Origin of the sequence: Natronoarchaeum philippinense, assembly GCF_900215575.1 — an archaeon.
GTDB classification, from domain to species: domain Archaea; phylum Halobacteriota; class Halobacteria; order Halobacteriales; family Natronoarchaeaceae; genus Natronoarchaeum; species Natronoarchaeum philippinense.
On the sequence record NZ_OBEJ01000002.1, the window covers coordinates 378,431 to 432,597 of the forward strand.

The window sequence follows — 54,167 nt, forward strand, 5'->3', positions numbered from 1 at the left end:
TCGACAACGAAGTCGAGGACATCAAATCGACCGCCGAACGCAAGGGCGCCGAACTCCGCGGACCGCACTCCAAGACCACCCAGCGGATGCAGGTTCCCCTCTCGAAGGACACGACCGGCGACGGCCATCTGGGCTCGTGGGACTACACCGTCTACAGCCGCGAGGTCGAGATCGTGGGTCACGACGAGCTGGCGCGCCGAATCGCGGCCCGCGAGTTCCCCGACCCGATCCACGTCGAGGTCGAGGTCGAGCAGATCACCCAAGTCGGCTCGGGCGCGTAACGACGCTTCTGCGATCCTTTCTCACGCACTTGCGGCGATCCGGAACAGGCCGCCACCGTCCCGTCCGGTGCCGAGTGCGTACACCTCGCCCTCGTATCGCTCGAACGCGAGGAGATACTGGAGTCGGTCGCCCTCACTGATCTCGACGACGCCGGTCGGCCACTGGTCGGCGTCCGACGGCGTCGCGGCGAACAGCCGCCCCTGTGCCTGAAAGTCGCCGAAGACGTAGACGCCCTGTAGCTCCGGCACCGCCGAGCCTCGGTAGACGGCGCCGCCGATCACCGCGGCGCCGCTGACGGGCGCCCCCGAGTGGGGATACTCGACGATCGGATCGAGGAAGGGCTCGCCGCCCCGAACGTCCTCGGGCGTCCCGTCGGGACACTCCTCGGCCCGGAAGCAGTGGGTGCCTTCCTTGACGTTCCAGCCGTAGTTGCCGCCCTTCTCGACGAGGTTCACCTCCTCGTAGCGGTTGTGCCCGACATCGGCGACGTACAGGTCGTCGCCGTCGAAGGAGAGCCGCCACGGGTTGCGAAAACCCCACGCGTAGTACTCCTCGCGGCCCGCGCGCCCGACCAGCGGGTTGTCCTCGGGAACCCCGTACGCGCCCGCTCCGCCGGCGTCCACGTCGATCCGCAGGAGGCAGCCGAGGTAGTTGTCGCTGACGTTCTGTGCGGCCTCGCCGCCGCCGCTGGTGCCGTTTGGGACGTAGAGCAGTCCTTCCGGTCCGAACGCTAGATCGCCGGCGTTGTGCACCGGGCCGGGCTGTGGCAACTCCAAGATCGTGCGTTCGGAGCCCGGTTCGACGCTCCGTCCGTCCGCAGCCGCCCGAAACTCAGCGAGGACGCCGGTGTGGCTGTAGTCGGCGGGCGTCCCCTCGCGGACCGGCGCGCTGTACCGGACGAACAGCCGCCGGTTCTGGGCGAACTCGGGGTGGAGCGTGAGCCCGAGCAGGCCGCGCTCGCCGCCGGTCACGATCGACTCGCGCAGGTCGAGAAACGGCGTCTCGCGCAGGCCGTCGGCCTCGTGGACGTACACGACGCCGTCGCGCTCGACGACGTACCGGCGATCGGCGTCGGGCGCGAACGCGGCGTCGACCGGCTGTTCCAACCCGGTGACGATCGGTTCGACGCCGACCGCATTCGGCAACTGCGCGTCTGTATTTTGGCTGCCGTCGTCAGCGCCGTCGCCGTCGGACGGGCCGCCGGTCTGCTGGGCTGCACAGCCGGCGCCCCCCACTGCTCCCGCGGCGACGCCGATCGCAAGGAACCGTCTGCGGCTCGCTCGTGGTCGCATGGTCGACCGTACCACGACCCGACTGAAATACGTCGGACCGTGCTGGCTCGTCGGCTGTGGCTCGACGGCGGCGTTCCGCAGTGAATCTCCGGCGATGTTTCGTGGTCGACGCCGTTCGGCTCCGGCGTCCCGGGGTGGCTTCAAGTGCTCGCCGCGCTACGAATCGGGTATGAGCACGCTTTCCGAGCGCGATCGGTTGGTCGAGTTGCGACGTGATCTCCACCGCAGGCCCGAGCCCGCGTGGTGCGAGTTCTACACGACCGCCCGCATCGTCGAAGAGATCGAACGGATCGGCGTCGACGACCTGTACGTCGGTCCCGACGCTATCGACGCCGACAGCCGAAGCGCCGTCCCCGACGACGCCGAACTGGAGCGGTGGCACGCCCAAGCCGAGGCCGCCCTCGCCGAGCGCGAGGGAAGCGACCCCTCGATCCTCGACCAGCTACGCGGCGGCACCACCGGCGCCGTCGCCGTTCTGGAGCGCGGCGAGGGGCCGACGATCGGTCTCCGGGTCGATATCGACGCCCTGCCCCGCGAGGAAGCCGACGGCGCCGACCACCACCCCGCCGCCGAGGGGTTCCGGTCGATCCACGACGCGATGCACGCCTGCGGTCACGACGCCCACGCGACGATCGGCCTCGGCGTCCTCGAACGGATCGCCGACAGCGACTTCTCGGGGACGTTCAAGCTGTTCTTCCAGCCCGCCGAGGAGGTGATCGGCGGCGGCAAGGCGATGGCAAACAGCGGCCACCTCGACGACGTGGACTATCTGCTGGCGATGCACATCGGTCTCGACCATCCCACCGGCGAGATCGTCGCCGGCATCGACGACTTTCTCGCGGTCTCGCACCTGACCGCCGAGTTCCGCGGCGAGTCGGCCCACGCCGGCGCCAACCCCGAACGGGGCCGGAACGCCAACCAAGCGCTCGCGGCGGCCGTCCAGAATCTCTACGCGATCCCGCGCCACGCCGACGGCGGGACCCGAGTGAACGCCGGCCGGATCGAGGGCGGCAGTGCCTCGAATATCATCGCAGAGCGCGCGACCATCGAGGGCGAGGTCCGCGGCGAGACCTCCGAACTGCGGGACTACGTGATCGCCGAAGCCGAGCGCGTGATCGAGAACGCCGCCGGAATGTACGACTGCGAGTCCGAACTCCACGTCGGGCCGAGCGCACCCAGCGCCGAGAGCGATCAGGCGCTCGTCGACGCCGTCGCCGCGGTCGCACCGGGCGTCGCCGGCGTCGAACAGGTCGTCGAGCGCGCGCCGCTGGGCGGCAGCGAGGACGCCACGTATCTCATGCGCGAAGTCCAAGAAAACGGCGGGCTGGCGGCCTACGTCGGCGTCGGAACGGACCATCCGGGCGGCCACCACACCGCGACGTTCGACGTCGACGAGGAGAGTTTGCAGATCGGCGTCGACGTGCTGGCCGACGCCGTCGAGCGGATCGCCGAGACCTAGTCCTCGACGACGATCCAGCCCCGCATCCCCGCCCCCTCGTGTGGCTCGCACACGTACTCGTAGGTGCCTAGCGTCTCGAAGGTGAACTCGTAGCTGTGGCCGTCGTCGTAGAGGTCCTCCTCGCCGGCCCAGTCCGCGGCATCCGGTTGTTCGACCGGGACGACGTTGTGGAGGTCCGACTGCCAGAGCCATCGCACCGTCGTCCCCGGCGTGATTCGGACGGCGTCGGGCTCGAAGACGAACTCGCCGCTCGGCCCGACTTCGACGGTGCCGCGATCTTCGCCGGTCCAGTCGACGGGCTCGGGCATCGTCGGCGTCTCGTCGCCCGTCGTGTCGTTGCCGGCATCGGTCGCGTTCTCGGTGCCGTCGTCGTCGGACTCGTTGACGGGTGCGGCTTCGTTGTTCTCGGGATCGTCGGTGTCGTCGGTGCTGCCGGAACAGCCCGCGAGCGCGACGAGACCGACCGATCCCGCCGCGGTCAGCACTCGCCGACGGGAGGAACTGCGTTGCATGTTCGTGCCAGTTGACGCGCCCGCGATAAAAAGAAACCTGTCGGGCTGACGCCGTGCTCAGTACTCTGTCGGGCTGGCGCCGTGCTCAGTACTCTGTCGGGCTGGCGCCGTGCTCAGTACTTCGGATCGGCGCCGGTCGTCTCGTAGACCCGGTCCATCAGGTCGTCGCGGCGGGACTGCCACGCCGGGAACCCCTCGGGGCTGGAGGGGTAGGACTCGTAGTGGTCGAGGATGGCGTCGGCGCGCTGTTTCGTCTGGTAGAGGTTGTAGATGTCGCCCCAGTGGCCGAAGCTCTTGATCGCGGTCTTGAGGACCACCGACGGCGAGAGCGAGGTCGAGCCGGCGTACAGCGACTCGGCGATCTTCTCGCCGGGCAGGGCCGCCAGCAGGCTCATCATCTCGTCGGTGTCGACGGCCGTCGAGAGGATGTTGTACACGTCCAGCGCGGCGTATCTGGCGCCGAAGTGGTCCATCACGCGCTCGTTGTACTCCCAGAGCGCTTCCTCGGTGGGGCCGCCGTTGGCGAGCGCGTCGATCGCGGTTTCGGCGGCGTACTGACCGGCGTAGGCCGCGCCGGCGATGCCGCCGCCGGTGGTGGGGTTGACGTGGCCAGCGGCGTCGCCGACCGCGACGAAACCGGGCGCCACCGCGGAGTCGTAGGGACGCCGCGTCGGCAGTGCCGCGCCGAGTTTGTCCTCGACTTCGGCGCCCTCGAACTCCTCGCGCTCGCGCAAATCCTCCTTGAGGTCGTCGACGAGCTGCATCGGCTCCTCGGTCATCTGGAAGCCCAGCCCGGCGTTGATCTCGGTGTCGGTCCGCGGGAAGTACCACAGGTACCCGGCAGCGCGCTCGGTGGGCTTGAACACCAAGGCGTCGTCCCACTCGACGGGTTCGTCGACGTGGACGATCTCGCGGTAGGCCGAGCAGAACTGCGAGTAGTTGACGTTCTGGTCGAACGTGGCGCCGTCGAGGTCGGCCTTGTCCTGCAGAATCGACAGCGCGCCGGCGGCGTCGACGACGATCTCGGCCTCGTAGGTGACGGGATCGCCCTTGCGGACCGCATCGACGCCGGTGACGCGCCCGTCGTCGTCCTGATTGACATCCTTGACGACGGTGTCGTAGTGGAACTCCGCGCCGGCGTCCTCGGCGCCCTCGATGACGAGCCGTCCGTACTCCCAGCGGTCGATGACGGCGAGTTCGCCCGGCACCGGGATCTCCAGCACGGTGTCCTCTTGGGGAATCTCGAAGCGGCCGTGATCGACATCGGTGTTCGTGAACGCGGGTTCGATCTGCGATTTGGGGATGGCGTCGGGGAACGCCGACGCACCCTTGAGCGCGTCGCCACAGGCGATGTGGCCGGCTTCCTCGGCGTCCTTCCGCTCGATGACGACGGCGTCGTGGCCCGCCCGAGCGGCCGTCGCCGCGGCGTAGCAGCCGGACGTTCCGGCCCCGACGACGACGAAATCGTACTGCTGGGTAGTCATGCAAACGGCTCGACGCCCCACCGTGAAAACCTTTTTTCTGTCGGCGTCTCGATGCCGGAACCGATCGCAGACGGTTCGGCCCGATGACGAACCTATTAGTCGGTCAGCGGCGTCCCCGGTGACGTGAGCGAGTTCGGATTCACCACGACGGTCGAGCCCCGGTACAGCGACATCGACACCTACGAACACGTCAACCACGCCGTCCACGCGACGTACATGGAGCAGGCCCGGATGCGCTTTTTCCGGGACGCGGTGGGCCAACTCCGGATCGACACCGTGATCGTCAACCTCGAAGTCGACTACGAGCGCCCGATCCAACTGACCGACGAGGTCGAGATCGGCGTCGGCGTCGTCGAGATCGGCGAGACGAGCCTGACGCTGGCTTACGACATCCGCGCCGGCGGCGAGCCCGCGGCCTCGGGCCGAACGACGCAGGTGATCCTCGACGGCGGCGACCCGACCCCGATCCCCGAGGACTGGCTCGACGCCCTCGCGGAGCACCGTGTCGACGCCGAAGCGTAGTCAGTCGAGTCCGATCCGGGGACGATATTCAGTCGATCCCGACAGGACAGATTGTGATAAAGAGTTTTACGGAGGTCCTCCGTAGCGACCGAGTATGACCGACTACACCGTCGAGTTCGTCGGCACCGGCGAGGAGGTCACGGTGTCCGACACGGAGACGATCCTGAGCCGCTGCATCGAGGCCGGGATCGCTCAGGAGTACTCCTGCCGGGTCGGGATGTGTCTGGCCTGCTCCGCGAAGATCGTCGAGGGCGAGGTCACCCAGCCCGCCGCCCGCGGCCTGACCGACGAGGAGGCCGAGGAGTACGCGCTGACCTGCATGGCCCGCCCGAACTCCGATCTCAAACTCGACCGCGGCAAGTACCCGCCGAGCATCGAGGACGACGCCGTCGTCGCCGGCGATTCCGACGCGACCGCCACCGCGGACGACTGACGCCGACCGTTCTTCTCGCCGTTTCCTCGTCCAACAGCGACGCCGTCAGCCGGCGTCTGCCACCGCGCAGTTGTTCGGCCCCAGCTCCGCCTCGAACGCCTCTTCGTCGGGTAGTTCGTCGCGCCCGAGGTTCGCCGCGACGATCTGCTCGTGGTTGGCCGGTCGCGGCGATAGGTTCTCGACGGCAAACTCGACGAACGACTCGCGGTCCATCGACAGCGCGTCGAGCCTGTCTGCGAGGTCGCCGAGGCGTGCCGTGAACAGGTCGTCCTCGCCCGCCTCGTCGGCGTCGCCGTAGTGGCCCGGCGCGACGAGCGTGTCGTCGGGCAGATCGAGCAGGCGCTCGTGGAGCGTGTCGTAGAGATCGGCGGCGAGATCGCGGGCGCCGTCCGCGCCGCGTTCGAGATCCGGCCGGCCGACGCCGTCGAGAAAGAGCGTGTCGGCCGAAAACAGCGTCCCCCCGACGCGCAGAACGCACAACTCGCTGGTGTGGCCCGGCGCGTGGATCGCCTCGATGTCGGCGTCCCCGACCCGAAGGCGGTCGCCGTCCTCGTACAGATTCGCCTCGAACGCCAACCCGCGGTCCTCGGCGCCGGCGGGCAGCCACGCCGCGGCGTCCGCGGCGTCGGCGACGGCCCGGACGCCGCTGACGTGGTCGGCGTGGACGTGCGTGTCGACGGCGGCGACGAGGTCGGCGCCACGGTCCTCGGCGTCGGCCACGTACCGCCCGGCGAACGCCCGCAGCGGGTCGATCACCGCCGCTTCGTCGCCGCTGACCACTAGATAGCCCAGACAGCCGCTGGCCGGTCGGCGGTACTGGAGCACCTCGGCGTCGGCGTCGATAGCGAGTTCGTCGGCGTCGTAGACGCGCGCCCAGCCGTTCATCCCCTCGGCGAGGTTGACCGCGTCGACGCCGGCGTCGCGGAGTTGGCCTGCGATCTCGTCGCTGGCTCGGCCGCGGGCGCAGACGACGGTGATCGGCTCGGCGAGGTCGTCGACGAGGTCGGCCGTCGTGCCCTGAATCTCGGCCTGCACGAATCGCATCTCAGGGATCTGGACGGCGTCGACGCCGTCGCCGTCGATGTGCCACGCCTCGAACTCGTCGCGGTCCCGCACGTCGAGGACGCTCACGCCCTCGCCGCGCTCGATGCGCTCGTAGAGCCGGTCCGGCGAGATCGACTCGTCGGTCGTTGCCATATTGCACGGTACGTGCTCGGCCGCCAAGACTCCCCCGCCGGGTGCGCACCAAGCTTCAACTCCCCGGCGACCCTGAGTTGGGGCATGGATTCCGACGACCTCCGCGAGTCGGTCGAGACCGAAAAGGCGACCCAACTCGATCGGCTCGGCTCCTCGAAGCTCCTGATCGCGCTGACCGACGGTGACCTCGACGAGCCGTCGGTGCTCGAAGCCGCCGCCGACAGCGAGCGCTCGGCGCTGACGACGTTCTCGGGGTGGGCAGACGACGAACCTCACGACGCCGCCCGCGGGGCGTTCGAGGACGCCGCCGATCAGGAGCGGCGCCACCTCGATCTGGTCGTCGACGAACTCGACGGCGAGTACGACCCGGCCGACGGCGGCCCGATGCACGCCTATCTCCGGGGGCGCGAGGGGACGATCGAGCGCGTCGCCGCCGGGATGGTCGGGCGCTCGCTCGTCAGCGTCCGCACCCACACGCAGGTGATCAGCTTCTTCGTCAACGAGGCCGACGAGGTCCGCGCCGACCTCTTTCGAGAACTCAAGACCGACACGCGGGGGACGCTCGACGCCGGCCTCGACCTGCTCGACGGACTGTGCGACGACGCCGAAGAGTGGGAGCGCGCCGAGATGGCCGCCGAGTACGTGATTCAGGTCGCGTACGACGACTACGTCGACGCGCTGGGCGAACTCGGCGTCGAGCCGAAGTCGCTGTGCTGAGGGCGGGCCGCGTCGGCGTCCCCGGCGCCGAGACTGGGGGCGGGATTTTCGGCGCCCGCGCTCGAACTTCGAACTGACGTGCCACGCCCGATCGGTCGCCGGACGCTGCTTGCCGGTGCAGCCATCGGCGTCGCCGGCTGTCTCGACGGCGCCGGCGGCGACGCGGCGGACGGCGACACCGGCGGCACGGACGGTGACATCATGTCAGACTCGGAGACGCCAGCACACGGCGACGCCGAACAGCGCGGCGACCTGTCGCTGACCAGTTCTGCCTTCGGCAACGGCGAGCGCATCCCCGATCAGTACGGCCGCGACGGCCGGGATGTCAACCCGCCGCTGTCGATCGGCGGCGTCCCGGACGGCGCGGCGTCGCTCGCGCTCGTGGTCGACGACCCGGACGCCAGAGCGCCCGCGGGGAAGGTGTGGGTCCACTGGCTCGTCTGGAATCTCGATCCGAGCCGCGAGCAAATTCCGGAGAACTGGAACGCGGCGGACGCCACCGAAGGGACCAACGACTTCGGCGAGGTCGGCTACGGCGGCCCGGCGCCGCCGGACCGCGAGCACACCTACCGGTTCAAGTGCTACGCGCTCGACGAGACGCTGGGCCTGACGCGGGGCGCCACGAAAGACGAACTCGGCGCGGCGATGGCGGGGTCGGTGCTCGCACAGACGCAGTTGACCGGCACCTTCGCGCCCTGAGCAGCGCCGTCGACGGGGGCGTTTCGCGGTCGGCCAGTGCTCGGTGTGATCGGCTCGTTCCGATCGCAGTTTTCGCCAAAATGCTCAGAAACATTTACGTATTGGCTATCGAACAGCTTCGGTATGTCTCCGCGACGCTTCCTGACGCCGCTGCGTCGGGACGCCCTCCTTGCCCTCCTCGCGCTCGGCCTGCTCGCCACGCCGCTGTGGGCGCCGACGGACGACCTCGGCGACGAGACGCACACGTACGAGCGTGCAGAGATCGTTATCGACGACCAGTACGGTATCTCGTTTGCCGAGGACCGAAAGCGCGTTCGGATCGGTGAAATCAGCGACGCGATCGCCTGTGCTCCCGTCACGTACCGACAACCCCGCGTGTGCGCATTCGAGCGGCTGCTCGTCGGAAACGAAACCGTCCCGACGGAGCGGTACACACCCGGGAACAGTACCCCTATGTGGAGCGAGCAGTACCACTACGTCCAACTCAACGGCTCCGTCTACGAGACCGAGTACGTCGTCAACGAGTCCGCTACCGCACACGGCGGGCTCCACAGAATCGAACTCGCGCTCGACCCGGTTTCGGCGCCCGACGTGCTCGAACGGATTTCGATCGACGCCGCAGCCGAGTATCCCAGTCTCTCGGACACCGCCGTCGAGGTCGCACGCGATGGTCAGGTGACCGTCCACAGTGAGGTCGACGTTCCCCAGACGCCGGTTCGCCTCGACGACGGGTCGTACTACCGCGTCCACGAGGCCACCTCGGACGGCCCGGATCCGGTGAAGCAACTGCTCGATATCTTGCTGAAAGCGTTCGGCGTCGTCGCCGGACTGTATCTCCTCTACCGGCTCACCCGGCGTTTCGAAGTGACCTACGTCGGCGGTGAGCGCTAACTTCGGGTGTGGCGGTTGACCGTGAGCGCGTCGTAGGCGGTGAACAGCCCCGCCGGCACCGCCAGCGCCCAGCCGACGTACGACAGCGGGGCGGGCTGGAGCAGCGCGAGATAGATCCCGCCCAGCAGCGCGACGGACGCGATCAATCGCGTGACGATCCGCCCGAGCGTCAGGTCGTGCACGAAGTACTCGAACAGCGGGTCCACGAAGACGCTCGTCAGGAGGTCGTACAGCAGGGACATACCTCTCGATGTTCGCTGTTCGACAAAAAATTTCGGACGCGAGCGATCACGCCGCGTTGGACGAGCGAGTGAAAAACTCGGTCGGTCTTCGGCTTACGCTTCGTCGAAGAGGGTCTCGCCCTCGACCATGTGCTCCTCGACGGCGTCCATGTCGAGCGTCAGGCCGAGACCGGGCTTCTCGGGGATCTCGATGTAGCCGTTCTCGATGACGTCCTCCTCGACGAGGTCCTCCCACCAGCCGAGTTCGTAGGAGTGGTACTCGACGGCGAGCGAGTTCGGGATCGAGGCGCCGACGTGGGCGCTTGCCATCGTTGCGATCGGCGAGGAGACGTTGTGCATCGCGACAGGGATGTAGTACTGGTTGGCAACGTCCGCGATCTTGCGGGTCTCGCGCATGCCGCCGACCTTGGGCATGTCGGGCGCGATCATGTCGACGGCCTGGTTCTCGATCAGGCGTCGCTCCTCGGTGACGCGGTAGCGGTTCTCGCCGACGGTGATCGGCGTCGTCGTGGACTTGGTGACTTCCTCCTGCACGTCGAGGTTCTCCGGCGGGACGGGGTCCTCGAGCCACCACACGTCGTAGTCCTCGATGGCGTCGGCGAGACGCTTTGCCGAGCCGCCCGAGAACGTCCAGTGACAGTCGAAGGCCACGTCGGCCTCGTCTTTGACTTCCTCGGTGACCTTCTCGACGATCTCTGCCTTGTGGCGGATCTCGCCGGGGCGGAGGTGGCGGTTCGCGCGGTCTTTCTCCAGCCCGGAGGGAACGTCGAGGTCGAACTTCAGGGCGTCGTAGCCCAGTTCGTCGACGACGCGGCGCGCTTCCTCGGCGCAGGCTTCGGGGTCGGCCTCTGCCTCGGTGTGACAGTCACAGTAGACGCGCATCTCGTCGCGGTACTTGCCGCCCAGCAGCTGGTAGGCGGGCACCTCCAGAATCTTGCCGGCCAGATCGTGCAGCGCGACCTCGATGCCGGCGATGGCGGTGATCGTGACGCCCTCGACGGAGCCCTCGCCGGACATCTTCTGGACGAGGTGCTCGTAGAGGCGGTCGATGTCGAGCGGGTTCTCGCCGATGACAAAGGGCTTCATGCGCTCGATCAGCTCGGGGACGCCGGCGCCCCAGTAGGCCTCGCCGGTGCCGACGACGCCCGCGTCGGTGTAGATACGGACCAGCGTCCACGGGAAGTTCCCGTCGACCATCGTCGTCTGGACGTCGGTGATCTCGACGTCGCGGCCGCCGCCGCGCTCGTTGGTGACGCCCATCGTCTCCGAGGAGAGTTCTCGCATCGTGTACTCCGCGTTCGGATCGTGCAGATCCTCGTAGTTGACACCCATACCTCCCTCTTTACTAAGCGCACAGTAAAACTTTGAGATATGCGTTTGTGGCGGCGATACTGTGTCACCGTGTGACGTGGCACTGACCGTTCCGAACGCGCTTTAGGTGCGCGTCGCGTGTGTCGTCCCATGGACTACGAATCGAATCTCCAGCGAGCGATCGACGACATGCCGGAGATAGAGGGCAGCGACGAGCGCCTCTCGATCCCGGATGCCGCCGCACAGAAAGACGGTGCCTTCACTCGATTTACCAACCTCTCGGAGATCGCCGATCTCCTCTCCCGCGATCCCGAGCACGTCCACCGCTTCATCCAGCGCGAGCTGGGTACCAGCGGCACCTTCGAGGAGGGCCGCGGCCGCTACAACGGCGACTTCACCAACGGCGAGTTCGACGCCGCCATCTCGAAGTACGTCGACGAGTACGTGCTCTGTACGGAGTGTGGTCTTCCCGACACCCGCATCGTCCGCGAGAATCGGACGCCGATGCTGCGCTGTGACGCCTGCGGTGCGTTCCGTCCCGTCCAGAAGCGCAGTCAGGCGACCCAGCAACAGAGCGCCGAGGCCGTCGAGGAGGGCAAGACCTACGAGGTCAAGATCACCGGCACCGGCCGCAAGGGCGACGGCGTCGCCGAGAAGGGCAAGTACACGATCTTCGTCCCCGGCGCCAACGAGGGCGACGTGGTCCAGATCTACATCAAGAACATCTCCGGCACGCTGGCGTTCGCTCGCATCGCCAACTGATTGCGGTCCGTTTTCGCCGTTCCGACGCACTCACAACCACCAGCGTCGCGGCTGCTTGGTGTTTCTACTGTCGAAGTCAGTGTCGAAAAACCGGTCGAGCGGGGGACACTCGCCGGTCGGGGGAAACTGGCGAACCACGGAGCGTGCCGTGGGCGGTCGCAGCCGAGACTGCCGACCACACAGTTGGATGCGTCTGAGTCGTCCTAAAACTTCCGGAACCATCGGTCGGTTTCACCAGTGTTGTCGTACAACGAAAGATTCCGAATCGCAGTCAGAACTCGGTTCCTTTCCGGGCGCCCTGTCCGGCGTCGATCGGGTGGGATTGCTTGCGCACCTCGGTGACGAGGTCGGCGCGGTCGAGCAACTCGGTCGGCTCTTCGTGGCCACCAGTCAGCACGAGTTCGAGGTCGTCGGCTTTCGCCTCGATCAGCGCGATCACGTCGTCGGCGTCGAGCAGTTCCTGTTGGACTGCGTACAGGATCTCGTCGAGAATCAGCATGTGTACCGGGTCGTCTCCCCTCTCGCCAGCGACCAGTTCGCGGGCGCGTTCTAGTCCGGCCTCGGCTTCCGTCTCGTGTTCGGCGTCGTCGCGCGCGACGCCGAAGCCGTGCCAGCCGTAGTGGCCAGCGTTCTCGTAGGTGAACCCGGGGACGTGCTCGATAGCGTTGTACTCGCCGCGGACGTCCTCGACGGTCTCGGCGCCGCCCTTCATGAACTGGAGCATGTGGACGCGGTAGCCGTGACCGGCCGCGCGCAGGCCCATCCCCATCGCGGCGGTCGTCTTGCCCTTGCCCGAGCCCCACCAGACCTGCACGAGGCCGAACTCCTCGGGCTCGCTCGGTTCGATCGGTTCGGCAGTCGGCGTCGCGCCGCCGACGCTGCGGTCCGGTTCGGTGCTGTCGGCTCCTCCGTCGTCGGTAGGTTCGCTGTCAGTCATGGCTCTGAGTTTCGGTCGTTCGTCGCGGTTCGAACACCGTCGCCGAGCGCGTCGTTACGACGCCGTGGTCGGCGTCGGCGACGCTCGCCGGAAGCTCGCCGTCGTCGTACCGTGAGCGCAGGCTCGCCGTCACGGCGTCGCGGACGCAGGCCCGCGCCGCGGCGCCGACCGGCGTCCCGCTCCCCGAGAACAGCGCGATGCCGTCGTGCTCGCCGCCAGTCGGACTCCGAACCGCCGGACAGCCGACGATCACCGCGTCGGTCGTCGTACCGGGGAATCCGGTTTCGCGCACCAGCGTGGCGGTCTTGGCCTCGGCGACGACGGCGACGAGGTTCGCCAGCGCGCCCTCTGTCAGCGTCCGGCCGGCGTAGAGCACGAGATTGACCGTTCCAGGCGTATACTCGTCGGCGCCGTCGGGCGGGCGGGGCGACGCCGCTGCGGCGTCTGCCTCGGCCGGAAACAGCCCGGCGGGGTTCGAGACGCCAGCGGTGGCGACCGCCGTCATGGTCGCTCCGTCGCTGTCCTCGATGTCGGCGTCGAGCCGCGCCGCGCGGGCGTGCTGCATGTCGACGCCGGTCAACAGCGCCGGCCCGTCGGTGTCCTCGGGAGCGCCAGCGTCTTGACGAGGCGAAGCCGAGTCAAGGCTCGATGAGCTCTGCTCATCGGCGACTGAGGGCTCGCTGGACTCCCGTCCAGCGGCGTCCTGACGAGTCTGCGAGTCAGGGCTCGACGAGTCTCGCTCGTCGGCGTCCCGATGAGTCGAAGCCGAATCGGGGCTCGACGAACTCCGTTCGTCGGCGTCGAAGCCAGCGGCACGAAGCCGTTCGTCGACGTAGGCGTCGAGGTCGGTCCGTGCCCACCCCTCCGGCACCGAGACGTTGTACGCGGCGTCGGCGTCGCGCCGGCCCCCCGCCCATCCGGTCGAGAGCCACGTCGATCCCGGCGCGTGCAGCCGGCAGACGCCGCCGCGCACGTCGATCTCCGGCATCGCGGCGTCCCCGCGATCAGCCATCCGCGAGCACCTCCAGCAGCCGGTCGTTGGCCGCTCGGTCCTTGACGGCAACCCGGATATGAGAGTCCAGCCCGCGGAACGTTCTGGCGTCCCGGAGCGCGATGCCGTTCTCGCGGGCGCGGTCGAGCACGGCGTCGACCGACCGGTCGCCACAGTCGAGCAGCAAGAACGGCGCGTCGGATGGGTGGACGCCGAACCGGTCGTCCAGCGCGGCGCGCAGCCGATCCCGCTCGCTGGCGATACGGCCGCGCGTCTCGGCGACGAACGACTCATCACGCAGGCAATGGGCTCCGACGGCGGCCGCGGGCGTCCCGAGGTTCCACGCTCGGCGCGCCGTCGCCAGATTGTCGAACCGATCGCCAGTCGCCACCGCGAAGCCGGCGCGTAGGCCGGGGAGACCGAACAGCTTGGTCAGCGATCGGGCGACGACCGCGCCCTCGTGGCCGGCCAGCGACGGCCGATCGGTGAAGCCGAGAAACGCCTCGTCGACCAGCAGCGTCGTTCCGGTGGCCGCGCAGTCGTCGGCGAACGCCGAGAGCGCGTCGGGATCGTACGCGTCGCCGGTCGGGTTGTTCGGGTTGCAGACGATCACGAGATCGTACGCTTCGGGGTCGGCGTCGAGCAGCCGATCGTGGGCGACGAACTCGGGAGCGGCGCCCTGCAGGCGCACCTCGCGGGCGTACTCGCCGAAGCTCGGCGCCGGAACGAGCGCGTCGTCGCCGGGCGTCAGCGCGCACTCGATCGCAAATCTGATCGCCGCCAGCCCGCCGGGCGTCGGGACGATCTGATCGGGTACACAACCGACGTATTCGGCCGCGGCAGCGCGAAACTCCGGATAGCCGTCGTCGGGATACCGGCGAGAGCGCTCCAATGCAGCGCCGTAGACCCCCCCGACGCCGTCGGGCGTCCGGGTGTTGACGTTCGCGCTAAAATCGAGCACGTCCGTATCGGACTCGCCGCCGTGAGGTACCCGACCGACTCGGTCGAGGGCGTCAGGCTCCACCGTCGGCACCTCCGGAGTCTTCCGGTCCGCTCCCGCCGGACGCCGACGCGTCGGCGCCGACATCCAGCCGGTCGTAGACGGCTTCGATCCGGCCGCGTACGGCGCGCATCGGCGTCTCGGCCTCGGCTGCGAGCGCAAGCGCGCCGCCCGCGCCGACGCCTTCCTTGGCTTCGCCGGCGACGTACCGGTCCATTGCGACGTGGTTCGAGCGCTCGAACTCGGGGTCGGTGACGGTCAAATCGAGGTCGAACGCCCCCGCCGCGGCGTCGAGGTCGACGTTCGGGTCCTCGTCGACGAACGCCGTCGTCGCCAGCGAGAGCGGCAGCGTGATGCCGGAGTGACGCACCAGCGCGGCGGCGGCGAGCAGCTGTGTTCCGCCCGCCAGCGTGACCGACGTACCGGCGGCCGCGGCGCCGATCGCCAGCCCCGCGACGGTCGCAAGCACGGGATCGCCGACGCGCCGAACCGCTTCGATAGGATCGCCCGCGAGATCCCCCGCCTCGACGCCGCTCTCGGCCAGCGCGTCCGCGACGACGCGGCGCTTGAGGTCGGTGGGGTTCTCGGCCAGCGACGAGGAGACGCCCACGTCCTCGCCGAGCGCCCGCAGGACGCCGAGGGCCGTCGTCGTGCCGCCGGGAATCGTCTCGCCGATCAGTAGCTCGTCGTCGGGCAGTGCGCGGCCGAACTCGCGAGCCGTAGCGAGAATCTCGTCGGCGTCCGGCACCGCGATAGGATCCCGAACGTCCCGCCCCGGTCGGGCGTCGACGCCGACCGTCGGCGCGCCCGTCTCGGCGTCGAGCCCGGCGTCAACGACCGTGAGGTCGAAGCCGACCGCTTCGCGGACTGCTCTCGTCAGGACCGCCGGCGTCGGACAACCGGTCGGGCTCACGGGGACGTGCTCGCCGGTGATCGGCCGCCCGTACGCGACGATCTCGGCGTCGATCGCGGGCGTGTGGGCCATCAGCTCCCGGGTCGCGCCGGCCGCGCTGATCCCCTCGATCTCGGCCGTGCGGGTCGCCCCCGCCGCGAGAACGAGTCTCACAGCAGCGCCTCCGCGATCTCGGCGTCCTTGTTCCGGTTCACGTTCACTGCCAATCGTGCGTCGTAGCTCAGGGACATGGTCTGAGTCGGGTCGTCGTCAGATGCGATATTGAGACCGGTCGGCGCGAGCTCACTGGGGGCGGGGCGTGCAACGCCCACGACATCGGCGTCTACCTCGCCCGGATCGAACGCCGTGTCGACGCCGACGCCGAGACGGCGTTTGAGCGCCGCAGGGACACAGACCGTCACCGGACCGGTGTCGTGAGCTTCCAGCGCGGCGTCGACGAGGTCCGCGCCGAGCAGCGGGAGGTCGGCCGCGACCGTGAGAACGGGCGCGCCGACCTGGTCGAGCGCGCCCGCCAGATCCTCGACGTACCCCTCGCCCGGCGTCTCGATCAGGTTCGTCCGGCCGTCGAGGTGCTCGCGCGTCGCCGGCGTCGCGGGCGACACCGCGGCGTGGACGGCATCGACCGCGCTGGCGTCGAGCGCGGTCAGCACTCGATCGACCATCGGTCGGCCGCCGACCTCGAACAGCGGCTTCTCGATCCGATCGTCGGAGCGCTCGTGGTCGAGCGAGGCCGCAAGCCGCCGCCCCTCGCCGCCACACATCAGGACGGCGTCCACGCGATCACCTCCGGAAAGAGTTCCCACGCGATCAGCCCGCCGTACAGCCCCGCCAGCCGGCCGAGCTCGTTCGTGGCGCCGAAGGCGTCGCCGCCGGCGCCGCCGAGCGCGCGGTCCGACCAGCGACCGACGGCCCCCGCCGCGAGGAGTGCCCCGGCGACGGCGCCCGTCGCGGCGAGACTCGGCCACGTCAGTGCGAGGGCGGGCAGCGCGAGTAGCGCCGACGGGACGAGCGAGCGGGCGCCGTTGTCGGCCGTGAACTGCGACCCCAGCCCCTCGTGGGCGGGGGCGCCGAGACACGCCAGCGCGGCCATCCCGAACTTCGCGCCGACTTCGGCGGCGACGACGATGCCGACTGCGGCGAGCAGGGTGATGCCGGCGAGCGCGAGTGCTGCCAGCGCGAGGCCCGCGACGACCAGCGCGACCGCGAGCACCGCGCCGACGCCGACGGTCGTGTCCTTCATGACTTCGCGCCGGCGCTCGGTATCACCGTGGACGACGGCGGCGTCGCCCAGATCAGCGAGCCCGTCGACGTGGTTGATCCCGGTCAGCGCGTAGACTGCGGCGACGTAGCAAAACGCCCGCGCCGGATCAGGCGCGGGAATCGCCAGCGCGAGCGCGGCGACGCCGCCGAGGAGGTAGCCGACCGGGAGAAACGCCGCCGGCGTCGCGGCGAAGGCGTCCCACGCGTCGGCGTCGCGGCCGGCCGGCAGTCGCGTCAGGAAGCCGACCGCGCCGGCAAGCGCTTTCAGGCCCACACCAGCACCTCCCAGAGGACGGCGGCGGCGTACGCCAGCAGCCCAGCGGAGCCGACCAGCGAGATCGCGCGCTCGGCGTCCTCGACTGTCGGCAGCGACGCGACGCCGTTGAGCGTGTAGCTACCGGGCTTTTCGAGCTTGATCTGGAGGGCGCTGGCGACGGTCCCCATCGGCCACCCCGAGTTCGGCGACGGCGGCGCGCTGGACCACCGACGAGCCGACAGCATCGGGTCGGGCGAGCGCGCGACCGCGGTCAGGGCCAGCGCGCTCAGCCGAGCGGGCAGCCACATCACGGCGTCGTCGAGCCGCGCGGACAGCCAGCCGTGGGGTTTCGATGGGTAGCCGAGCATCGAGTCCAGCGTGTTGACGGCTTTGACCCACGCCGCCGCGCCCGCGGCGAGCGCGAGCGACTCCGGGGCGAGCAGGGCGAACGCGAGCAGGGGCGCGACCAGCCCGTCGGCGAGATTCTCGGCGGCGCTCTCGACGGCCGCGCTACGCAACTGCTCGGCCGAGAGATCGGCGGCGTCCCGACCGGCCAGCGCGGGGAGCCGGTCGCGCGCGGCCTCGATGTCGGTCGCGCTCGCGGCGACGACGCCGGCGGCCTCGTCCAGCAGGAGTCGCAGGCTCGTCGTCGAAAACAGCGCGAGCCCCGCCAGCACGCCGCCCGCGATGGGGTGGACGAACGAACCGAGCGCGACGACGCCGCCGACCGCGAGGCCGGCCGCGATCGGGCACAGCAGCGCGATCCAGAAGCTCACCGACCGCGGGAGCGTCCAGTCCCGATCCAGCGGCGCGACCAGCCGGCCGAACAGCGCGACCGGATGGATTCGCGCCGGGGGCTCGCGGACGAGCCAGTCCAACGCGGCTGCGAGAGCGATCGCGCCTGCCGCGATCAGCGACACGGCGATCCCCCCGCACCATCCGGCTTCGTCGCTTCCGCGTCGGCGTCCAACCGCTCCGGCACCGCCGACAGCGACGCGTCGTCGAGCAGGATCGCCGTCCCACCACAGGCTTCGATCCCGCCGTCGGTTCGGGGGTCGTCGCCGACGTGGACGAGCGCGTCGACGCCGACGCCGAGAGCGTCAGCGACGGCCTCGAACGCCCGCCGATCGGGCTTTCGCCAGCCGCAATCGACGCTGGCGACGACGGCGTCGAACAGGCGTCGGTCGAGGTCCGAGCGGTTGAGCGCGCGCTCGACCAGTCCCGGAACGCTGCAGTTCGAGAGCACGCCGACGCGGCCCGCGTCGGCTGCCGCCGCGACGGCCTCGACCGCGTTCGGGCGCGTCTCGACGGGCGCGTCGAACGCCGCGGCGACGGCGGCGTCGACGGTATGCTCGGGGACGCCGACGCCGCAACTCTCCAGCGCAGCGCCGACGTGGTCCGGCAGCGGGACTTCGGCGCCGTCTGGCGCGTCGACGTGCGGTTCGGCGTAGGCCTGTGACCAGTTTTCGGGCACGCTCACGCCGCGCTCGGCGAGTTCTCGGCCCACCGCGCTCGCCGGTGACGACGGCGGATCGACGCGCACCAGCGTGCCGAACAGATCGAACGTTACTGCCACTACCGACGGATTAGTGCAAGTCGACTTGAATACCGCGGTCGTCGGGCTCCCGTCCACCCCATTCGTTTCTGCATAGAATCCAAAAATTTATCCGCTATATAGGACAGAACTGACGTAATGGTCGAGGCCTTCGCGGTCGCAAGCGGGAAAGGCGGGACCGGCAAGACCACCGCCACGCTCGCGCTCGGCATGGCGCTCGCCGACGAGCACGACGTGACGGTCGTCGACGCGGACACGGGGATGGCGAATCTCCTCTTTCACGCCGGGCTGGCCGACGTGGACACGACGCTTCACGAGTTGCTCGTCGAGGACGCCGACCGGCCGGTCGAGGCGGCGGTGTACGAACGCCACGGGCTCCGAGTCGTCCCCTGCGGGACGAGCCTCGCGGGGTTCGAGGCGGCAGACCCCGCCAGACTGCGCGAGGTCGTCGCCACGCTCGCGGCAGACACCGACGTGTTGTTGCTCGATTCGCCGGCCGCGCTGGGCTCGAAAAGCGCCGTGTTGCCCGTCGTGCTCGCCGACCGGACGATCACGGTGCTCCATCCGACGATCCCGGCGCTCAGCGACGGCCTGAAAGTCCAAGAGTACGCTCGGTCGTACGGCACCGACTCGGCGGGCGTGCTGTTCAATCGCGTCCGCGACGACTCCCGGATCGACGCCATCGCGGATCGCACTCGCGAGTACTTCGACGGGCCGGTCCTCGGTCAGGTCCCCGAGTGCCGATCGGCCGACGCCGCCCGGAGCGCGGGGGAGCCGCTGCTCGCTCACGCCCCCGAGTCGCCGGCCGCCCAAGCGTTTCGCGCGGCCGCCGAGTCGCTGACGGTCCGGGACGGCGAGTCCGGCGCCGTCGCCGACCGCTTTCGCAGCGCCGTCGTCCCGGAACAGCCATGAGGCTCCCGCAGGGCCAACTGGTCCGCTCTAGGGTCGTCTCGACGCCGGGCACCGCGCTGGCGTCGGTGCTCGATCTGGAACTGACGGGCTACGCGGTGTTCGAACCGCAGGATTCGCTCTTGCTCGATGCCGACGGACGGGGCGTGCTCACCTTCGAGTCGGGCGTCCCCGTGCTGGCCTACCACACCGGCACGGACCGCGGTGGCGTCGAAGCGCTCGCGGACCTCTCGGTGCCCGGCCCCTACAACGTCGACGTGTTCCGGACCCCACCGGACGAGATGGCCGAGATCAACGACACGCCCGATCTGGCCGTCCCGCCGGGGATGCCCGCCGAGCGCGTCGCCGGCGATCCCCGGCTGGCCGATCGGACGCGCGAACGTGCTCGAGCGGCCGACGCCGAGCTCGTCCTCGAACCGGGCGCCCTGCCGTCCGCGGACGAGGCAGGTTGCGCGGACGCCGTGACGACGTTTCTCGACGACGACGAGAAGATCGAGGCGATCCGCGAACAGGCCCGCGAGGAAGCCGAGCGCCGGGCCGAAGAATGGGGGCTGGACGGCGAATTGGTGGCCGCAGACGACGACTGATCGGACGGGGCGCTATCTGCGAGTCAGCGTCGACGCAGCGGCGTCGCGCCGCTCAGGGATCGGTCGGCCCGTCCGTCTCCCCGACAAACAGCGTGTGCTCGATGAGGTTCCGGTGTCCCCGGCGCAGGCGCTCGGAAAGGGCCTGATGGGAGATGCCCAACTCGCCGGCCAGCGCGTTCATCGTCTCTCCCCGGGGGATGTCGTAGAAGCCGCGCTCGTAGGCCGTCTCCAGCGTATCGAGCTGTTCGGCCGTCAATCCGTACTGGCCTCGCCGGGCGGCGTCTTCGAGTTCGTAGATGCGCTCGATGTCGAGCGAGAGGTTCTGCTCGTCACAGAACTCGAAGGTGGCCGACAGTGACTGTCGGTCGGTAAAGAGGATTCGGAGATGCCACCCCTCGCCGTTGCCGTAGGCCGACAGAATCGTCCCGTCGGCCTCGGTCAGGACGTGCAGGATAACTCGGATGTCCTCGACCCACTCCATCCGGTAGAGCCACTCGTCGTCGTTGTCAGCTAGCAGGGAGATGTTCTTCACGGAGTCGTCGGCAGCCAGTGCGCGTTCGAGATCGTCTTTGTCCGGCGCCATCGCCGTGAGAAACGGGATCACGTCGCTGGTGCCGTGCGCGGCGACCCGCATCACCTCGAACTCGGCGTCTGGCACCGCCGACAGCGTCTCGCGGAGGACGAACTCGTCGGGGGGCACGCGGATCTCCGCGATCGTGCTCATGGGTGATGTACCACGAACCTTGCCTTAAAGCCACGAACGCGTCGGGTTGCTGACGGGCGGAGCGTCGAGCCGGCGCGTGACGCCAGTGCCCACAGCGGCGGTCAGAACCCGCCGTAGCGCAGATAGACCATCACGGCGATGATCGCAAGCTGGAAGACGCCCTGCACGCCGCTGAGCCGCGCGTTTCGCATGCCGATCGCGCTGATCACCGTCGCATCGGGCTCGTCCGAGACCATCTGGCGGTACATCCGCACTTCGCCGGGCAGCAAGACGCCGAAGCCGACCACGCTGAGTACGATCACGATGGCGATGGCGACGACGATTGCCGGTTCGGTCATCGCGAAGTCGGGGAGCGTCGCCGCGAGGTAGGCGCCGCTGCCGACCAGTGCGACGCCGAAGGCGGCCTGCCAGCGTCGGTCGCCGAACGCGCCGAACTGCCAGCCGATCAGCGCGAGCGCGGGCAGCAGCGACGCCGCGGTGAGGATGGCGATCCACGGCTGGAGGTTCTCGTAGAAGGCGATCCGGACCGCAAGCGTCACGCCACCGCCGATCGTCACCAGCGCGAGCGACGGCATCAGAAACGTCATTTTCGGGGTAAACCGCTCGAACACGCTCGCGCGCTCCTCGACGGCCAGCCCGCCCAGCACCGGCCCGAGCACGAGCGCCATGAACAGGTCGATGCCGGTCCAGAGCACGCCGGCCATCACGTGGACGAACGTGTGCTGGATCAGCGTGCCGAACTGTAGGACGTACGCGAACGCGGCGACCGGGAGCAGGATTGCGCCGGTCGCAAAGGCCGGGTTCGCCCGCTCGGCCATGCCCCTGATCGTCTCGCGGATCGTCGTCATGGGCGGATTGCTCGGAGCGGTGATTGTTAAAGCTTGGTAATTGGTGACTACTGTCGTGATACCGCTACTCGGGATAGAAGCCAAGTGGATACCGCCGTCGAGGAGTGCCCGCAAGCGCCGGCGACGCCGCAGCAGCGGGATCGTCGCGCGTCAGGAGACGAGGGCGCCGAACACCCGCTCTTCGATCTTCCGGAGGTGCTCACCTGCGGTCGTTGGGGCAACGTCAACCCGCTCGGCGATGTCTTCGAGCGTCGCCTCCCGAGGTGTCCGGTAGTAGCCCACTTCGACCGCGGTTTCCAGCACCTCCTGTTGGCGGGTCGTCAGGAGCCTCGCCAGCGATGCCTCGTCGGGGTCGTACTCGCCTGTTTCGAGCACCTCGAAGTCGATGTCTGCCGCCTCGTTCACCGTCTCGTACAGTTCGCGGAAGGCGGCGTCGTCACCGAGGTACGTCACACGAACCGCGCCGTCGGCGTCGAATCGGATCGGCGTCTCGACGACGAGTTCGGCGTCGCGCTGCAGTTCGAGCGTCCGCCGGGCGAGTGCCGTCGGCTCGAACTGGCTCACGGCCGTCCAGCGCTCCTCGCCGGAGACCATGTATTCGACGACGTGCGGTGAGTCGCGCATGATCGCCTCGTACCGGCCGCGGTCGCCGCTCCCCTCCGCGAACAAAAGCACCGTCCCGTCGTCGAGCAGTTCGACGTGGTGGATCGCCTCCCGCTGGATCGACGGCTCCGCCGAGAGTTCTCGTCCGAGCGGGTGAAACGCACCTGCGGCGGGCTCGACGAGCGCGGTGAGGTATCGCATACGATTCGCTGGGCACCGTACACGTATAAACGGGCGTGGATGCGGGGCAGTCGGGGGTTGGGAATCGAGCGCCAACGAACGGGTATGACACGCGACCGATCGGAGGCGTGCGACACGACGACCGACATCGCTATCGTCGGCGGCGGCATCTGCGGACTGACTACGGCGATTGCGCTCGAACAGCGCGGCTGGGAGCCGTCGGTCTACGAGGCCGCAACCGAGTACCGACCCATCGGCGCGGGGCTGTTGTTGCAGACGAACGCGTTGCTCGTACTGGAGCGTCTCGGTCTCGCGGACCGGGTTCGGGCTGCAGGGACGCCGCTGGGCAACAGCGCGATCCGCTCGCCGGACGGCCGCGTGCTCAAGCGGTTCGATCTCGATCGCATCGAGCGAACGGAGTTCGGCTACGGCTTCGTGGCGATCCACCGCGCCGACCTCCAGCAGATCCTCCTCGACGAACTCGATGCGACTGTCCAGACCGGGATGGAGTGCGAGCGGGTGATCGGCACCGACAGCCCGACAGCCAAGTTTTCCGACGGAACGCGAATCAGTCCGGATGTCCTCGTCGGAGCGGACGGCATCCACTCGGCGGTGCGCGACGCGGTCGTCTCGGATGTCGATCTGCAGTCCGTAGACGGCGTCTGCTACCGGTCGGTCGTCTCGGTCGAACTCCCCGATCGCCACCGTGATCACGGGCTCGAAGTGTGGGGCGACGGGAGCTACACCGGCGGCGCCCCGCTCGACGACGACCGATTCTACTGGTTTGCCACGGTGTCCGACTCGACGGCTGCGGGGCTGAACGGCTCGCAAGAAGTTGCCGCCGCGCTCCGCGAGCGCTTCGCCGCGTTTCCGGAGCCGATCCCCGTGGTCCTCGATGCGCTCGACCCCGACGACATCTTCGCAACCGGTCTCGAAGACGTGCCGGCGCTCGATCGGTGGTCGCGCGGATCGGTCGTCCTCGCGGGCGACGCGGCCCACGGGATGTTGCCGTTCGCCGGGCAGGGGGCGGCCCAGTCGATCGAGGACGCGCTCGCGCTCGCGGACGCCATCGACAGACACCCCGAACCGGCCGCCGCGTTCGCGTCGTACGAGGCCGAACGGCGGCAGCGAGCGGACGGGATTCGCGCCGAAGCACACAGACTCGGCCGCCTCGGAACGGTCCAATCGCCGTTCGCCGCGCGACTCCGGAATCTCGCAATCGGGCTCGTTCCGGCGTCGCTCTTCCGACGCTTCCGTCGACAACGGGCGGCCCGAACGTCGCTGCCAGATCGGACGCTCGCGGACGGCGGTCCGGACGCGTGAGGCCCGACTGGCCACACTTCGATCACTCCGAAACGTCCCGTCGCTCGAAGAGCTCGCTGCTGAGAACGACGAGCACGACGGCGGCAGCCAGCAGGAGCGACAGATCACCCCACGCGATCTCGCCGTCGGCGAGGATCTCGCCGGGATCGAAGTACCGCGAGAGGGCGAGGTCGCCGAGCCAGTCGTAGTCGGTATCGAACGTGAACGTATCGAGCAAGAACAGCCCGAACACCGCGCCGGCGCCGGCAGTCTGGGCGCGCCGGATCGAGTCGAACGCGACCGAGGCCAGCAGGCCGACGCCGGCACACGCGAGCAGATAGGCGATCGAGTACGCGTGGACCGCAAAGAGATCGAGCGCGTCGATCGACTCGTCGATGAGGACGACGCCGACGTAGACGCCGAGGAAGGTGATCGCGTTGACGAGGACGATGCCGGGAAGCAGCGAGAGGAACTTGCCGACGACGAACCGGGTCCGCGACACCGGCATCGAGAGCGTCATCCCGATCGTCCCGCGCTCGATCTCGCCGGCGACGGTCGACGCCGCCGCGTAGGCGTAGTAGACCGCGAGCAGCAACACCCAGCCGAACTGGTAGAGCTGTGAGACCAGATACCCCTCGATCGTCGTCAGCGTGGTGACGCTGCCGACGAACGCGCGGGTCGCTTCCGGCGGGAGCGACTCCAGATAGGCGTCGAGATCGGTCCCCGATTCCGCGATCGAGGGGAACAACGCGACGGTGAGCACGATCAGGGCCAGCAGCGCCACCGTCAACAGCAGCGATCCCCGGAGTCGGCGCCCGGCCTCGAACGTCGTGATCTCGAACATGCGACTCCCTACGGGCGTATGACGACGAGTGGGCTGTTAAACCCGAGTGACGGCCCAAACAGCTTGGTTTCGCGTATTTGTGTGCTGCTGTGGGATGGGTACGTATGAGCCGGAGCGACCGCGGTAGCGGGCGGCCGATCGCACCGGTGGCGCCGGCACCGGATCGTACACCGACCCCGTCCGACGCCGAGGGAGCATGACGCCACAGGCGGCCGATCCCGCCCGACGACGCCGCCGAACGCTCGTCGTCCGTCTCCTCGTAGCCGCGGTGCTGCTCGCTGCGGTCGTCGGTGCCTCCATCGGCGTCCCAGCGCTGCAGTCCGACGACGAGAACGACACCACAGACGCCGGGAACGACACCGCAGACGAGGAGTCGGACGAGCATGCAGCCGACGAAAACGACACCGCGGACGACGAACAGGCCGAGGAGCCGCCAGCGGACGCCGGCACCGCGGAGACGACACCCGAGAACGAAGCCGGAACGCCACCCTCCGGTGCGGATGTTCCGGGCGGGACCCCACAGCCGAATGGCACAGTGCCCGGCGGTGCTGGCGGCGCGGGAGCGGGTGAGGTCGGCGTCCCGCCCGGACAACCGCCCGAGGGAACCGCGCCGACACCCGGGGCGAACGGCGCCGTGACCGGCCCGCCGACGCTCGCCGGCCTCGACGAGAACATCACCGTCGCGGTCGCGAGCGACGAGTCCGTCCGGGCGTCGACATCGACGACGGTCGAGTTCGAGGTGACCAACGAGGACGATGACGACGAGCTGACTGATGTCGTCGTCACGCTGGCGGCGACCGGCGGCGCGGTAGGGTTCGGATCGTTCGCCGACCCCCAGCGAACGCAGTCGGTGTACATCGAGGAACTCGATCCCGACGAGACCGAGAGTTTCGAGGTCGATGTCCTCGCGGACGCGGTCGAGCCGGGCACCTACCCGCTGTTCGCGTCGGTGCAGTACACGGTCGACGAGGACGGCGATGACGACGATGATGGGAACGACGAAGACGACCCCGTCGTGAACAGCGGCCCCGCCGCGATCGGCCTGCCGGTCACCGACGCCCTCGCGTTCGAGGTGACGCCCGTGGACGGGTCGGTCCCCGTCGACGAGACGGCCGTCTACCGGGTCCAGATCACGAACGAGGGCGAGACGAACGCGACCGATGTCGTCGCCGGGCTGACGGTCGGGACGCCGCTGTCGAGCGAGTCGCCGACGGCGTACGTCGGGGATCTCGCTCCGGGCGACTCGGAGACGGTCCGGTTCGGGCTGGAATCGTCGTCGGACGCGATCGAGACGACGACCGGCGCGACGCTCACGATTACCTACGAGGCCGGTGACGGCGACCGATCGAGCGCCGAGCCAGTGTCGGTCCCCGTCTCGGTCGTCGAGGACGAGGGCGCCGATGTCGATACGACCGTCCCATTCGCCGTCGCCGCAGCCGTGGTCGTGATCGCCGCGATCTGGTGGCTCCGGCGGCGCTAACCACACATCGACAGTCCCCTCACCGACTGGCCAGCGCCGCTCCGATCGCTATGCCGGAACCCATGCCGATCGCAAGCCCCAGTGCGATATCGTCCATTGCGACTCCGAGCGCAGCACCTAGGCCGGCACCGAGCGCAATTCCGACTCCCATCATCTCCCCGTCGATATCGTCGCTTCCCTCGTTGTCGCTCATCGAGGGTAGTGGTCCGCGCAGCGTCATAATCGTATCGAGGACGCCGTGACGGCTGCCGGTCGCGGCTGTCTCTCGTGGTGGCGCCGCGCTTGCAACCGATCCAACTGCTTCGACGCTCGCCTACTCCCGAGGATTGGCTTCCGCCCGCTACGTGTCAGACTCTTCTTCCGGTTCGGCGTCGTCGCCGTAGAAGTGCATGAACACGTCGTCGATCGACGCGTCGCGGACCTCCAGATCGAGGACGGTGTACTCGTGGAGCCGGTCGATCAGGGCGTCGAACTCCCGCGCGAGGACGAGGCTGTACTCGCCGTCGCGGCGCTCGACGCTCGACGTTCCTGGAAATTCGAGGTCCTCCGGCGGCGGGTCTTCGGCCAGTCTGGCGGTGACGACCGTCCCGCCCGCCGCGAGGATGTTTTCGACGGTATCGAGTTCGATCAGCCGCCCGCGCCGGATGATGCCGACGCGGTCGCAGACGCGACGGACCTCGCTGAGAACGTGCGAGGAGAAAAAGCTCGTCTGGCCCTGCCGCTTGCGCTCGTCGAGCAGTTCGTAGAACTCGTTTTGCACCAGCGGGTCCAGCCCCGCAGTGGGCTCGTCCATGATCGCCAGTTCGGGATCGTGCATGAACGTCGCAACGATGGCGAGCTTCTGTCGATTCCCGCTGGAGTACGCCCGGACCGGCCTGTCGAGCGGGACCGGAAATCGTTCGAGCAGTTCCGAACGGCGTCCCTCCCCGCGCAGTCGGCCGAAGTAGTCGAGCACCTCGGCGCCCGTCACCCGGTCGTAGAAGCGAACGTCGCTGGGAAGATAGCCCAGCTCGCGCTTGGCCTCGCGCAACGCGGCGCGGTCGGTCACGTCCCGACCCAGCAGGGTCGCCGCGCCGTCGGTTGGCTTGAGCAAGCCCAGCAGCACGCGGATCGCCGTCGACTTGCCCGCGCCGTTGGGCCCGAGAAAGCCGAATATCTCGCCGGACGCCACGGAAAATGTGAGATCCTCGACGCCGCGTACGTCCCCGTAGTACTTGGTTAGGCCGTCGATCTCGATCGGGGGCGCGTCGCTGCCGCTCACGTGTCGAGCAACGACGCCGCGGGCGTTATATCTAGTTGGGCGCTGTCGGGAGTTGGTGGTCCCGCAGGCTCAGACGTGTTCCTCGTAGGGCTGGACGACGACGAAGCCGTCGCCACCCGCGAAGGACATCTGATAGCGCTCGCCGGATTCCTGTCCGACCATGTCCGAGAGGCTCCGGTTGACCTCCACGTCCGGTGAGGTGCCGCTCCAGGCGACGGTCGCGCTCGGGTCGGTCGACACCGGCGGGGAGAGCACCAGCGGGTCGCCGTGGGTGGTCAGTGCGACGTAGCCCGGTCCTTCGAGGAAGACGTTCGTCAACCCGCCGGCGAAGGCGCCCGCGAGGCTGTCGATCGTGCTGATCTCGTAGGACAGATCTGACTCGAACGCGAGGATGTCCTCTCCGTTGACCGTGATCGACTCGCCGGCGTCGAGTTCGAGCACCTGCACCTTCTTCTTGCTGTCCGCGAGGTAGACGTGTCCCTGTCCTTCGACCTTCATCACGGGTGTCCCCTCGCCGGAGGCTGCTTCCTTCAGAAAGCCCGTGATGCCGCCTTCGGCGGAGGCTTGGCCGGTAAACGAGAGATCGCCGGAGTATGCGACCATCGACCCGGCTTTCGCCATCACGGTGTCCTCGACGGCAACGTCGAGCGTGTAGCTATTTTCGAGCTGGAACGTTTCGTCTGTCTCTGTCGGAACGTGTTCGGCTTTGAATTCGTCTACATCCATGGTATCACAGGGCAGGGCGGCCCTGTATGATCGACACGCTGCTAGGAAATTAGTGTTGCTGTTTCGATACGAACTGTCGAGCGCACTGTTTGGCGCTCGGTCGTCACTCGCAGATCGAAGACCGCGCCGAGCACGTGCGTCCGACCTGCTCGGTCCTGCACGACGACGCCGTCGATCGCTTCGCACGCGCCGAACTGCCGATCCGGACCGCTCGGACAGCGAGCGTCGGCCCACGCCGTCGCGGCTGACGTGTTGTACGCGATTCCGCGGACGACGCCGGCTCGCAGCCGGGAGGTCCGGAGCGTCTCGATTCGCGGGCCGAGCTGATCGTTGACTGCGTCGACGGCGGCCTCGCGCTCGTTCCACGCATAGTTGCTGGGGACGCCTGCCGCTGTGTCGTGTACTGCCCGGTCGAGCGCTCGGGACACGTCGCCGTCCGATCGGTCTGCCACACCAGCGGCGTCGACGGGCGCCGCACCGAGTTGCACGTACGCCAGCGCGATCGGTGCCAGCCCCACCGCAATCACTGCAGCGGCGACGAGCACCAACTGTGCGCGCGCCGCTGTGTCCCCATCTCTTGCTGCGATCATGCATACCACACTCTGAGGATCACATCGCCATACTGCGTCGTCACCGTCGCGGTACCGTAGCTCACGCCGGCCGGGCGCTGGTAGCCGACCGACCCGTGTGTGGTCTGGACCTGATACAACAGATTGTCCGGTAGTAGCCGGTCGAGACGGCGATCAAGCGACGCCCGCTCGCGCTCGAAACTCTCGGCATCTCTGGCAATCTCCGAGAGTCGTGTGGCGTCCTGATGACGCGGGGGCTCGCCTGCCAGCACCGTTCCGGCGTCCTCGGCGTAGGCATCGAGCTGTGTCGCGCCGTCGTTGGGTACGGGGACGCCGAGAGTAAACACCACGGCGATGGCGAGAATCAGGACGACGCCGATGCCTGCCTCGACGACCGGTGTCGACAGCTGCGCACGATCACTCATCGACGGCGACCTCCAGCAGCGCCTTCTCGGTCTGTTTCGGATAGTACGTCAGCTCGATGTCGCCCGACGCCAGCACACCGTCGGCGTCTACCGATACTGTCGCGGTCCGATATCGGCTCGTCGTGACGGCGAACTCGCCGGTCAGTCCCGACTCGTTGTGCCGAACGATCCGCGGGCCGATCCGCATCGTCGTCACGGTGGCGTTTGCCATCGGATCGACGTACACGTCGACGCGTCCGGTCCGCCGCGGTAGTGTCACCGTCCTATCGGTTCCGTCGAAGGCGTCTGCGACCGTGACCGACTGCGTCCGTTCGACCAGCACGAGCCGTTCGATCGAGTAGCCGTCGGCGTCGCCGGTCGCTGCGAGTGTCGTCTCGTTCAGTGTCACGCGGACCGAGCGTCCGCCGAGGCCGGGTACCGTTGACCGGAGCGCGTCGGCGTCGAACGCTTGGACCGCGCTCGCGTTCAACACGTTCGCCCGCGTCGCCAGCGGACCGTCGGCGTCGACGAGTCGCTCGGAGACTCCCGCCGCGAGCTGACGCTCAGTCGCGTCGCCGTCGGCGGCCGCGAACGCGCCGTCTGCGATCGCCAGCCCGACGACCATCGCCCCAGTCACTGCGACGAGCGCCACGCCAAGCGCCAGCAGGTTCGCCTGCCCGCGCATCACGACCCCTCGCCTCCGAGGCGGACGACGAGCCCGTTCGGACTGTCGCGCACTCGCACGTTCGCCGACTCCTGACTGTCCCAGTGACCGTCGACCGTCTCGACTGACTCGGGCAGCGCCAGCGGCGTCTTCCCGCCGACCGAGGGATGTGGGTGCTCGAGCACGAGCCGGCCGCTCGTGACGCGGATCGTGTACGCCGAACTTCCGATCGTTCGCGGGAGCTCCAGCCTTGTCGTCGCGTTCACTGCCGTCGCGTTGTGAGGTATCGCTGCACGCAGTTCGGCGCTGGCGTCAGCCAGCGTTCTGTCAGCGACTTCTTGGGCGGCCGCCGACCGGTACTCCGGGATCGCACCGGCGTACAGCGTCGTCGTCAGGAGCCCGATGTACAGGATCACGATCCCGGCCTCCAGTGCCTTGCCGACGACCGGGGACGCGGCGCGAGTCGTCGCCGTGAACGTGCCACCCGAGCGCCGCTTTGCCGGCGGTTGGGATGGCTCAGGCACGGTTCACCTCTAGCTGCATGTCGTGGATGATCAAATAGGCCGTTCGGTCGCCGCGATAGGTCGCCACGACGCTCTGGTGATCGTCGCCGGGGAACAGGCGCCCGCTCGTCGACCGAACCGCGCTCTGGGCATCGAAGTGGCGCTTCCAAGCGCCCGGCGTCGGCGTCTCGATCGCAACGCGATAAGACCCGTTCCCCAGCGCTCGCCGATCGTGGCTGACGCGCGAGGACAGCCTGAGCGACCGGCCTGCGGCCCCGGTCGTCGTCCACTCGCTCGCGTTCAGCTGGGCAGCGCCGACGGCGAGGACGCCGCCGCTCCCCCGCGAGGCCGTGATCGGTGGCGCTTCGTAGAGCCAACTGTTCCCTGTCCGTCCGCGGACGATGGTCCCAGCTTCGTACGCCACTCGCCGATCGCCCGACTCGTAGACTAACGCGTCGACCGCGACGGTCGCCACGACGCCAGACTCGTTGAGCACGCGGAGCGCCCGGTCCTCGGTAGCGATCCGTCCATTGGCGAACGCGACGCGCCCCTCGTGGTAGCCGGTCGTCTCGGTCGGTTGGAGCGCGCGATCGAACCCATCGGCGACGCTGGCGGCGTCCGCTGTGGCTGCGTTGCTCTCGACAACCGCGCCGATACCAGCCGTTAGCCCGCCGAGGCCGACGACGGCGATCGCCAACAACAACGCGACGCCGACGACGTTCGACTGCGCTCGGTCGTTCGGGCTGCTGCGCTCGGATCGGCTCACACCATCCCACCTACCGAGAACACGGCGTACGCGATCAACACGAGCACGCCGGAGTGCAACAGCGCCTCGTACCGCCCGCGGCTGGCCGTTCCCGCGAACCAGCCCGAGGCGAGCATCGTCGCTTGGGTCACGATGTAAAACCGGTAACGCTCGCGCGCCGGATCGATACCGCTGGGATCCAGCCCGACGCCGGCGCTCGATCCCGATACCGCCGAGAGCTGTGCGAACCCGTCGATCACGTAGGCGTCGACTGCGACGACGATGCCGATCACGAGTAGCGCGGTCGTCCAGCCGACGGTGACGTACACGAGCATTGCGCTCCGCAGCGCTTTCTTTTCGTGATGGAGGCGTCCGACCTCGGTCTGGAGCGTCTCGAAGATGTCCTCGGTGTCGCCACCGGCGTCTAACGCTCCGGTCACGAGCCCGATCGTCTGGCCAGCCAGCGGCGTCCCGACGCGTTCGACGAACCGATCGAGTGCCGCGGCGCGCAGGTCTCCCTCGGTCGTTGTGAGGTTGACATTGAAAGCGAGATCATCAACGTCGGCCTGCAATGCACCCAGATCGACATCGGCGGCGACGCGCTCAACGGCTTCCGAGAACGGGCGGCCGAGACGGACGTGGCCGGAGACTGCGTGGACGAAGTCCTTGATCTCTCTGTCTTTGGCGTCGTTGATCCGGGCACGTCGCACCGCGACGAGTCCGACCGGTACCGTGAACGCGACGTACGACAACAAGACGACATCGACGAACTGCACGCCTATCGATGAGAGCGAGGCCCCGACGCCGAGGCCGATCGGTAGCGAGAGCACGACCGCGCTGGCCGGGTTGCGCGCTGCAGACGTGATCGTCGGTAGGACCCCAGCCGGGACCTCGTACGACGGCTCGGAGTGGTCTGGCGGCCGAAGCCGCTCGACGAGCCATGCGGCGGCGAGTCCGGTCGAGAGGACAAACACGGCGCTGCCATACACGATCAGTTGCCGCCCGGTAACCGTGCCGACGGGCGATCCGATAGGTTGCGAGAGACTCGGCGAGAGCACGCTCAACACGGTCGTGATAATGACCATCAGCGACGGCAACACCAACAACACGATGAACAGCTCAGCGAGCAGTTCGAGGAACGATTCGGCCCGCTCGCGCGCCCGTCCCTGTTGGTGAGAGAGCATCCGGCTCTCCATACGAAGGTAGCTTGTCAGCTCCTCGCCACCCTGCTCGGCGTGTTCGCGGAATTTGAGCAGGAACGGCGCTAAGACGTCCCGAGAGGGCGTGTCCCGCGCGACGATCTGAAGCCCGTGGCTGAGGCTCCCGGTCAGCGTCGCCTTGTTCAGCGCCTTCCGGAACGCCACCGCAGTCTGTCCGTACGCCTCAGTGTTGGCGGCGACTTTTCGCAACATCGCGCGGCGGTCGTCGCTCCCCGTCGAGAGCACCCGTAAGTACCGAACCGCGCCGGGAAGCGTTCGGTCGATGTCTGTCTGGCGAGCGCTTGCGATCCACTGGAGATAGCGCCCGCCGAACCAGATCGTGACGCGCTTGGACGCCGCCGCAGCGACGAGCGCACTCCCGGCGGCGACGGGCGACACCCCCGGTGTGAGACCACTGGCGACCGAAAGACCCGTTCCGGTTGCCGTGGGAACGACGGAGACCGCAAGCGCCAGTGACGTGACAAACACGCCAACGAACGCAATCCACGAGAGGGCGTACACGCGCGAGATGTACACGTCGAAGCTCGCACGAACGTCGGTCCCGCGGTAGGACTGTCTGTCGGCGTCGTGGCGTCTGGCGTCGGCATGACGGCCAAATAGCGCGTACAGCGACCGATCGAGCACCGCACCCGGACCGCTGCCGCCGAGCGTCCTGTTGCCGGCGGTCTCGACGGATGTCGGACTACTCATCGGCGGCCTCGCTGGGACCGGTGCTGGCCCGTTCGACGGTCGCCGCCTCGTTAGTCCGAAGGTCAGCGAGGAATTCGAACAGTTCCTCGAAGTCGTTCGCACCGTCGCGCCGTAGATACCGAACGTACCGGTGTTTGCGGTGGAACTCCGCTTCGACGGCGCCGACCGGCCGGTCGGTTCGCCGGGCCAAAGCGTGAAACACGCGCATGTTGCACTCGCGCTCGTCGTCAGCACCCCACTCGCCGCCGAACTCGCCGCCGTCGGGGGCGGCCTGTCGCTCGTCGGTTGCAGTCTCGTTGAGCACCGTGGCTCTGCTCCGGTCTGACCAGTCGATGCTCGCCGCTTCGACCGTCGTCTCCAGTTTCGGGTGCGCGTACTCGAACGTGAACCGGCCGGACTGGTCTGTCCCACCGATCCGGTTCCAGTAGATTTCGTCGCCCTGTTTTTTGACGACGCCGCATTCGCCGTCGACGTGTTCGAACTCGTCGGCGGTGAGAAACTCCACGAGGTCGCCGACGTACCGATCGCCGCCGACGTGTCGTGGGAACACGACCAGATCGAGTTCGCGCAACAGGTACGGGGCCATTCCCTGCTCGACGACGCGGTTAACGAGCTTTTCGACGTCTTCTGCGTGGGTCGTGCCGATGATACCGTGACCGGTGTTGAGCGACTCGGCGAACGTCTCGAAACTCGCTGGCGTGTTGATCTCCGCGAGCACCTCGACATCAGGATTAAGATAGTTACATTCGGTCATCAGATCCGCCATCGTCACCTGTTTGTACTCGCTCTCGTGGTCTCTGGTTGTCAGCGAGACGCCAGTTTCGTGCGGTAGGCGCACCTCTCGCGATCCTTCGTCGATGCTGATCGGACGGTCGCGGAAGGGTATAAATGGCATATGGGCATTGAGTAATGTCGTTTTCCCGACACCAGTCGGACCGGAGAACAACACGACGCCGTGGTGCTCGTACAGCATCCACAGCAGCGCGACCATCTCTTCGGAGACGCTCCCGCGCTCCAGCAGGTCGATCGGCGTCATCGCCTCGGGAGATTGCTTTCGGATCGAGATGTGCGGGCCGTCCTCGCTGATCACCCCCAACGCTACCGCACAGCGGATCGTCACGTCGTCCGGAACGCCCTCCGGAGCTAGATTGACCTTCGCGCTGGGATTCGATGCGTTCAGTTCGGTGCCGTCGGCGGCCGCGAGTTGGGTGACGACGTTGATAAACGTCGACTCGTCCTCGAACGCGAGATTCGTCGGCATTCGCTCGTCGTGACCGACACTCCCACGGGGCAGCACCTTGATGCGCTCGCCGACGCGGTTGGCCTCGATGTCTTCGAGGTGGCGGTCCCTGATCGGGACCGTGAGCGTCCCCTCGCCGACGTAGTCGCGGAGCACGTAGTACACGAGATCAGAGAGCCTGTCCGCCGAGTACCGACCTTCGATGGGTGGGACCGCGAGATCGTACTCCGCGAGGGCACGCTGCAGTCGGAACCGCGTCGCGTCGACCCACGCTCGCGTCCGGCGCGCGGTGAGTTGCCGGGAGAGAAACGTTCGGGCGCGACTACGAACGAACGACTTGCGGTCGTCGACCAGTCCGTCGACGTTGGCCTCCCAGATTCGTTCTTTACACTCCTCGACTAGGGTCTCGTCACCGGGCAGCAGGTCCGGCTCCTGAACGGCGTATTTCGTCGTGAACGAGTCCCTGCCGAGCAGATGCTCCCGATAGATGACGACCGGAACTTCGAACTCCTGAAAGCTGACGGTGTAGCTGGTTAGTCGCTCGCTGACGAACCGCTCGATGAACTTCGGTTCGGCGGGAAACGTCGTTCTCGCCGGTGCGTAGTTCTCGGTGTGGACGACGAGCCGATCGTCGGCAGTGTCGGCTACTTCGATACGATCGTCGACTGCCAGCGGCGTCAGTTCGCCCAGACAGCGTAGGTCACGGAACGCACGGTAGCCCACCCGTCGGCGCGCAGCCGCCGAGCAGGACACCAGCCGGTCGATGATCTGCTCGTACTTGGGATCGAACCCCTCGTTCATCCGTTCGACGGTCCCCTCGCGGGTCAACGGCCGCGCGAGGGCGGCGTCCTCGAAGTAGTCCCTGATCGTTTCGAGTGCAACCACGTCGGTCGCCGAGAGCGGCGGTTCGCGCACCTCGTACTCGAACGCTTCCTCCCGATCGTAGATCGTTGCGACGACGCCGGGATAGAGCTCGTACTGCTCACGAACGTCGGACGCATACCACGCTTCGGGATCGTCGGGCGGCAGTGGCGGCGGCACAGCGTCGCCCTCTTGGGCGATCGACTCGCGCGGCGTCGTCGGAACTTCCAGCGACGGCCCATCGGTCATGGAATCTATGCGCTATTCCACAGTATTTAAATTTGTGGAATAGAGGTGCAATTATACTGCTAGGCAGATCATCACAACTCCTCAGCCCAGACTAATATCCAGATACAGCATCCCGACGACGCCGGCCATCAGCCCCAGCGTAGCGATCCGCTCGTAGCCGCGAGTGTGGGTTTCGGGAATGATCTCGTCGGAGATGACAAACAGCATCGCGCCGGCGGCAAAGCCCATCGCGTAGGGCAACAGCGGCTCGACGGCGCTGACCGCAAGCGCGCCGAGCACCGCTAGCGGGATTTCGACGGCGCCCGAGCGCACGCCGGCAAAGACCGCGTAGGCGCGCCGATCCAGTCCGGCGTTGATCGCAGCGACCGAAACGGCGAGCCCCTCGGGAATGTTCTGGATGCCGATCGCAAGCATCAGCGGGATCGCGCTCGCCACGTCGCCCGACCCGAAGCCGACGCCGACAGCCAGCCCTTCGGGCATGTTGTGGAGCGTGATCGCCAGCACGAACAGGACGACGGGCGTCAGCCGATCGTCGTCGAGCGGGAGCGACTCGGTCGGATTAGCGCCGTCGGCTCGCTTCCCGCCCGTCAGCAGGTAGTGGGCGTGGGGCACCAGCCCATCGGCGCGGTCGAGAAAGGCGGCGCCGAGTGCGATGCCGACGAGCGTCGGGATGGGATTCCCATCGGAGTACTGCTCGATGCCGGGGATGATGAGGCTGGTAAACGCCGCGGCGAGCATCACGCCGGCCGCGAAGCCGAGCGCGCCGTCTAGTGCGCGCCGCGAGGGGTCGCGCCAGACGAGCACCAGCGACGCCCCGAGCAGGTTCAGCGTCGCAATGACGAGGCCGCCGACCAGTCCCTGTATCACCGGGTTGTCACCGGCGACGCCGACGAACAACTCGACTATCGAAACCATGCTCCGGGTTGTGTGCTATGCTGTCGAGTGACAAATAGCTCGTCCCTGCGACGGGGTTCGGACGGAACACTCCGGTTACGTTGCTCGGGGGAGTTCGACGTGGACGATACTTTTCTCGTCGGAGTTCGCTTCGAGCTCGACATCGCCCTGCGAGAGCGTCACGACCAGATACACCAGCCACAGCCCCATTCCGATGCCGTGGTCGAGGGGCGTCACTTCCTGTTCGCCGGTGAGGATTTGCGCTTCTTCCGGAGGGATCTTCGGCCCTCGATCGGTGATCCGAACGCTGACAGTATCGTCGCCGTCGGGGGAGATTTCGACGCCGACGGTCGGTGCGTCGCTTTCGTCGTGGATGATCGCGTTGACCAGCAGCTCGTGGAGCGCGTGTTCGAGGGCTGGAATCGCACGCACGTCCCCGATCGTCTCGTCGGGGCGGGTGACCGACAGTTCCGCTTCGGGGTACTCCTGTCGGATGTCGTCGACCACGCGGTCGACGGTAGCGTCGAGGTCGAGCCGCAACGGCGGCGGTTGTTCGTCGAGCAAGCGTACGATCTCGCGGTGTTTGTCCATCACGTCGACCAGTCGATCGATCTCCTCGACGATCACAGCCGCCATCTCGGCGACTTCGCCGTTCGTACTGCGGGCGACTTCGTCGGCGTACCCGCGGATGATCGTCAGCTGATTCGAGAGGTTGTGACGCAACACGCGGTGCAGCACTTTCAACTGGCGCGTCGCCTCCCTGTACTCGGTCACGTCTCGCTGGAAGCCGACGTAGTTGACCACGGCGCCGTCTTCGTCTCGCACCGGCGCGATCGTCACCCGATTCCAGAACTTGCTGCCGTCTTTGCGGTAGTTCCGGAGTTCGACCGTCGTTGCTTGTTCCTCCTCGATCGCGGCCCGGAGCTCGGCGACCGGTTCCGCCTCGGTGTGGTCGCCCTGCAAGAATCGGCAGTTGCGGCCGAGCGTCTCCGCCTTGCTGTAGCCAGTGATATCGGTGAACTGGTCGTTGACGTAGCTGACGGCGTTGTCCGGGTGATTGGCGTCGGCGAGCGTGATGCCGATCGGCGCCTCGTCGATCGCGCGATTCTTGCGCTCCAGTTCGGCTTGGCTGTCCCTGCGAGCTGTGATATCTCTCGTGATCCAGAGGCGGCCGTAGTGGGCGCCCGAACTGCCCGTGACCGCCGTCGAGTACCACTCGACCGTCCGGCCATCGTCGAGTTCGAGCACGCCGCTGCTGGTCGTCCGCGGCGTCTCGAACAGTTGCTCGATCGCTTGTCGAAAGGCGTCCTCGTCGGCTACGGACGATCGGATGGCAGCGAAGACCTCGTCGACGCTCCCATCGTTGAGCAGCTCCGTCGAGACGCCCCAGAGCTCCCGAAATCGATCGTTGTACGAGAGAATGTCGCCGTCGTCGTTGACGACGAGAACGCCGTTGGGAAACGCCTCGTGCTGGGCTTCCAGCAGCGACTGGCGAAACTCCAGTTGCTCGCGCTGTGCAGCGCTTTCTCTGTTGCGCAGCGCGCGATGAACGATGTCGGCGAGATCGCCGGCGAACTGCACGTCGTCGCCGGTCCACTCGCGGGTTTCACCAACGTGCTCGAAGCAGACGACGCCGACGACTTCCCCTTCCGATCGGAGCGTCGCATCCAGCAGCGAGGCGATGTCGTTGGGCCCGAGATAGTCCGCGACGAGTTCGCGCGTTCGCTCGTCGGAGTGTGTATCGGTAACGGCGATCGTCCGGTGGCTCTTGAGGGCCTGAAAGTACCGCGAGTAGTTGCCGATGGCGAGTTCCCTGCCCGAGGAGTGCTCGCCGGTCTCGGCGTCGAAGTGATCCACACAGCGCATCACCGTGATGTCGTCGTCGAACAGCCAGATGTTGACCCGGGAGACGCCGAGGATTTCGACCGCGGCCTCCGTGATCTGTCGGGCGGCAGCCTCGAAGTTGCCGTCGACGACCGCCTCGTTCGTCGTCAGCTCCAGCAGCGTCTCCTGTCTGCGACGAAGGCGGTGATGGTCTTCGCTGCGGTCCCGACTCATTGCACGCAGTTTCACACTCCAGATAAATCACTCTTCTTGCAGTCTCGTTTGTTCCGCCGGGTCGCTCAAACTTCATAGGACCAGCCGCGAGAGCAACGTGGTCCTCGACTTTGGTCGAGGCTGACATTTATATTACGTCCACGTCGATAGATACCATATGGCATCCACAGAGGTCGAGCTTCGGAGCACGATCGGCGGTTTCACCGCGACCGGACGGCTTCACACGTTGAGCGTTTGGTTCATCTTTGCCCTTCGGCTGATGATGGGGATCGCCTTCTTCCAGAGCGGTTTCGGCAAGGTGCTCGCGGGGAATTTTAGCGCCGCGGGCTACCTCAACAACGCACCGGCAGCCAACGGCAGCCCAGTCGCCGGCCTCTTCGAGGCGATGGGTAGTTCCGCCCTGTTCGTCGACTTCGTCAACGTCGCGGTGCCGTGGGGCGAGGTGCTGATCGGACTCGGCCTGATCTTCGGCGCCCTGACGCGGCTGGCGGCGTTTTGGGGCGCGTTCATGATGCTGCTGTTCTACCTCGGGAACTGGGATGTCGCCCACGGGTACATCAACGGCGACTTCGCGTACATGCTCGTGTTCCTCTCGGTGGCCGCCTTCGGCGCCGGGCGCATCCTCGGCATCGACGCCTACCTCGAACAGTACGATGTCGGTGGTCAGCCGCTCGTCGAGCGGTATCCGTGGATGCGGTACATTCTGGGCTGATCGGCGAGCAGTTCGTTTTGGAGACGGTCGTCGTGTCACCGTGGCGTCTCTAGGTACGGCGCAGTCACCCGGATGCGAATGGTCGGCACTAGTACGCAGGGGGCGGCGACCGACAACCGCCGGGCAACTTCGTGTTTAGGCGCCGCGAGTGCACTCTTAGGTATGCCGGGGGAGTCACAACTACGCTACGCTGCAGCGGGCGCACTGACCACGATCGTCGCCGTGCTCGTCGTCGTCGGCACGGTCGGCGCGGGCGTCGTGCCGTCGCTCGGCGGGACGGGACCGGCCGCCCAGCCTCAGACCGCACAGCAGGGCGCCGACGACGGGGCGTTCCCGCCCGCGACCGACGACGTTGCCGATCCAGTGATCGACTACGACAAGGTCGACTACGGGCTGGCGCTCCAGAGCGGGACGAACAACGCGACCGAGTACCAACTGTTGGTCCTCGGGGCGGTGTTGCCGGCCAGCGAAACCGCCGAGGGGACGGTGAACTGCGAGGGACAGGTCTGTCGGCTCAACGGAACGGTCGGGCCGGACGAGACGGTGACCTACCGCGTCTCGGGCGCGATCGTCGGCGTCCAGCCGCGCGACGACAGGCTCGTCGGCACCGTCAGCGGACGGCTGACCGGCGACGGGATGCTCGGCCTCGCCTCGGGAGCACTCTCGCCGTCGGGCGAACGTGTCGACGTTCAGGGGCCACAGCCGGGGCTCGGCGGCGGTGACGGCGGCGCGGGCGATGGGGACGGTGATGGCGGTAACGGCGGTGCCGGGGCAGGCGGCGATGGTGGGGACGGCGGTGACGGCGGCGCCGCAGGAGACGGCGGTGGCGGCGACACGAACGTCAACGTCAACGTGAACACTTCGGCGTCGGCCAGCGCGCAGTCGTCGGCCAACGCCGCGGCCGGCGCCGAGGCGACGGCGGGCGGCGAGAACGCGAGCGCCAACGAGAGCACTGCGGCCGGCGGGGCGTCGGACGGCGACGGACAGGGTGCCGCCGGCAACGCGACGGCGGGCGACGGTGACGGCGGATCAGCCGACGGTGATGCAACGACTGACGACGGGACTGACGCCGACGACGGGACTGACGCCGACGACGGGACGGATGACGGCGGTGATCAGAACGGTGAAACGCAGGACGGGAACGTGGACGACGCGGATAACGGCGACGGCGGCGAGACTGTGGATGCGAACGAGGGTGATGGCGGCGAGACGGACGCGAACGGCGGTGACAGTTCCACGCCCGACGGGAACGTCGACGACGAGAACGGGGACGACGCGTCTACGTCCGACGCAAATTCGGCGGGCGACGACGCCGATGACGCCGACGGCGATTCGACCGACGAGTCCGAGACGTCCGATAGCGACAGCGAAGGCGACGGGAACGAGTCGTGATCGGCCTCAGACCGCCTCGACGCGCTCGAACAGGTACGTCCCGACGCCGACCATCACGACCGACGAGACGACGAGCGCGACCAGATCGACCGCGAGCGGGTTCGCCGAGGCGCCGACCAGCACCGCGCGCAGCGCGTCGACGCCGTAGGTCAGGGGGTTGACGTAGGCGAGCAGTTGGACCGCGCCGGGAAGGCTCTCGATCGGGTAGATCGCGCCCGAGAGGAAAAACAGCGGGAAGATGACGAACTGGATGACGAGTCCGAACCCCTCGCTGTCGCGGAACTGCGAGGCCAGCGCGACGCCGAAGCCGACGAACGTCACCGCGATCAACGCGAGAATGACGCCCGCGAGCGGCAGGGCGAACACGCTGGTCACCCGAAACCCGAGCGGGATCGAGAGCAGTAGGATGAGAGACGCCTGCACGAGCGCGGTCGTCGATCCGCCCGCGATCCGGCCGAGGACGATCGAGGTGCGGCTCACCGGGGCGACCATGATCTCCTTGAGGAAACCGACCTCCTGATCCGAGAGAATCGACATCCCGGCGAAGGAGGCGCCAAACAGCATCGTGAAGCCGACCATTCCGGGGACGAGGTACTGGAGGTAGTCGACGCCTTCGGGCAGTCCGGGGATCGCCGCGTCGCTGAATCCGAACCCGAGGAACACGAGGAACAGGATCGGCATGGCGACCGAGCCGATGATCCGCGAGGGCGTCCGGAGAAATCGCTTGATGTCGCGCAGCCAGAGGGCGTAGATGCTCCGGGCGTCGACGAGGCTCATCGCTCACCACCGCTCGTCCCGGCCTCGGCGGGCGCGCCGGCGGCGTCGGTCTGTGGGGAACTGCCCGTCCCGACATCGGCGTCGGTCGGCGCGTCGGCTTCCCGCTCGGCCAGCGTCGCGCCGGTGAGCGAGAGAAACACCGTTTCGAGATTCGGCTTGCGAACGTCGATGCCGGAGATCGACACGCCCTCGTCGTCGGCCAGTCGAACGAGGTCCGCGACGTGGGCGTCGCCGCGCTCGATCGTGACGCGCAGCCCCGAGTCCGTGGTGGTGTACTCGCTCGCCCACGGCGCGGCGTCCAGCCGAGCGCGAAGCGGCGCCGCCGACCCCTCGACGGCCAGCGAGACCACGTCCCCGCCGAGCGAGGACTTGAGCGCCTCGGGCGCATCGAGCGCGACGATCTCGCCCTCGTCGACGATCGCAACGCGGTCACAGAGCGCGTCGGCCTCGTCCATGTAGTGAGTCGTCAGGACGACCGTCGTGCCGGTCTCCTCGTTGAGTCGGCGGACGTACTCGCGGGTGTCCCGGCGCGTCCGTGCGTCGAGGCCGACCGTCGGCTCGTCGAGAAACAGCACCTCGGGCCGGTGCAACAGCCCGCGAGCGAGTTCCAGCCGGCGCGCCATCCCGCCGGAGTAGCCCCCGACGCGTTCGTCGCGCCGATCCGCGAGATCGACCAGATCGAGCACCTCGTCGATCCGGTCGTGCAGCGTCGAGCCGCCCATCCCGTAGAGACGGCCGTGGAACGTCAGGTTCTCTTCGCCTGTCAGCTCCTCGTCGAGCGCGGGCTCTTGGAACACGACGCCGATCGACGAGCGAACGTCGTCGCCCGCCGTCTGCACGTCGTGTCCGGCGACCCGCGCCGTCCCCGCCGTCGGCGGCAACAGCGTACAGAGAACGTTGATCAGCGTCGACTTGCCGGCCCCGTTCGGCCCCAGCAGTCCGAAGATCTCGCCGTCCTCGACTGCGACCGAGAGGTCGTCCACCGCGACGACATCGCCGTAGGATTTCGTCAGCCCGTCGACCTCGATCGCTACCATGTGGCGCCATTGGACGCCGACCCGTTTGAGTCGTTGGGTACCGGTGCCACGGGGCTCCTCACTCGAACTGCGCGACGAAGCTCCCGGCCGACTCGCGCCACGCCTCGACGACGGCGTCGTCGTTCTCGCTGTCCCACGGATCGACGGCGTCGCGCTCGTCGAGCGCCGCGACGGTGCGTCGGACGCCGTCCTCGAAACTGATCGTGTACTCGAAGCCGAGATCTCGGCGCGCTTTCGCGTTGTCGAACACGGTGCTGTACTGGAAGTGATTCTCCAGCAGATGGGTGCGCTCGGGCAGCGCCGCCCGGAGCTGGTCGGTCGGAATGTGGACCAGTTCGGGCTCGGGGGCGTCGAGCGCGCGGGCGACTCGGCGGTGGTACTGGTTCCACGTGATCACCTCCTCGCTGGTGACGTGGTAGGTCTCGCCGTAGGCGGCCTCGTTGCCGACCGCCCCGACGAACGCCGCCGCCACGTCGTCCCGATGGCAGGGTCCCCACAGCGAGGTGCCGTCGCCGTGGACGACGATCGGTTTCCCACGACGGATGCGGTCGATGTAGTAGCTACCTACCCCGAGCGTGTGGAGCACGTCGCCGCCCTCGCCGTAGGTGCTCCACGGCCGGAGCACGGTCGTCTCGAAGGCGTCGCCGTGGGCGTCGAGAAACACGTCCTCGGCGGCAGCCTTGTTCCGGCCGTACTCGCTGACGCCGGGCTCGCGCGCAGCTGATTCCACAACTGGGTTGCGCTCGGGCGGCCGGTGGTACACGTCGACCGTCGAGCAGAAGACGTACTGGTCGACCCGGTCGGCGAAGGCGTCCACGGCGGCGCGGGCCTGCTCGGCGTCGAAACAGACCATGTCGATCACGCAGTCGGCGTCGGTCTCTCGGGCGACGGCGTCGAGCCGCTCGCCGTCGTTCCGGTCGCCGTGGACGAACTCCACTGCCTCGGGTACGTCGGCGTCCGCCTCACCGCGCGTCATGCAGACGGCTTCGTGCCCGGCCTCGACGAGCTGTCTGGTGATCCCTGTCGAGATGAGTCCCGTGCCGCCGATGAGTAATACTCTCATAGCCCAGCGTTGGGCGGTCGACGCTTAACTGGCGGCGGTACGCGCTCGACCCCGGCTTGATGCCGAGCCGCAATCGACGAAACAAGACTTATTACTTACTAACTAGTCAGTCAAACTGTGCAACAGTCGAGTTCACAGAAACGGCCGTGGCTCGCGGCGCTGCTGGGAGTGCTCGCCGTCGGCTTCGGCCACTTCTACATTCGGCGGTGGCGGCGCGCTCTCGGCTGGCTGCTGGCCACCGTAAGCGTGACCACGCTGTTCGTCGACCCGGCGGCGCTCGAAGCGTTTGCGACCTTTTCGGCCGTCGATCCGATGGCGCTCGCCCCGACCGCGTTCGTGGCGGTGCTCAGCGTCGTCGACGCGTACGTCCTCGCGCAGGCCCAAAACGCCGCCGCCCGGATGACGCCCGACGAAAACGGTGAGTTGACCCACTGTCCCCACTGCGGGAAGGAACTCGACGACGACTTAGAGTTCTGTCAGTGGTGTACGACTCCGCTCGACGAGTTCCAAGGCGGGCAGCAGATCGACGACCGCGACTCGCCCTGACCGGGGTCAGAACTTCACTCCTCGGGCAACAGCACTGACTGAACGTACTCTTCTGCAGTCTGTCTCGCGGTCGCCAGTGCGTCGGCATCGTCGAGCACGACCGCCCGTGTGCGAGCGCCGTCGACGATCGTCATCAGCGCCGCGGCGGTGTGTTCGGCATCGACATCGGCGAACACGCCCTGCGAGATGCCGTCGTCGATCACGGTTCTGAGCATGTACTGGACGTACTCGTCGTTCTGCTCGAACCGGTCGGCGAACGCCTCCTTGTACGGGGCCTGACTGCGCATTTCGAGGATGGCGACCAGCAGATCCTGATGCTCCTCGACCTCGACGAGCAACTGATCGAGCAACAACGTCAGGCGCTGTTCGGGGTCGGTCCGTTCGACCTCGTGGATCGTGTCGACGAACTGTTCGAGGACGAAGTCTAAAAATGCCGCCAGCAGATCGTCTTTCGTGTCGTAGTGGTAGTGTACTGCGGCGGTCGATTTTCCGTACTCCTCGGCGATACGTTTGATAGTCAGATCGGCGTACCCGTGTTCGCGGAGCGCACGATAGGTCGCGTGCATGATCTCCTCGTCGGGGTCGGAAAACGAGCGATCCGGCGGGTTGGCCATCGTGTAACGCGTCGGCCCTGGATCAAATAACAGTTGTGACCCGCTCGCCAGCATTGTGACCCATTCGTCAGCGGCTCGACGCCGCGGTCGAACCGTCGAATCCGGTGCACTCGGGGCGAACTATTCGGGATCAGAGTCACCGTGACTGCGTTCAAAACGCTTTTGACTAACTAGTTAGTAAGTCGCGTAACGAGATGGACGACACACCGGCCGACGATATTCTGGAAGCGACCTATCACGCGCTGTGCAAGCACGGATACGCGGATCTCACGTTACAGCAGATCGCCGCCGAGTCCGAGCGGAGCAAGTCCTCGATCCACTACCACTACGACAGCAAAGACGAGCTGTTCGTCGCGTTTCTCGATTTTCTCTACGAACGGCGCGCGTCCCAACTCGCGTCGGTCGACGGTGACACGCCCCGCGAACGGTTGGCGTCGCTGCTCGACGCGCTGTTGTCCTTCGAGGAGACGGCAGCCGACGGCGAGTTCCAGACCGCGATGCTCGAAGTCGCCGCGCAGGCTCCCTACGACGACGCGATCCGGCGGCGGATCGCCGAGTTCGATCAGTATCTCTTCGAGACCGTTCGAGAGATCATCGAGGACGGCGTCGAGACAGGGGAGTTCGACACCGACCTCGAGCCGGCCGTCGCCGCGGACCTTCTGACGACGACAGTTCGGGGCGCTCACACGCGACGCGTCGCGGTCGATCACCCGACTGATCGCCTGCACGAGACGATGGATCAGTTCGTCGAGGATCATCTCGTCGCAGCCGGTGCAGTCGAGGAGGTCCGCGGATGAGCGTGCTCGACCGCGTCAGCGCGCTGTTTAAGGGACCCGAGGAGTTCGATCTCACCTCCGGCGGCATCGGGAAGCCGCTGTTTTTCCTGGCGATGCCGATCGTCGTGACGAACCTGTTCCAGACGGCGTACAACCTCGCCGACACGTTCTGGCTGGGCCAGTACAGCACCGACGCGCTGGCGGCGATCAGCTTCGCGTTCCCGATGGTGTTCCTGCTGATCTCCTTTGGCATGGGCATCTCGGTCGCCGGGAGCGTGTTGGTCGCCCAGTACACCGGCTCGGACGATCCGGCCGAAGCCGAGTACGCGGCGTCACAGACCGTGACGTTCGCGCTGCTGGTTTCCTTACTGCTGGGCGGTCTCGGCTACTTCGCCATCGAACACTTCCTCGACCTGATGGGCGCCTCTGCAGACGTGCTCCCGCTGGCGACGGAGTACATGGAAGTGATCTCGCTCGGCCTGATGGCCATGTTCGGCTTCGCCGTGTTCATCGCGCTGATGCGTGGCTACGGCGACACGATCACGCCGATGCTGGTGATGTTCGGCTCGGTCGTGCTCAACATCGTTCTGGATCCGTTCCTCATCTTCGGCTGGGGACCGTTCCCCGAACTCGGCATTCAGGGCGCCGCCGTCGCCACGGTGTTTTCCCGCGCGCTGGCGCTCGTCGTCGGCCTTGCGATCATGTTCCGGGGCGTGCGCGGTGTCCAGATCAACCTCCGGGACATGGCGCCGGATATGGTCTACCTGCGGCGCCTCGTCGCGATCGGCCTGCCGGCCTCAGTCGAGGGGATGGGTCGGGCGCTGTCGATGAACCTGCTGTTGTTCATCGTGGCGATGTTCTCCGACCCGGTCGTGGCTGCCTACGGCATCGGGACGCGGGTGTTTTCCGTGATCGTGCTCCCGGCGATTGCGGTCGCCCGCGGCGTCGAGACGATGACCGGCCAGAACATCGGCGCCGGCAAGCCGGACAGAGCCGCGAAAGCCGCGAAGCTGGCCTCCCAGTTCCTGTTCGGCCTCCTCACGATCGTCGGCATCGTCGTGTTCGTGTTCCCCGAGCCGATCGTCTCGGCGTTCGTCGGCGCCGATCAGGTAAACGCCGACAAGGTCGTCGACATCGGCGCCCAGTTCCTGCGCTACGTCGCCTTGACGTTCGGCTTCATCGGCATCACGCGGGCCTACACCGGGAGCTTCCGCGGCGCAGGGAAGACGCTGACCGCCGCCGCAATCTCCGTGTTGATGCTCGGTATCGTCCGGTTCCCGATCGCGTGGGTCGCGGCCGGCCAAATCGGCGAAGCCGGGATCTGGCTATCCTTTGCGATCTCGAACGTCATCGGCGCGGTCGTCGCCTACGTCTGGTATCAACGCGGCACGTGGCGGGACGGCGACCTCACGGGTCCCGACATCGACATCGACGACGAGGCCGTCGACGCCACAGCCACTGACGATTAGACCATGACCGGGCAACTCACTCGCGACGAGCGCAGCGCCGAACTGGACCGACGAGTCACAACCGCCGTCGACGCCGACGGGACGGACTGTCTCGATCCCGGTTCGCTCCCGAGCGCCGACGACCGATGGTACGGCCGGTTGCTCGCGCTGTCGTACGACGCGGTCGCACCGACCCCGGATCGAACAGTCACGCTCACCGCGGGGACTGCGATCGAACTGCTCCGGGAGTACTGGCTGGTACGCGAGCAGTTGATCGACACCGATGACGCCGCGGCGTCGCGCCGCGAACTCACGACGCGCCTGCTGGCCTCGGACTATCGCTACACCTCGGCGTACTCGACGCTCGGTGATCTCCAGACCGAGCGGCTGACCGAGTGCTTCGAGGTGTTTTCGGCAGTGTCAGAGTCGCTTATCGAGACGCTCGGGACACCCTCGCCGGACCACTCCGATCCGGACGAGGTCCGGTTCGCCGAGCGGACGGCGGGCGCGCTCGGCCGGGGAGCGGCGTCGATCGGCGCCATCCTCGCCGACGCTGACGAGCGCCAACGGGACCGCTTGGAGACGCTCGGCAGCGGCGTAGCCACGGCCCGCGCAGTGCGGGCAGCGATCGACGGTGACGGCGCGACGGCCGCGACCGATGGCACCGACACGCGGGCACTCCGACGCTACGCGAACCGGCGGCTGCAGGCTGCACAGCGGGCGCTCGAAGAACTCTCGGAAAGCGCGACGACGGCGTCGCTCAAAGGGCTTCTCGACGACGCCCCGGCGTCCGAGGCGTAGTACGACGCGGCGTCTAGAACATCCGGCCGTCTTCGTCGACGTCGTTTTGCAGGGCGGGGTCCTGCTGATCTTCGACGTTTTGCATCACCCACTCGTCGTCCTGACTGGACGTTTCGGGCGACGATTCGTAGGCCGACATCCCCATCGACAGGAGCTCCTCGACGGCCTGCTCGCGGTTGAGGAACTCGCCCTGATCGACGAGGCGGTCGATCTCGGTGTCGACGCGGTCCGGCAGTGAAACCTCAATGTTGGGCATGGTCTGACCTCAGAGAGTCACAGACGTAAATGCTTCGTCGCGGCAGTCGCTCGTCAGTTCGATGATACGCTGTTGCCGCGACCGCGGATTTCTTTTCGGCCCGCAGCGCAGAGTCGAGCAGTTCGATGCCACGAGACGACCACGACCGCCAGCGGACACCGGACGCAGATCCGGACGCGCCCCGAACCGAGTCCGAACTGCTCGATCGCGCTCGCCGGTACGCCGCGACGGTCGACCTCGATGTCGATCTGGACGCCGTCTCGTGGGACGTGTCCCGCCGCGCGAAGCGTCGAGCGGGCGCCTGTGTCTACCGCCGTACTGAGGACGCGGTGACGATCCGACTGACGTGGGCGGCGTATCGATCGCTCGGCTGGGCAACCTTTACCGACGTGATCCGGCACGAACTCGTCCACGCGTGGGAGTTTCTGACATTCGGGGAGTCGGGCCATGGCGAGCGATTCCGAGCGCAGGCCGACGCCGTCGACGCCTCGCGATACTGTCCGTCGTTTGCGGTGCCGCGGCTGCAACTGTGCTGTACGACGACGGGCTGTGCGTGGACGGCAGACCGACACAAGGCGTCGAAGACGGTCCGCGAGCCGGACGCGTATCGCTGTGGGGACTGTGGGTCGCGGTACGTCGTCGAGCACGTCGAGACGGGCGAGCGCTGGCGGACGGCCGCGGGCTACGAGGGCGCACGCGAGCGGATCGGCTCGGCGTGGTGATCACGCACCCTTGATGAGGTGGGTCGCACCGACAGTCTCGGCGACGATCCAGGCGACGAACAGCGCGTAGGCGGCCAGCAGGACGTACGATTCGAGCTGCGTGACGCGGAGGTCGGTCCGCAGGAACGAGAACAAAAGCACCGTCGCAAGCGTGAGGACGCCGAGCATCGGGACGGCGGTGGCGAAATCGATCGGGACACTGCCGACGATCAGCACGCCGATCGGAATGGCGACCAGCAGGTCGAACGTGTTCGAGCCGAGCACGTTTCCGAGGCTCGTGACGCTCTTGTCGGCCTGTGCCGAGCGTACGCTGACCAGCGCGTCGGGCAGACTCGTCGCCGCCGCGACGATGGTGACGCCGGCGAGGAATTCGGGGATGCCGAAGGTGGTGCCCAGCGACTCGACGCTGCCGACCAACAACTCGACGGCGAGCAGGATGACGGCCAGTCCGGCCGCGAGCCGGCCCCACTCCCGGCCGACTGCGATGCCGCCAGGCACGTCCCCGGCGTCGTGATCGCTCACATCCTGCCACTGGATGAACAGGTACAGCCCGTACAACAGCAGCGGGATCATCGCCAGCGGGCGCGTGAGGGTCCCGGCGAGTTCCGGGCCGTTGGCGACGGGGACGTAGATCACCGCCAGCGCGAACGTGACGACGACCGCTGAGACGGCGATCATGTAAAATTGGGCTTCCTTGTAGACGATGGTGCGATTCGTCTCCAGATCGCCGTCCGCCGCCAGCCCCGACAGCGCGGGGATGACGAGGATGTTGAAGATCGCCGAGCCGACGATGGCGCCGACGCCCATGTCGAACGTGTCGCCGAGCGCCGTCACCACGACGCTGGCCAGTTCTGGAAAGCTCGATCCGATCGCGACGACGATCGAGCCCTGCACGACCGCCGGCAGGCCGTAGTACGACGAGAGATGATCGGCCGACTCTTCGAGCCAGCCACTGCCGAGCCAGATGAACGCGGTGGCAACGACGACGATCAGTACGTGGACGATCGGCGCGTCGGGGAGCATCCCTCCGAGGACCATCGCCCGTGTATCGCCGGCCGGCCGGCTTTAATTATACGTCTTCGCGCCACGACAGCCCCAGCGCGTCGTCCGGCGGGGCGAGCGGGCTCGTCGGCAGGTCGTCACCGAGTTCGGGGTCGTTGTAGGCCCGCGGCGCAACGTCGTTGGGGCCGTCGGGGTAGAACAGCGACGCGAGCAACTGGATATGCTGGCGGCCGACGCCGAGCTCGAACTGGCCGCCGCCGTACAGCTCCACGTCGCGCTCGGCGGCGTACTCGATCGTCTCGAACAGCGATCGGACCGAGCCAAAGCGGGAGGGCTTGATGTTGAGCCAGTCGGGTTCCCACGGCAGCGCTTCGACGTCCTCGATGCCGTGGATCGGCGCGTCCCAGCTCACCCGATCGGCGGCGTCGTCGACGATCGGGCGCGTCTCGTCGGTGAGATCCGGATCTTCGATCACCGTCTCGTCGAACGCGTCGATCAGGCGCTCGTACAGCTCCGGATCGGCGGCTACGTCGACCTCGGTTCCCTCGTACTGGCCTTTGAGATCGAGGATACGCACGGCGTCGGTCTCGGCCAACTCCTCGATGATCTCCGGCGTCCAGTCGGGCGTCGGATCGAGCTTGAACTCCATGTCGGCGTCGACCTCGCGCAGCGCGTCGATCCGGTCGAGCGTCGGCGGATCGCCGAGACGGGTGCTGGCGACGAAGCGGACCGGATCGTAGCTCTCGTCGAGCGCGTCGGCCAGCGACAGGTCGGCCTGCCGGAGCGCCAGATCGAGCGCGGCGGACTCGACGCCCCAGCGCCGGTAGTTACGGAACACGTCGCGGTCGGGCGCGCCGGCGGGAAACAGGTCGAGGTTGCCGACGGCCTGTGAGAACTCGTCGAACGCGTACTCGCCGGCCAGCTCGAAGTCCGGTTCGTCCTCGACGAGCGCGTGGTGGTGTGACTCCTCGTAGGTCACGTCCTCGCCGCGGCCGACGGCGCCGTCGCCGCGTAGCTCGAAGACGGTCGTCGTCCGCACGAAGCCGCTGGAGGTGTCTCGCTCCCGGAGCGATAGCTCCCAGTCGTCGACGACCAGATCGAGATCGGCGACGGCGTCGTAGAGTGCCATATCACGTAGATCGGGCGCCGATAATAAAGTGGCTGTGGCGCCGTCCGGTTGTTGCCGGCAGTAGCCGTCCGGTCGTTGCCGGCAGTAGCCGTCCGGTCGCTGCCGGCAGTAGCCGTCCGGTCGCTATCGGCAGTTGTCGACCGCTCGCGAGGGAAGCCGGAGAGGGGGTCCGCTAGTGTGAGGTATATGTTGGTCGCTGACGATGTACCACGTGGCATGAAGAAGTTAATCAACGATCCGGAAGATGTCGTCGACGAGATGCTCGACGGGATGGTGGCTGCCCACCCCGATCGACTTCGCCGACTCGACGATCAGGAGGTGCTTGTGCGTGCAGACGCCCCCGTAGAGGGGAAAGTAGGGATCGTCTCGGGCGGGGGAAGCGGCCACGAACCGACCCACGCGGGCTACCTCGGCGAAGGGATGTTAGACGGCGCGGCCGCGGGCGAGGTGTTCACCTCCCCGACCGGCGACCAGCTCGACGAGATGATCGAGGCCTGCGACGGCGGCGAGGGCGTGCTCTGCGTCGTCAAAAACTACGAGGGCGACGTGATGAACTTCGATACGGCCGCCGAGATGGCCGACATCGAGGGTGTCGATGTCGAGCAAGTAGTGGTCAACGACGACGTTGCGGTCGAGGACTCGCTGTACACCTCGGGCCGGCGCGGCGTCGCGGGGACGATCTTCGTCCACAAGGCCGCCGGCGCGAAGGCCGCACAGGGCGCCGACCTCCAGACTGTCGCCGAGACGGCCGAGAAAGTGATCGACAACGTGGGGACGATGGGGATGGCGTTGACCTCCTGCGTGACGCCGGAGAAGGGCGAGCCGACGTTCGATCTAGGCGACGACGAGATCGAACTCGGCATCGGCATCCACGGCGAACCGGGCACCGAGCGCACCGACGTGATGAGCGCCGACGAGGTGGCCGACCACCTCACCGAGAAGGTGCTCGACGATCTCGAACTGGACGACGGGCAGGAAGTGATCACGATGGTCAACGGGATGGGCGGGACGCCGCTGATGGAACTGTTCGTCGTCAACCGCCGACTGCAGGAGCTGATGGACGACGAGGGGCTGGACGTCTGGGACGCCTGGGTCGGCGACTACATGACCTCGCTGGACATGGAGGGCTGTTCGATCACGGTCTGTGCCGTCGACGAGGAACTCAAAGAACTGCTGGCCGCGCCGGCCGACACGCCGGCTCTGACGGTGACGGAGTAGTTGGTCCTGCCCGAATCGTCGGCTCGCCGGGCGGGTCGCCGCGGCGGCGTACCTGTCCGGAGCACAAATGCTTTACCTGCAAGCGAACGGGTATCCGTCTATGGGAGATGATGCCACTCAAGCGGAGGCGGTCAGGGCGGCCGTCGAGAACGTCGCCGACCGCATCGAAGACGAACGGGACTACCTGACCGAACTCGACTCGGCGATCGGCGACGCCGACCACGGGGGGAACATGAGCCGGGGGTTCGAAGCCGCCGCCGAAGCCGTGGCCGACGCCGACACCGACGATCCCTCGGAGCTGATCAAGACCGTCGGCACGACGCTGATCTCGGAGGTCGGCGGGGCGTCGGGCCCGCTGTACGGCGGGTCGTTCATGAGCGCCAGCCAAGAGTTCGCCGAGGAAGGGATCACGACCGAGACAAGCGTCGACTTCGCCGAGGCGTATCTCGAGAAGGTCAAAGACCGGGGCGACGCCCGGATCGGCGCGAAGACGATGGTCGACGCGCTCACGCCCGCGGTCCAGACCTACAAGAAATCGATCGAGCACGACGACTTGCCGCCGCTGACGGCGCTCTCGAAAGCCGTCGACGCGGCCGAGCGCGGCGTCGAGTTCACCGTGCCGATCCGCGCCGAGAAGGGCCGGGCCTCGTATCTCGGCTGGCGGTCGGTCGGCCATCAAGACCCCGGCGCGACCTCGACGCTGTACATCCTCGAAGAGCTACTCGACACCGCCGAGGAGTACGTCGAAGGCGAGATCGAGCGCGACGCCGGCGCCGCCGAGGCGCCCGAGGAGACGCCGGCCGACGCCCCGGAGGACGAGTGATGGTCGGGTTGGTCGTCGTCTCCCACAGCGCCGCGGCCGCCGAGGGGATCTGCGAGGTCGCCGCCGAGATGGGCGGCGACGCGCCGATCGAGCCCGCCGGCGGCGACGGGCAGGGCGGCGTCGGGACCAACGCGCCGACGATCCAAGACGCCATCGAGGCGGCCGACGACGGCGACGGCGTCGTCGTGCTCGTCGATCTAGGCAGCGCCGTGATGAACGCCGAACTCGCCGTGGAGATGGCTGCTGACGACACCGCCGTCGAGATTGCCGACGCGCCGGTGCTCGAAGGTGCGGTCAACGCCGCCGTGGAAGCCTCGGGCTCGAAGGCGACGATCGAGTCGGTCGTCGAGCGCGCCGAGGAAGCACGGGACTACCGCAAACTCTCCTGACAAACCGCCGCGCTCGGTCCAGTGGGGGTTCTATCGCTCGTCGGCGCGGCGGTATCGAAGCGGTGACGGGTCGGATATCCGTCCAGTTACGTAATACATACAAAACATTAGTTTAATTCAAATTTTGTGGAACAGAAATCTCTTCGGACGCTTGCGATCGCACTCCTCTGCGTGCTGGCACTCGTCGGCGCCGCCGCGACGCTGGAGACGGTACAGTCGGGGAGTGACAGCGGTTCTGGGGGCTTCTTGGGTGGCCAAGAGGGAGACAGCACTGGCCCTATCGGCGGCCAAGATCGGACTGCTGCCGGGGCCAACGGTCAACTGGTCGAACCGACCTGCGTCGTATCCGGCCCTTCGCCTGCGATCATCTGGGCGGGAGTTGCGGCGACGGTGGTCGCGGGCGCTCTCGTCGCCCGGCGGTTCGGACTCGCAGTGACCGCAGTCGTCGCTGCTGCGCTGGTACCGCTCGCCTTGCTTCTCGGGCTGGTTCTGACAAGCGGGTGTCCCGAAGCCAGCACCGGGCCACTTCCCAGCGCGACGGCGGCGTCCAACGGCGGCGGCGGTGGGGGCGGCGCCGGAGGCGGCGGTAGCGGTGAAATGCTCGCGGTCGCGATTCCGGCGCTGGCACTGCTGTCGGTGTTGCTGATTGCGATCGGCGGCGGCCTCGTCTCCCTTCTGTTCTCGACCGACGAAGAATCGTCACCTGACGAGTCGGTCGAACGGGTCGACGACGACGGGGAGCGCCGCGCCGAGGTCGGGCGTGCGGCCGGACGAGCGGCCGAGCGTCTCGACGACGCCGACGACTTCGAGAACGAAGTCTATCGGGCGTGGCGCGAGATGGCCGACTCGCTCCCGGTCGATCACCCGGGGTCGAGCACGCCCGGCGAGTTCGCTATGGCCGCCCGCGAAATCGGTATCGACGAAGCGGATGTCGACGAACTAACGGACGTATTCGAAATTGTACGCTACGGCGGGCGCGATCCGACGCCCGACCGCGAGGAGCGCGCTGTGGCCGCCCTGCGTCGCATCGAAGACGAGTACAGGGGTGACGCCGATGCGTAGGTACGCGTGGGCCGGCGTAGCTCTCGTCGCAGGCGGTGTCGCCCTCGCCGTCGCGCCGGGAGCGATGCCGGTCGCGCTCCAGAGCTGGGCGGTGGGGCTGGTCGGCGCCGTGGCGCTCGTGCAG

General features: G+C 67.6%; 61 protein-coding genes (2 of these 61 running past the window's edge). 24 read left to right on the plus strand and 37 right to left on the minus strand.

Annotated features, from left to right (window positions below):
- Positions 1–281, plus strand: the 3' portion of a protein-coding gene (locus tag CRO01_RS08705) for an uS10/mL48 family ribosomal protein (protein ID WP_097008740.1). It extends 49 nt beyond the left edge of the window; only the last 281 of its 330 coding nucleotides appear in the window; the start codon falls outside the window, past its left edge; it ends in the stop codon at positions 279–281.
- Positions 282–302: 21 nt separating this feature from the next.
- Here the strand turns inward: CRO01_RS08705 and CRO01_RS08710 are convergent, their stop codons facing one another.
- A complete protein-coding gene (locus CRO01_RS08710) occupies positions 303–1,574 on the minus strand; it encodes a PQQ-dependent sugar dehydrogenase (RefSeq protein WP_097008741.1) in 1,272 nt (423 codons plus the stop codon).
- Between the two features lie 169 nt (positions 1,575–1,743).
- On the opposite strand from CRO01_RS08710, the gene CRO01_RS08715 reads away from it, so the two are divergent.
- A complete protein-coding gene (locus tag CRO01_RS08715; protein WP_097008742.1) occupies positions 1,744–3,033 on the plus strand; it encodes an amidohydrolase in 1,290 nt (429 codons plus the stop codon).
- Here the strand turns inward: CRO01_RS08715 and CRO01_RS08720 are convergent.
- Both CRO01_RS08720 and CRO01_RS08725 read right to left on the minus strand, forming a co-directional pair.
- A complete protein-coding gene (locus CRO01_RS08720; RefSeq protein WP_097008743.1) occupies positions 3,030–3,545 on the minus strand; it encodes a plastocyanin/azurin family copper-binding protein in 516 nt (171 codons plus the stop codon). The genes CRO01_RS08715 and CRO01_RS08720 overlap by 4 nt on opposite strands.
- Positions 3,546–3,658: 113 nt before the next feature.
- Complete coding sequence (locus CRO01_RS08725) at positions 3,659–5,029, minus strand: geranylgeranyl reductase family protein (RefSeq protein WP_097008744.1); 1,371 nt, start codon at positions 5,027–5,029, stop codon at positions 3,659–3,661.
- Positions 5,030–5,152: 123 nt separating this feature from the next.
- Here CRO01_RS08725 and CRO01_RS08730 point away from each other — a divergent pair, with 123 nt between their 5' ends.
- Positions 5,153–5,551 (plus strand): acyl-CoA thioesterase, encoded by a 399-nt coding sequence (locus tag CRO01_RS08730; protein ID WP_097008745.1) that lies wholly within the window; start codon positions 5,153–5,155, stop codon positions 5,549–5,551.
- 94 nt (positions 5,552–5,645) lie between these two features.
- Positions 5,646–5,984 carry a 2Fe-2S iron-sulfur cluster-binding protein gene (locus tag CRO01_RS08735; RefSeq protein WP_097008746.1) on the plus strand — a complete coding sequence of 113 codons (339 nt, stop codon included), beginning with the start codon at positions 5,646–5,648 and terminating at the stop codon, positions 5,982–5,984.
- Positions 5,985–6,029: 45 nt separating this feature from the next.
- Here the strand turns inward: CRO01_RS08735 and CRO01_RS08740 are convergent, their stop codons facing one another.
- Positions 6,030–7,181 carry an MBL fold metallo-hydrolase gene (locus CRO01_RS08740; RefSeq protein ID WP_097008747.1) on the minus strand — a complete coding sequence of 384 codons (1,152 nt, stop codon included), beginning with the start codon at positions 7,179–7,181 and terminating at the stop codon, positions 6,030–6,032.
- Positions 7,182–7,265: 84 nt separating this feature from the next.
- Between CRO01_RS08740 and CRO01_RS08745 the strand changes: the two genes are divergently transcribed.
- From CRO01_RS08745 to CRO01_RS08755, 3 genes are all read left to right on the plus strand, one after another.
- Positions 7,266–7,898 (plus strand): rubrerythrin family protein, encoded by a 633-nt coding sequence (locus CRO01_RS08745; protein ID WP_097008748.1) that lies wholly within the window; start codon positions 7,266–7,268, stop codon positions 7,896–7,898.
- Between the two features lie 201 nt (positions 7,899–8,099).
- Entirely contained in the window at positions 8,100–8,597 is a 498-nt protein-coding gene (locus CRO01_RS08750; protein WP_097009166.1) for a YbhB/YbcL family Raf kinase inhibitor-like protein, read from the plus strand.
- Positions 8,598–8,720: 123 nt separating this feature from the next.
- Entirely contained in the window at positions 8,721–9,488 is a 768-nt protein-coding gene (locus CRO01_RS08755) for a hypothetical protein (protein WP_097008749.1), read from the plus strand.
- Here CRO01_RS08755 and CRO01_RS08760 read toward each other — a convergent pair.
- Both CRO01_RS08760 and CRO01_RS08765 read right to left on the minus strand, forming a co-directional pair.
- Positions 9,485–9,730 (minus strand): hypothetical protein, encoded by a 246-nt coding sequence (locus CRO01_RS08760; protein ID WP_097008750.1) that lies wholly within the window; start codon positions 9,728–9,730, stop codon positions 9,485–9,487. The two genes, CRO01_RS08755 and CRO01_RS08760, sit on opposite strands and share 4 nt — an antisense overlap.
- 93 nt (positions 9,731–9,823) lie before the next feature.
- Positions 9,824–11,062, minus strand: coding sequence for a mandelate racemase/muconate lactonizing enzyme family protein (locus CRO01_RS08765; RefSeq protein ID WP_097008751.1), 1,239 nt, complete (start codon positions 11,060–11,062; stop codon positions 9,824–9,826).
- Between the two features lie 129 nt (positions 11,063–11,191).
- Between CRO01_RS08765 and CRO01_RS08770 the strand changes: the two genes are divergently transcribed.
- On the plus strand, positions 11,192–11,803 hold the full coding sequence (locus CRO01_RS08770) for a translation initiation factor IF-2 subunit beta (RefSeq protein WP_097008752.1): 612 nt from the start codon (positions 11,192–11,194) through the stop codon (positions 11,801–11,803).
- A 271-nt stretch (positions 11,804–12,074) separates the two neighbouring features.
- Here CRO01_RS08770 and CRO01_RS08775 read toward each other — a convergent pair whose 3' ends face one another.
- From CRO01_RS08775 to CRO01_RS08810, 8 genes are read right to left on the minus strand one after another with little or no spacing between them, the layout of a single operon-like run.
- Positions 12,075–12,740, minus strand: coding sequence for a cob(I)yrinic acid a,c-diamide adenosyltransferase (locus CRO01_RS08775; protein ID WP_097008753.1), 666 nt, complete (start codon positions 12,738–12,740; stop codon positions 12,075–12,077).
- A complete protein-coding gene (locus CRO01_RS17060; RefSeq protein ID WP_310731934.1) occupies positions 12,733–13,752 on the minus strand; it encodes an adenosylcobinamide amidohydrolase in 1,020 nt (339 codons plus the stop codon). Before CRO01_RS17060 ends, CRO01_RS08775 begins: the two co-directional genes overlap by 8 nt.
- Complete coding sequence (gene cobD / locus CRO01_RS08785; RefSeq protein WP_179747440.1) at positions 13,745–14,755, minus strand: threonine-phosphate decarboxylase CobD; 1,011 nt, start codon at positions 14,753–14,755, stop codon at positions 13,745–13,747. The genes CRO01_RS17060 and cobD overlap by 8 nt, the downstream gene beginning before the upstream one ends.
- Entirely contained in the window at positions 14,745–15,797 is a 1,053-nt protein-coding gene (gene cobT, locus CRO01_RS08790; protein WP_097008755.1) for a nicotinate mononucleotide-dependent phosphoribosyltransferase CobT, read from the minus strand. Before cobT ends, cobD begins: the two co-directional genes overlap by 11 nt.
- Entirely contained in the window at positions 15,794–16,405 is a 612-nt protein-coding gene (locus CRO01_RS08795; protein ID WP_097009168.1) for an NTP transferase domain-containing protein, read from the minus strand. Before CRO01_RS08795 ends, cobT begins: the two co-directional genes overlap by 4 nt.
- Positions 16,405–17,178, minus strand: a complete 774-nt coding sequence (gene cobS / locus CRO01_RS08800) for an adenosylcobinamide-GDP ribazoletransferase (protein WP_097008756.1) — start codon at positions 17,176–17,178, stop codon at positions 16,405–16,407. Before cobS ends, CRO01_RS08795 begins: the two co-directional genes overlap by 1 nt.
- On the minus strand, positions 17,169–18,080 hold the full coding sequence (cbiB, locus tag CRO01_RS08805) for an adenosylcobinamide-phosphate synthase CbiB (protein ID WP_097008757.1): 912 nt from the start codon (positions 18,078–18,080) through the stop codon (positions 17,169–17,171). Before cbiB ends, cobS begins: the two co-directional genes overlap by 10 nt.
- The gene (locus tag CRO01_RS08810; protein ID WP_097008758.1) at positions 18,071–18,736 is read right to left on the minus strand and encodes an HAD family hydrolase; all 666 of its coding nucleotides are present in this window, start codon (positions 18,734–18,736) and stop codon (positions 18,071–18,073) included. The genes cbiB and CRO01_RS08810 overlap by 10 nt, the downstream gene beginning before the upstream one ends.
- Before the next feature lie 117 nt (positions 18,737–18,853).
- Between CRO01_RS08810 and CRO01_RS08815 the strand changes: the two genes are divergently transcribed.
- Together CRO01_RS08815 and CRO01_RS08820 are read left to right on the plus strand one after the other, a co-directional pair.
- Positions 18,854–19,627, plus strand: a complete 774-nt coding sequence (locus CRO01_RS08815) for a nucleotide-binding protein (protein ID WP_097008759.1) — start codon at positions 18,854–18,856, stop codon at positions 19,625–19,627.
- On the plus strand, positions 19,624–20,211 hold the full coding sequence (locus tag CRO01_RS08820) for a hypothetical protein (protein WP_097008760.1): 588 nt from the start codon (positions 19,624–19,626) through the stop codon (positions 20,209–20,211). Before CRO01_RS08815 ends, CRO01_RS08820 begins: the two co-directional genes overlap by 4 nt.
- Positions 20,212–20,263: 52 nt before the next feature.
- Here the strand turns inward: CRO01_RS08820 and CRO01_RS08825 are convergent, their stop codons facing one another.
- From CRO01_RS08825 to CRO01_RS08835, 3 genes are all read right to left on the minus strand, one after another.
- Complete coding sequence (locus CRO01_RS08825) at positions 20,264–20,935, minus strand: helix-turn-helix domain-containing protein (RefSeq protein ID WP_097008761.1); 672 nt, start codon at positions 20,933–20,935, stop codon at positions 20,264–20,266.
- Positions 20,936–21,036: 101 nt separating this feature from the next.
- Complete coding sequence (locus tag CRO01_RS08830) at positions 21,037–21,753, minus strand: hypothetical protein (protein ID WP_097009169.1); 717 nt, start codon at positions 21,751–21,753, stop codon at positions 21,037–21,039.
- A 180-nt stretch (positions 21,754–21,933) separates the two neighbouring features.
- On the minus strand, positions 21,934–22,587 hold the full coding sequence (locus CRO01_RS08835) for a helix-turn-helix domain-containing protein (RefSeq protein ID WP_097008762.1): 654 nt from the start codon (positions 22,585–22,587) through the stop codon (positions 21,934–21,936).
- An 84-nt stretch (positions 22,588–22,671) separates the two neighbouring features.
- On the opposite strand from CRO01_RS08835, the gene CRO01_RS08840 reads away from it, so the two are divergent.
- Positions 22,672–23,889 (plus strand): FAD-dependent monooxygenase, encoded by a 1,218-nt coding sequence (locus tag CRO01_RS08840; RefSeq protein ID WP_097008763.1) that lies wholly within the window; start codon positions 22,672–22,674, stop codon positions 23,887–23,889.
- A 22-nt stretch (positions 23,890–23,911) separates the two neighbouring features.
- Here CRO01_RS08840 and CRO01_RS08845 read toward each other — a convergent pair whose 3' ends face one another.
- Positions 23,912–24,712, minus strand: a complete 801-nt coding sequence (locus tag CRO01_RS08845; RefSeq protein WP_097008764.1) for an ABC transporter permease — start codon at positions 24,710–24,712, stop codon at positions 23,912–23,914.
- A gap of 196 nt (positions 24,713–24,908) precedes the next feature.
- Here CRO01_RS08845 and CRO01_RS08850 point away from each other — a divergent pair, with 196 nt between their 5' ends.
- Positions 24,909–26,192: a COG1361 S-layer family protein gene (locus tag CRO01_RS08850; RefSeq protein WP_097008765.1), complete on the plus strand. Its 1,284-nt coding sequence runs from the start codon at positions 24,909–24,911 to the stop codon at positions 26,190–26,192.
- 19 nt (positions 26,193–26,211) lie between these two features.
- Here CRO01_RS08850 and CRO01_RS16625 read toward each other — a convergent pair whose 3' ends face one another.
- The 12 genes from CRO01_RS16625 to CRO01_RS08905 all read right to left on the minus strand — a co-directional run bounded on the left by CRO01_RS16625 (position 26,212) and on the right by CRO01_RS08905 (position 38,276).
- Complete coding sequence (locus tag CRO01_RS16625) at positions 26,212–26,385, minus strand: hypothetical protein (protein WP_179747441.1); 174 nt, start codon at positions 26,383–26,385, stop codon at positions 26,212–26,214.
- Between the two features lie 147 nt (positions 26,386–26,532).
- On the minus strand, positions 26,533–27,453 hold the full coding sequence (locus CRO01_RS08855; RefSeq protein ID WP_097008766.1) for an ABC transporter ATP-binding protein: 921 nt from the start codon (positions 27,451–27,453) through the stop codon (positions 26,533–26,535).
- A gap of 69 nt (positions 27,454–27,522) precedes the next feature.
- Positions 27,523–28,179: an AIM24 family protein gene (locus CRO01_RS08860; RefSeq protein WP_097008767.1), complete on the minus strand. Its 657-nt coding sequence runs from the start codon at positions 28,177–28,179 to the stop codon at positions 27,523–27,525.
- 41 nt (positions 28,180–28,220) lie between these two features.
- Positions 28,221–28,769 (minus strand): DUF7261 family protein, encoded by a 549-nt coding sequence (locus tag CRO01_RS08865; protein ID WP_097008768.1) that lies wholly within the window; start codon positions 28,767–28,769, stop codon positions 28,221–28,223.
- Complete coding sequence (locus tag CRO01_RS08870; RefSeq protein ID WP_097008769.1) at positions 28,766–29,173, minus strand: DUF7262 family protein; 408 nt, start codon at positions 29,171–29,173, stop codon at positions 28,766–28,768. The genes CRO01_RS08865 and CRO01_RS08870 overlap by 4 nt, the downstream gene beginning before the upstream one ends.
- Positions 29,166–29,837, minus strand: coding sequence for a DUF7263 family protein (locus tag CRO01_RS08875; RefSeq protein ID WP_097008770.1), 672 nt, complete (start codon positions 29,835–29,837; stop codon positions 29,166–29,168). The genes CRO01_RS08870 and CRO01_RS08875 overlap by 8 nt, the downstream gene beginning before the upstream one ends.
- Positions 29,837–30,340, minus strand: a complete 504-nt coding sequence (locus CRO01_RS08880; RefSeq protein WP_097008771.1) for a DUF7266 family protein — start codon at positions 30,338–30,340, stop codon at positions 29,837–29,839. Before CRO01_RS08880 ends, CRO01_RS08875 begins: the two co-directional genes overlap by 1 nt.
- Positions 30,333–31,085 carry a DUF7289 family protein gene (locus CRO01_RS08885; protein ID WP_097008772.1) on the minus strand — a complete coding sequence of 251 codons (753 nt, stop codon included), beginning with the start codon at positions 31,083–31,085 and terminating at the stop codon, positions 30,333–30,335. Before CRO01_RS08885 ends, CRO01_RS08880 begins: the two co-directional genes overlap by 8 nt.
- The gene (locus tag CRO01_RS08890; RefSeq protein ID WP_097008773.1) at positions 31,082–32,974 is read right to left on the minus strand and encodes a type II secretion system F family protein; all 1,893 of its coding nucleotides are present in this window, start codon (positions 32,972–32,974) and stop codon (positions 31,082–31,084) included. Before CRO01_RS08890 ends, CRO01_RS08885 begins: the two co-directional genes overlap by 4 nt.
- Complete coding sequence (locus CRO01_RS08895; RefSeq protein WP_097008774.1) at positions 32,967–35,324, minus strand: type II/IV secretion system ATPase subunit; 2,358 nt, start codon at positions 35,322–35,324, stop codon at positions 32,967–32,969. The genes CRO01_RS08890 and CRO01_RS08895 overlap by 8 nt, the downstream gene beginning before the upstream one ends.
- 81 nt (positions 35,325–35,405) lie before the next feature.
- Positions 35,406–36,239 (minus strand): ZIP family metal transporter, encoded by an 834-nt coding sequence (locus CRO01_RS08900; protein WP_097008775.1) that lies wholly within the window; start codon positions 36,237–36,239, stop codon positions 35,406–35,408.
- A gap of 75 nt (positions 36,240–36,314) precedes the next feature.
- Positions 36,315–38,276 (minus strand): PAS domain-containing protein, encoded by a 1,962-nt coding sequence (locus CRO01_RS08905; protein WP_097008776.1) that lies wholly within the window; start codon positions 38,274–38,276, stop codon positions 36,315–36,317.
- Between the two features lie 157 nt (positions 38,277–38,433).
- On the opposite strand from CRO01_RS08905, the gene CRO01_RS08910 reads away from it, so the two are divergent.
- Positions 38,434–38,988 carry a DoxX family protein gene (locus CRO01_RS08910; protein WP_097008777.1) on the plus strand — a complete coding sequence of 185 codons (555 nt, stop codon included), beginning with the start codon at positions 38,434–38,436 and terminating at the stop codon, positions 38,986–38,988.
- A gap of 162 nt (positions 38,989–39,150) precedes the next feature.
- Positions 39,151–40,380: a hypothetical protein gene (locus CRO01_RS16630; RefSeq protein ID WP_179747442.1), complete on the plus strand. Its 1,230-nt coding sequence runs from the start codon at positions 39,151–39,153 to the stop codon at positions 40,378–40,380.
- A gap of 6 nt (positions 40,381–40,386) precedes the next feature.
- On the opposite strand, the gene CRO01_RS08920 is transcribed toward CRO01_RS16630, so the two are convergent.
- From CRO01_RS08920 to CRO01_RS08930, 3 genes are read right to left on the minus strand one after another with little or no spacing between them, the layout of a single operon-like run.
- Positions 40,387–41,157 carry an ABC transporter permease gene (locus CRO01_RS08920; protein WP_097008778.1) on the minus strand — a complete coding sequence of 257 codons (771 nt, stop codon included), beginning with the start codon at positions 41,155–41,157 and terminating at the stop codon, positions 40,387–40,389.
- Entirely contained in the window at positions 41,154–42,194 is a 1,041-nt protein-coding gene (locus tag CRO01_RS08925; protein ID WP_097008779.1) for an ABC transporter ATP-binding protein, read from the minus strand. The genes CRO01_RS08920 and CRO01_RS08925 overlap by 4 nt, the downstream gene beginning before the upstream one ends.
- Before the next feature lie 58 nt (positions 42,195–42,252).
- Positions 42,253–43,257: an NAD-dependent epimerase/dehydratase family protein gene (locus CRO01_RS08930; protein ID WP_097008780.1), complete on the minus strand. Its 1,005-nt coding sequence runs from the start codon at positions 43,255–43,257 to the stop codon at positions 42,253–42,255.
- Between the two features lie 117 nt (positions 43,258–43,374).
- Between CRO01_RS08930 and CRO01_RS08935 the strand changes: the two genes are divergently transcribed.
- Positions 43,375–43,803, plus strand: coding sequence for a zinc ribbon domain-containing protein (locus tag CRO01_RS08935; protein WP_097008781.1), 429 nt, complete (start codon positions 43,375–43,377; stop codon positions 43,801–43,803).
- A 14-nt stretch (positions 43,804–43,817) separates the two neighbouring features.
- On the opposite strand, the gene CRO01_RS08940 is transcribed toward CRO01_RS08935, so the two are convergent.
- Positions 43,818–44,417 (minus strand): TetR/AcrR family transcriptional regulator, encoded by a 600-nt coding sequence (locus CRO01_RS08940; protein WP_097008782.1) that lies wholly within the window; start codon positions 44,415–44,417, stop codon positions 43,818–43,820.
- Between the two features lie 194 nt (positions 44,418–44,611).
- On the opposite strand from CRO01_RS08940, the gene CRO01_RS08945 reads away from it, so the two are divergent.
- The 3 genes from CRO01_RS08945 to CRO01_RS08955 are packed head-to-tail and all read left to right on the plus strand — an operon-like array spanning position 44,612 to position 47,442.
- A complete protein-coding gene (locus CRO01_RS08945) occupies positions 44,612–45,214 on the plus strand; it encodes a TetR/AcrR family transcriptional regulator (protein ID WP_097008783.1) in 603 nt (200 codons plus the stop codon).
- Positions 45,211–46,662 (plus strand): MATE family efflux transporter, encoded by a 1,452-nt coding sequence (locus CRO01_RS08950; protein WP_097008784.1) that lies wholly within the window; start codon positions 45,211–45,213, stop codon positions 46,660–46,662. Before CRO01_RS08945 ends, CRO01_RS08950 begins: the two co-directional genes overlap by 4 nt.
- A gap of 3 nt (positions 46,663–46,665) precedes the next feature.
- A complete protein-coding gene (locus CRO01_RS08955; RefSeq protein ID WP_097008785.1) occupies positions 46,666–47,442 on the plus strand; it encodes a polyprenyl synthetase in 777 nt (258 codons plus the stop codon).
- Between the two features lie 13 nt (positions 47,443–47,455).
- Here CRO01_RS08955 and CRO01_RS08960 read toward each other — a convergent pair whose 3' ends face one another.
- Complete coding sequence (locus CRO01_RS08960; RefSeq protein WP_097008786.1) at positions 47,456–47,698, minus strand: DUF7120 family protein; 243 nt, start codon at positions 47,696–47,698, stop codon at positions 47,456–47,458.
- A 125-nt stretch (positions 47,699–47,823) separates the two neighbouring features.
- Between CRO01_RS08960 and CRO01_RS08965 the strand changes: the two genes are divergently transcribed.
- Positions 47,824–48,420, plus strand: a complete 597-nt coding sequence (locus CRO01_RS08965; RefSeq protein WP_097008787.1) for a SprT-like domain-containing protein — start codon at positions 47,824–47,826, stop codon at positions 48,418–48,420.
- On the opposite strand, the gene CRO01_RS08970 is transcribed toward CRO01_RS08965, so the two are convergent.
- Together CRO01_RS08970 and CRO01_RS08975 are read right to left on the minus strand one after the other, a co-directional pair.
- Positions 48,421–49,458, minus strand: a complete 1,038-nt coding sequence (locus CRO01_RS08970) for a sodium:calcium antiporter (RefSeq protein WP_097008788.1) — start codon at positions 49,456–49,458, stop codon at positions 48,421–48,423.
- A 31-nt stretch (positions 49,459–49,489) separates the two neighbouring features.
- Positions 49,490–50,551 carry a hypothetical protein gene (locus CRO01_RS08975; RefSeq protein ID WP_097008789.1) on the minus strand — a complete coding sequence of 354 codons (1,062 nt, stop codon included), beginning with the start codon at positions 50,549–50,551 and terminating at the stop codon, positions 49,490–49,492.
- A 216-nt stretch (positions 50,552–50,767) separates the two neighbouring features.
- Here CRO01_RS08975 and dhaK point away from each other — a divergent pair, with 216 nt between their 5' ends.
- From dhaK to CRO01_RS09000, 5 genes are all read left to right on the plus strand, one after another.
- Positions 50,768–51,769, plus strand: coding sequence for a dihydroxyacetone kinase subunit DhaK (gene dhaK, locus CRO01_RS08980; protein ID WP_097008790.1), 1,002 nt, complete (start codon positions 50,768–50,770; stop codon positions 51,767–51,769).
- A gap of 100 nt (positions 51,770–51,869) precedes the next feature.
- Positions 51,870–52,592: a dihydroxyacetone kinase subunit DhaL gene (gene dhaL / locus CRO01_RS08985; protein WP_097008791.1), complete on the plus strand. Its 723-nt coding sequence runs from the start codon at positions 51,870–51,872 to the stop codon at positions 52,590–52,592.
- Positions 52,592–52,981 carry a dihydroxyacetone kinase phosphoryl donor subunit DhaM gene (dhaM, locus tag CRO01_RS08990; RefSeq protein ID WP_097008792.1) on the plus strand — a complete coding sequence of 130 codons (390 nt, stop codon included), beginning with the start codon at positions 52,592–52,594 and terminating at the stop codon, positions 52,979–52,981. The genes dhaL and dhaM overlap by 1 nt, the downstream gene beginning before the upstream one ends.
- 126 nt (positions 52,982–53,107) lie before the next feature.
- A complete protein-coding gene (locus tag CRO01_RS08995) occupies positions 53,108–54,043 on the plus strand; it encodes a DUF4129 domain-containing protein (RefSeq protein ID WP_097008793.1) in 936 nt (311 codons plus the stop codon).
- A protein-coding gene (locus CRO01_RS09000; RefSeq protein ID WP_179747443.1) for a DUF7269 family protein crosses the window boundary here: on the plus strand, positions 54,036–54,167 show its 5' end (the start). The gene runs 504 nt beyond the window's last position; only the first 132 of its 636 coding nucleotides appear in the window; the start codon lies at positions 54,036–54,038; its stop codon lies off the right edge, out of view. Before CRO01_RS08995 ends, CRO01_RS09000 begins: the two co-directional genes overlap by 8 nt.

Excerpts from the sequence above, each read along its gene's own strand:
- dhaK (WP_097008790.1), top strand. The coding sequence starts at position 50,768 with ATGAAGAAGTTAATCAACGATCCGGAAGATGTCGTCGACGAGATGCTC.
- CRO01_RS08820 (WP_097008760.1), top strand. The coding sequence starts at position 19,624 with ATGAGGCTCCCGCAGGGCCAACTGGTCCGCTCTAGGGTCGTCTCGACG.
- CRO01_RS08775 (WP_097008753.1), bottom strand. The coding sequence starts at position 12,740 with ATGACTGACAGCGAACCTACCGACGACGGAGGAGCCGACAGCACCGAA.
- CRO01_RS08870 (WP_097008769.1), bottom strand. The coding sequence starts at position 29,173 with ATGAGTGATCGTGCGCAGCTGTCGACACCGGTCGTCGAGGCAGGCATC.
- CRO01_RS08895 (WP_097008774.1), bottom strand. The coding sequence starts at position 35,324 with ATGACCGATGGGCCGTCGCTGGAAGTTCCGACGACGCCGCGCGAGTCG.
- CRO01_RS08715 (WP_097008742.1), top strand. The coding sequence starts at position 1,744 with ATGAGCACGCTTTCCGAGCGCGATCGGTTGGTCGAGTTGCGACGTGAT.
- CRO01_RS08795 (WP_097009168.1), bottom strand. The coding sequence starts at position 16,405 with ATGTGTGGCGGCGAGGGGCGGCGGCTTGCGGCCTCGCTCGACCACGAG.
- CRO01_RS08920 (WP_097008778.1), bottom strand. The coding sequence starts at position 41,157 with ATGAGCCTCGTCGACGCCCGGAGCATCTACGCCCTCTGGCTGCGCGAC.
- CRO01_RS08850 (WP_097008765.1), top strand. The coding sequence starts at position 24,909 with ATGACGCCACAGGCGGCCGATCCCGCCCGACGACGCCGCCGAACGCTC.
- CRO01_RS08760 (WP_097008750.1), bottom strand. The coding sequence starts at position 9,730 with ATGTCCCTGCTGTACGACCTCCTGACGAGCGTCTTCGTGGACCCGCTG.
- CRO01_RS08825 (WP_097008761.1), bottom strand. The coding sequence starts at position 20,935 with ATGAGCACGATCGCGGAGATCCGCGTGCCCCCCGACGAGTTCGTCCTC.
- CRO01_RS08720 (WP_097008743.1), bottom strand. The coding sequence starts at position 3,545 with ATGCAACGCAGTTCCTCCCGTCGGCGAGTGCTGACCGCGGCGGGATCG.
- CRO01_RS08845 (WP_097008764.1), bottom strand. The coding sequence starts at position 24,712 with ATGTTCGAGATCACGACGTTCGAGGCCGGGCGCCGACTCCGGGGATCG.
- CRO01_RS08950 (WP_097008784.1), top strand. The coding sequence starts at position 45,211 with ATGAGCGTGCTCGACCGCGTCAGCGCGCTGTTTAAGGGACCCGAGGAG.
- CRO01_RS08945 (WP_097008783.1), top strand. The coding sequence starts at position 44,612 with ATGGACGACACACCGGCCGACGATATTCTGGAAGCGACCTATCACGCG.
- dhaM (WP_097008792.1), top strand. The coding sequence starts at position 52,592 with ATGGTCGGGTTGGTCGTCGTCTCCCACAGCGCCGCGGCCGCCGAGGGG.
- CRO01_RS08865 (WP_097008768.1), bottom strand. The coding sequence starts at position 28,769 with ATGATCGCAGCAAGAGATGGGGACACAGCGGCGCGCGCACAGTTGGTG.
- CRO01_RS08925 (WP_097008779.1), bottom strand. The coding sequence starts at position 42,194 with ATGGTAGCGATCGAGGTCGACGGGCTGACGAAATCCTACGGCGATGTC.
- CRO01_RS08830 (WP_097009169.1), bottom strand. The coding sequence starts at position 21,753 with ATGGCCGAGCGGGCGAACCCGGCCTTTGCGACCGGCGCAATCCTGCTC.
- CRO01_RS08940 (WP_097008782.1), bottom strand. The coding sequence starts at position 44,417 with ATGGCCAACCCGCCGGATCGCTCGTTTTCCGACCCCGACGAGGAGATC.
- CRO01_RS08740 (WP_097008747.1), bottom strand. The coding sequence starts at position 7,181 with ATGGCAACGACCGACGAGTCGATCTCGCCGGACCGGCTCTACGAGCGC.
- CRO01_RS08815 (WP_097008759.1), top strand. The coding sequence starts at position 18,854 with ATGGTCGAGGCCTTCGCGGTCGCAAGCGGGAAAGGCGGGACCGGCAAG.
- CRO01_RS16625 (WP_179747441.1), bottom strand. The coding sequence starts at position 26,385 with ATGAGCGACAACGAGGGAAGCGACGATATCGACGGGGAGATGATGGGA.
- CRO01_RS08745 (WP_097008748.1), top strand. The coding sequence starts at position 7,266 with ATGGATTCCGACGACCTCCGCGAGTCGGTCGAGACCGAAAAGGCGACC.
- CRO01_RS08840 (WP_097008763.1), top strand. The coding sequence starts at position 22,672 with ATGACACGCGACCGATCGGAGGCGTGCGACACGACGACCGACATCGCT.
- CRO01_RS08860 (WP_097008767.1), bottom strand. The coding sequence starts at position 28,179 with ATGGATGTAGACGAATTCAAAGCCGAACACGTTCCGACAGAGACAGAC.
- CRO01_RS08770 (WP_097008752.1), top strand. The coding sequence starts at position 11,192 with ATGGACTACGAATCGAATCTCCAGCGAGCGATCGACGACATGCCGGAG.
- CRO01_RS08970 (WP_097008788.1), bottom strand. The coding sequence starts at position 49,458 with ATGGTCCTCGGAGGGATGCTCCCCGACGCGCCGATCGTCCACGTACTG.
- CRO01_RS16630 (WP_179747442.1), top strand. The coding sequence starts at position 39,151 with ATGCCGGGGGAGTCACAACTACGCTACGCTGCAGCGGGCGCACTGACC.
- CRO01_RS08890 (WP_097008773.1), bottom strand. The coding sequence starts at position 32,974 with ATGAGTAGTCCGACATCCGTCGAGACCGCCGGCAACAGGACGCTCGGC.
- CRO01_RS08765 (WP_097008751.1), bottom strand. The coding sequence starts at position 11,062 with ATGGGTGTCAACTACGAGGATCTGCACGATCCGAACGCGGAGTACACG.
- CRO01_RS08965 (WP_097008787.1), top strand. The coding sequence starts at position 47,824 with ATGCCACGAGACGACCACGACCGCCAGCGGACACCGGACGCAGATCCG.
- dhaL (WP_097008791.1), top strand. The coding sequence starts at position 51,870 with ATGGGAGATGATGCCACTCAAGCGGAGGCGGTCAGGGCGGCCGTCGAG.
- CRO01_RS17060 (WP_310731934.1), bottom strand. The coding sequence starts at position 13,752 with ATGGCTGATCGCGGGGACGCCGCGATGCCGGAGATCGACGTGCGCGGC.
- CRO01_RS08750 (WP_097009166.1), top strand. The coding sequence starts at position 8,100 with ATGTCAGACTCGGAGACGCCAGCACACGGCGACGCCGAACAGCGCGGC.
- CRO01_RS08930 (WP_097008780.1), bottom strand. The coding sequence starts at position 43,257 with ATGAGAGTATTACTCATCGGCGGCACGGGACTCATCTCGACAGGGATC.
- CRO01_RS08955 (WP_097008785.1), top strand. The coding sequence starts at position 46,666 with ATGACCGGGCAACTCACTCGCGACGAGCGCAGCGCCGAACTGGACCGA.
- CRO01_RS08835 (WP_097008762.1), bottom strand. The coding sequence starts at position 22,587 with ATGCGATACCTCACCGCGCTCGTCGAGCCCGCCGCAGGTGCGTTTCAC.
- CRO01_RS08755 (WP_097008749.1), top strand. The coding sequence starts at position 8,721 with ATGTCTCCGCGACGCTTCCTGACGCCGCTGCGTCGGGACGCCCTCCTT.
- CRO01_RS08905 (WP_097008776.1), bottom strand. The coding sequence starts at position 38,276 with ATGAGTCGGGACCGCAGCGAAGACCATCACCGCCTTCGTCGCAGACAG.
- CRO01_RS08725 (WP_097008744.1), bottom strand. The coding sequence starts at position 5,029 with ATGACTACCCAGCAGTACGATTTCGTCGTCGTCGGGGCCGGAACGTCC.
- CRO01_RS08875 (WP_097008770.1), bottom strand. The coding sequence starts at position 29,837 with ATGCGCGGGCAGGCGAACCTGCTGGCGCTTGGCGTGGCGCTCGTCGCA.
- CRO01_RS08735 (WP_097008746.1), top strand. The coding sequence starts at position 5,646 with ATGACCGACTACACCGTCGAGTTCGTCGGCACCGGCGAGGAGGTCACG.
- CRO01_RS08910 (WP_097008777.1), top strand. The coding sequence starts at position 38,434 with ATGGCATCCACAGAGGTCGAGCTTCGGAGCACGATCGGCGGTTTCACC.
- CRO01_RS08710 (WP_097008741.1), bottom strand. The coding sequence starts at position 1,574 with ATGCGACCACGAGCGAGCCGCAGACGGTTCCTTGCGATCGGCGTCGCC.
- CRO01_RS08975 (WP_097008789.1), bottom strand. The coding sequence starts at position 50,551 with ATGGCACTCTACGACGCCGTCGCCGATCTCGATCTGGTCGTCGACGAC.
- CRO01_RS08900 (WP_097008775.1), bottom strand. The coding sequence starts at position 36,239 with ATGGTTTCGATAGTCGAGTTGTTCGTCGGCGTCGCCGGTGACAACCCG.
- CRO01_RS08960 (WP_097008786.1), bottom strand. The coding sequence starts at position 47,698 with ATGCCCAACATTGAGGTTTCACTGCCGGACCGCGTCGACACCGAGATC.